Source organism: Mesorhizobium sp. CNPSo 4688 (assembly GCF_057784295.1).
The window spans coordinates 1-56105 of sequence record NZ_JBWLUY010000015.1 but is presented as its reverse complement, the minus strand read 5'-3'; the positions used below and the strand labels follow the sequence as shown (position 1 = coordinate 56105).

The window sequence follows — 56105 nt, the reverse complement described above, 5'->3', positions numbered from 1 at the left end:
CGTTTCGCGCAAGTGGTTCGCCAACTCGACAGCCGCATAGCGGGAATTATTGAAGATGACACCTGCGACCACGGGCTAGAGTCCACAATCCTGTCCTTGGTCGGAGCGCCTACACTCCTGCGTCAGGGTTCGGTTCCGCAAGAGTCGCTCGAAGAGTTACTTGGCTCGATGGGGGAGGACAGCGACCCGCGTGAAATATCAGCGCCGGGGCAATTGAGAAGCCACTACGCTCCTCACGCTGCCGTCAGGATGGAAGTCGACCAGCCGAGGGCGAACATGATTTGGGTCGGTTTCGGACCGACATGCGAGGGTTGCCGTTTGACGCTCTCCGCTTGCGGCGACCTGCAAGAGGCTGCTCGAAACCTGTACGCAGTCATGACCGAGGCTGATGCTCTTGCAAAAGCAGGCGAGGTGATCGGGTTCGCGCCGCTACCGATGGTCGACCTTGGCCGCGCCATAAACGACCGATTGAGACGCGCCGCCGCGCCGCGCTTAACCTGACTAGAATCACGTGCGGTAAATGCGGGGGTCAGCCCAAAAATCACTTGCATCTAAAGGTATGACCTTATACCTTATCTATCGCCGACTTGGAGGAGCCGTGCTGGGAGGTTTCGTGGGAGCAATTCACGACATCAATCTTCACGGGTGGCGCCGTATTTGTGCTCGCTCGCTACGGCCTCCAGGAGGCCCACCGGTAGCGCGCCTTCCAACGACATACGCAATGGATGACCAATGACCGACCTCGAACTCAGGCCACTCGGAAAGACCAAAGTGCAGGTGACTTCGCTGGGGCTCGGCACGGTGCCCCTCTCGGGCTTCAACGCCGACGTCTCATATGACGAGTTCGAAGCCACGATCCTTGCAGGGTATTCGTCCGGAATCCGCTACTTCGATTGCGCCCCGATGTACGGCTTTGGGAAGTCCGAACACTACCTTGGGCATGCGCTCCGGGCCAACAAGCTGCGCCAAGACGTCGTGGTCAGCACCAAGGTTGGGCGCGTCCTCAAGCCCGCCAGCAGGACGAAGAAACTTGAGACCGTGTACGGCATCGACTGGATCGATCCATTGCCGTTCCTCGACACTTACGATTACACGTATGACGGTGTCATGCGTGCGTTCGAGGACAGCCAGCAGCGGCTCGGTCTCGACTACATCGATGTCCTTCTTGTCCATGACGTCGGTCGCGCCTGGCACGGTGACCAAAGCGAATTCTACTGGGACCAGCTGCGCGCTTCCGGTTACAAGGCGCTCGACGAGCTCCGATCGAGCGGCGCCGTCTCGGCCATAGGTTTGGGCGTCAACGAAACGGACTCGGTCGTCGGTGTTGCGCGCGAGTTTCAGATAGACTGCTCCCTGATCGCAGGGCGCTATACGCTGTTGAACCACGGGCCCCTCGAAGCCGCCTTTGACGAGTTACTCGAGCGAAACGTATCGGTGATCGCCGGGGGCATCTTCAATTCCGGAATCCTTGCGACCGGCGTTGGCGCAGCCACAGCCACTTATGACTACGGCAAGGTCCCGGCCGCCGTCGTGGAGAAGGTGAAGGCCATCGAGAGCGTTTGCGTGGAATATTCGGTGAGTCTGCCGGCGGCGGCGATGCAATTCGTCTACGCGCATCCGGCTGTGGCCACCATGGTCATGGGAGCGAAGAGCGCCGCCGAAGTGGACCAGAACATCAAGGCGATCAACGAGACGATACCATCGGCGTTCTGGGACGCCTTGAAGGCTGCGAACCTCCTTCCGTCGAAGGCTCCGCTGCCGAAGGACGGACGATGAATCGCGCCACCATCGGCCGTGCTTTCCAATGTGACGCGGTGGTCGAGCCGGTTGCGTCAGCGGAAGCGCGCAAGGGCGTCGAAGCGCTCGTCAGAACTTATGGAGAGCTTCTTGCGATTTACTCGTTCATGCATCTCGCATTGAAGGAGAAAGGTATGCGCTTTTTGGTCGGCGAACTCGCCCACCGTGCAGCCGAAATCAAACGGTCGGTCGCGGCAGCACGCTCTGTCTTGCCGGGGGTAGCTGGCCAACAGCACGCGTTCGCCCATCTGGGAAAGGCAGAGCGTCTGCTCGCTGACGCGGACACGCTGCTGCAGCGCGGTGTCCTCGTCCAAGACGCGCCGCTCTTGGGGTTGCTTTCAAACGCCGTGACCGAGCTTGAGCGTTCGGCCGCAATACTCGACACAACGACTTTTGACACAAGCAGCTGCTGTGCAGGGTCTCTATCTGGTCATGGGGAGGAATACCATGGGAGCACATTCAATCTGGGTGCTTGAATACTCGTGCAGCCCGGTGCACCCGGTCAGCGGGGTCTATTACGGCGAGCACAATCGGGGAACGATGAACCTGCCGTTCGCCTACATACTTATCAAGGCCAGCAACGCCGTCGTCCTGGTCGACGTCGGACACGACGCCGGCGACTTCGGAGGGCAGATCGCCAACTCGATTGGCGTCACCGGATGGACAGGTCCCGACATCGTCCTTGGCGAGTGCGGCGTGAGGCCACAGGACGTCACCCATGTGATCCTGACGCATGCACATTTCGATCACATCGGAGGCCTGAAATTCTTCCCCAACGCCAAGATCTACATCCAGAAGAAAGAGCTGGACTCATGGATGTGGATCCTCGCCAAGGGCCGCCGCTTCCGCTCTCTGCAGGCGGGATTGAACCCTGCCGACATCCTCTACCTGACCCAGGCAAACATTGAGGGTCGTCTCGAATTGGTGGAAGGCGAGAGAGAAAATCTGCTGCCGGGAATTCACCTCTATCCCGCATTCGACACCCACACTGCGGGCTCGCAATATGTGGTGGTGCAGAACGGCGAGGGAGACGACAAGATCGTCCTGTCCGGCGACGTGGTCTATACCTATAAAAACCTCAACGGGGGCGACTCGAATGATCCGTGTTTCGTTCCGCCGGGCCTCGCCAACGGCAGTCAAACGCGCCTGATCGAGACCGCCGAGGAGATGCTTGGGATCGTCGGCAACGACGAGCGCCGCATCATTCCCATGCACGAGGAACGGCTGTCAAAGATCTATCCGTCGCGCGCGACAGATCGCGAGCTCATGCTCGTCGAGATATGTCTGGCTGACGGAGAACCTTCAAGAGTGTGATGAAAGTTGCGCAGTTCACAATCGTCCTCCCAAGACGATGCGCAGGGAAAGGCCGGGTGTCGACGACCCCGGCCTTTTCCATTTCGCTTCCTTCACATCTACCTGAGCAAGGGGATCAACTGCGTGACCGAGTTCTTCGCGTCCCCATAGAACATGTGGGTGTTCTCCCTGAAGGAGAGCAGATTCTCAATCCCGGAATAGCCCGTCCCCTGACGACGCTTCGATACGAAGACCTGCCGGGCCTTCCAGACTTCGATGACTGGCATTGCGGCGATCGGTGAATTCGGGTCTTCCTGGGCCGCCGGATTCACGATGTCGTTCGAACCGATGACTATAACGACGTCGGTGTCAGGAAAGTCCTCGCTGATCTCGTCCATTTCCAAGACGATGTCGTAAGGGACTCGGGCTTCGGCGAGGAGCACGTTCATGTGGCCGGGCAGTCGACCCGCGACGGGATGGATGGCGAAGCGTACGGTCTTACCTGCCGCACGCAATTTGCGGGTGAGTTCGGAAACTGCACCCTGGGCTTGCGCGATCGCCATCCCATAACCAGGGACGATAATGACACTTTGCGCGTCGTTGAGGGCCGCGGCGACCCCCTCGCCGTCGATCGAGATCTGATCCGCCGGCAAGCCGCTCGCGCACCGCTCCGATCTTCACTCAATCCCTCCCATTTTCTGTCTCGCGACGGGAAGGCCGCTCGTACCCACTATGTGTTAAATGTTACAAGGAAACTCACAAAATAACATCAAATCAACCAAGTTTGCTATCTCGCATTAGGCCCATCCCCTCCGAATCCTTGCGGGTTCGCGGGGCTTGGGCCCTGTCGGATGTGATAATGTTAGCTTTATCACAAAAAGTAATGTTGAATTGTGATAAGATATGTTATATTTTGGGGGCCTCTCGCACGTCGACAGAGGAGTGCCGAATGATCCCAGCTAAGGTATCGATTTCTGATCTAGCAAACGCGATCCGCGTTCTTTCAATCGATGCCGTGGAGGCAGCCAATTCGGGTCATCCCGGGATGCCGATGGGCATGGCTGACGCCGCGTCCGTGCTGTTTGCAAGGCATTTGAAATTCGACGCCAGCCAGCCTCGCTGGGCCGACCGCGATCGCTTCGTTCTGTCGAACGGGCATGGGTCCATGCTGCTCTACAGCGCGCTTTATCTCAGCGGTGTGGAGGACGTCTCGATCGAGGAGATCCGCAATTTCCGCCAATGGGGTTCCAAGACCCCCGGCCATCCTGAATACGGTCATACTGCTGGCGTGGAGATCACCACTGGGCCGCTCGGGCAGGGCATAGCCGGAGCGGTGGGCATGGCCATAGCCGAAAGACGCCTTTCGGATGAGTTTGGCGCGGACCTGGTCGATCACCACACTTACGTGTTCTGTGGCGACGGCTGCCTCATGGAAGGCGTCGGACAGGAGGCGGCCTCGCTGGCCGGTCACCTGAAGCTCGGCAAGCTGATCGTGCTCTATGACGACAATGCAATTACGATTGACGGCTCCACCGCCGTTTCGTTCACCGAGGACGTTCCTGCCCGTTTCGCGGCCTATGGCTGGCATGTCGAAAGCATCGACGGCCATAATCCGGCGGCCATCGATGCGGCAATCACCCGCGCGAAGGCAGAAGCGGGCAGGCCGTCGCTGATCGCGATGAAGACCGTCATCGGCTATGGTTCACCAACCAAGGCCGGCAAAAGCTCGGCTCATGGCGCGCCACTGGGGGCAGCCGAGGCGGCTGCGGCCAAGGCTGCCTATACCTGGCAGGCCGCGCCATTCGAAATACCGTCGGAGATCCTCGAAGGCTGGCGTGCCATTGGCGCAATGGGAGCTGGCGCACGTGCCGATTGGCAAGGGCGGCTCGATTCCATTGACGCCGGCAAGAAAGCGGAATTCCTGCGCCGGGTCTCCGGCGTGCTTCCCGATCACTATGGTGTGCAGGTTGAGGCCGCCCGGACCAAGCTCCTCGACCATCCCCAGCCAGTCGCAACCCGAAAAGCAAGCCAGATCGCTCTGGAAACGCTAGCCGCCGCCCTGCCTGAGATGATCGGCGGCTCAGCTGACCTTACCCATTCCAATCTTACCCGCGTTGCCGCCGTCGACAGCGACTTCACGCCGACCAGCTCGGGGCGCTATGTCAGCTATGGGGTGCGTGAATTCGCCATGGCTGCGGCCATGAACGGCATCGCCGTGCACGGCGGACTTATTCCTTATGGGGGCACGTTCCTGGTCTTTTCAGACTATTGTCGCAACGCAATCCGGCTGTCGGCGCTGATGGGGGTGCGCTCGATATACGTATTGACGCATGACTCGATCGGGCTTGGCGAAGACGGTCCAACACATCAGCCGGTCGAGCACGTGGCAAGCCTGCGGGCCGTTCCGAACCTGCACGTATTCCGACCCTGCGATGCCGTTGAGACGCTGGAGTGTTGGGACATCGCTCTGCGCGACCGCAACACTCCATCGGTTCTGGCGCTTTCGCGTCAAAATGTTCCTCAACTCCGGTTAGAGCGCGACACCGTCAACCGGGCGCAAAAGGGTGCCTATGTCATAAAGGAGTCCGGTCCGGCGCGTGACTTGACCATTCTCGGCACCGGGACCGAGGTTTCGCTCGCCGTTGCCGCGGCAGAGCAACTGAAGGAGAGGGGCATTCATGCAGCTGTCGTCTCAATGCCCGCCTGGGATCTCTTTGAGAAGCAACCGAAAGCCTACAGGGAGGCCGTGCTCGGCAACGCGCCGCGCATAGCGGTCGAGGCGTTGTCGAAATTCGGGTGGACCCGCTATGTGGACAGCGAGGACGACGTCATCGGCATGACCGGCTTCGGCGCCTCGGCGCCCGCCGATGTGCTTTATGAGAAATTCGGCATCACCAGCCAGGCGATCGTGGCGCTCGCTCTCGAGAAGCTCGGAGCAACGCCATGAACGTGCTCAGGCTTACCAATGATCAACCGGCTCGCGCACTGCGAGCCGTGGAGGATTTTCTGGAGGATTGGGCGGGCGCGGACGCGCTCCGCCTCGCGATCACAAAGCAAATCGACGCCGTGATGACGGGCGCACGGGCCTTGTCGGCCAGGATCGCCCTCGGTGAACTTCCTGGCGATCCGGCCGAGATCGTCGGCGTCAATTCCGACAGCGACAAACAGAAGGCGATCGACGTTGCCTCACATCATTTGTTCCTGGCCCTGCTGCGGGATGCCGGCGCGGCGCAGGTGCTGTCCGAGGAGGCGGAAGTGCCGGCTGTCTTTGGTTCGTCAGGCCTCGCCGTCGCGATAGATCCGCTTGACGGATCAGGCAATGTCGGACTTGGGGCCTCCCTTGGCACGCTGTTTTCGATCGTTCCATTCGAGGTCGGTGAGGATCCGTTCCTCAAGCCGGGAAGGGAATTGGTCGCTGCCGGCTACGTGTCCTATGGCAACACCGTCGATCTTGGCTTTTCGGTCGGGGAAGGGGTCGTCCTGGCGACGCTCAACCCCAATGATGGAAGTTTCTACGTCATCCGGGAAAGTGTCCGGATAAAGCCCGACACGGCGGATCTCGCCTACAATGCGTCTTTGCATCGCCATCTCGTGCCGTCGACCCGTTCCTATGTGGACGACTGCCTGAAGGGCAGTTCGGGTCCCCGGGGCCGCGACTTCAATATGCGCTGGCTGGGCGCCGCCGTTGGAGAGCTCCATCGCATTGTTTTGCGCGGTGGCGTCTTCCTCTACGGCGCCGATGGCCGTCAAGGCTACGAGCAGGGCCGCTTGCGCCACGTCTACGAGGCCAATCCGATCGCATTTTTGATGCGGGCCGCCGGAGGCCTCGCCACCGACGGCAGCATCAACATACTCGACAAGCCGCCCGCGTCCCACCATTGCAGGACGCCGCTGGTCTTCGGCTCTGTCAACGAAGTCGAACTGATCTCAGGTCTGGTCCGGAAAGCATAAGGGGAAAGCCATGGCGCGAATTACCTTACGTCAATTGCTGGATCACGCGGCCGAACATGGCTACGGCGTACCAGCATTCAACATCAACAATATGGAACAAGCGCTTGCGATCATGGAGGCGGCCAACCTGACGGACTCGCCCGTTATCATGCAGGCCAGCCGCGGTGCGCGCGCCTATGTCAATGACGTCATGCTCAGGCACATGATGGACGCCGTGACGGAGATATACCCCAACATCCCGGTCTGTGTTCATCTCGACCACGGCAATGAGCCAACCAGCTGCATGACAGCGATCCAGGCCGGCTTCACCTCGGTCATGATCGACGGATCGCTGCGAGCGGACGGCAAAACGCCGGCCGACTGGGACTATAATGTTGGCGTGACGAAGAGTGTTGCGGATTTCGCTCACTGGGGCGGTGTGTCGGTAGAGGGTGAGCTTGGCGTGCTCGGTTCGTTGGAAAGCGGCATGGGCGAGGCCGAGGACGGGCATGGCGCGGAAGGCCAACTGTCGCACGACCAGCTCCTGACCGATCCGGATGAGGCTGCGGCCTTCGTGAAGGAGACCAAGGTCGACGCTTTGGCGATCGCAATGGGCACCAGCCATGGCGCCTATAAATTCACCCGCAAGCCCGATAGCGACGTGCTTGCAATGCACGTGATCGAGGCCATCCATGCCAGGCTGCCCCATACCCATCTTGTGATGCACGGTTCCTCGTCCGTGCCGGACGAACTGCAGGAGATCATCAACAGGTTCGGCGGGGAGCTCAAACCCACCTGGGGGGTGCCGCTCGAGGAAATTCGGCGCGGCATCCGGCATGGGGTTCGCAAGATCAACATCGACACAGATTGCCGCATGGCGATGACCGGGCAGGTCCGACGCGTGCTGAGCGAGGATCCCTCCGAATTCGATCTGCGGAAATACATGAAGCCCGCCATGGCAGCACTTTCCAAGCTATGCCGCGAGCGCTTCGAGGCTTTCGGATCGGCGGGCCACGCTCATGGCATCGTCCCCTTGACGCTGTCCGAAATGGCTGAGCGCTATCGCAACGGGACTGTCCATTGAGAGCGACATGTTGGACATTGGCGCACTCGCTTACACACGCCGGCGAAGCGCCTTATGCCACGTGTCGGAGCTCGTCCGGCAGCCGGCGACGCAGCAATGGAGATGATCGTGAAACGAGAAGAGCGCAGGCAGGAAATCATCGATCTTCTCGTTGCCAGCCGCGCGGTTGATCTCGATGATCTAGCCACTCGGTTCGCGGTCTCGAAGATGACCATACACCGCGACCTTGACGACCTCGAGCGAGCCGGTGTGCTGCGCAAAGTGCGCGGTGGCGCGACCATCGAACCAGGGACCCAGTTCGAGAGCGATTTCCGCTTCCGTGAGCTGCAGGAAGCCGATGTGAAGCGGTCGATTGCGACCGCAGCAGCCGAGCTCGTCGAGCCAGGCATGACCGTCATGATCAACGACGGGTCAATGGCCGCGATGCTCGGCGACGTGCTGGCAAGAAAAAGAGCAATTACGATCATCACCAACAATGCAGCGATCATTGATCGCAACAAGGGCGAGAGCGGCGCCACGCTGATCGCCGTAGGCGGGGTCTATTCCTCCAAGTTCAACGCCTATTTTGGGATTGTCACTGAAGAGGCGCTTTCGCGCCTGCGTGCCGACATTGCCTTTGTCTCAGCGCCTGCCGCGTCGGGCCGCCTCGCCTATCACATGGACGAGACCGTCGTGCGCAGCAAGCGCGCCATGATCGCCTCCAGCAGACAAAGCTGCCTTTTGGTCAATAGCCGACGCTTCGGCCACACGGCGTTGCATGTACTCGCCGACCTCAATGATTTCAGCACGATCATCTCCGACAAACCGTTGCCACACCAAACGGCTGTCGAGCTCGAAGGTGGACAAACCGTCGTCAGGATCGCTACCGCAGAGGCAACACAATGACCGGGAACAAGCAGTTTTGGGTCGGCACCAGCTGGAAAATGAACAAGACCCTGGAGGAAGCCCGCGAGTTCGCCGATGGCTTGTGCCGCGCCGAGTCCGGCCGGCATGACCGCCTCCAGCGTTTCGTCATCCCGCCATTCACCGCCGTCCGTGAAGTCAAGAGGATGCTCAAAGGCACTTCGGTCAAGGTCGGTGCACAGAACATGCATTGGGAAGATGAAGGCGCCTGGACCGGGGAAGTGTCGCCGGTGATGCTGAAGGACTGCGAACTCGATATCGTTGAGCTCGGCCATTCGGAGCGCCGCGAGCATTTTGGGGAAACCGATGAAACCGTTGGCCTCAAGACGGAGGCCGCCGTCCGCCACGGCCTCGTGCCGCTGATCTGTATCGGCGAGACGCTTGCGGACCGCGACAGCGGCAGGGCGAGCCAAGTCCTGGCAACGCAGGTGCGCGGCGCGCTCGGCAAGCTGGCTGCCGGCCAGCGAGGGGCTCCGATCCTTCTCGCCTACGAGCCTGTCTGGGCGATCGGTGAACGTGGCATCCCTGCGACGGCCGAGTATGCCAACGCCCGTCATGCCGAAATCGCCAGGTTCGCCCACGAGATCCTCGGGCGTCGCATCCCCTGCCTCTATGGCGGCTCGGTCAATCCCGGCAATTGCGAAGAACTGATCACCTGCCCCGACATCGACGGACTCTTCATTGGTCGCTCGGCCTGGAAGGTCGAGGGCTACCTCGACATCCTGGCGCGCTGCGCCGCCAAAATCTGAAAAGGAGACGAACATGAAAATCGCTGTTGCAGGAGACAGTGCGGGCGAGGGGCTCGCCAAGGTTCTAGCCGACCACCTGAAGGATCGGCACGATGTGAAGGAGGTCTCTCGCACCGACGCCGGCCCCGAGGCCTTTTATGCAAACCTTTCGGATCGCGTCGGCTCAGCCGTGCTCAAGGGCGAATATGACCGTGCCATCCTTGTTTGCGGCACCGGTATCGGCGTCTGCATCGCGGCCAACAAGGTGCCAGGCATTCGCGCCGCCCTGACGCACGACACCTATTCGGCAGAGCGCGCCGCGCTCTCGAACAACGCGCAAATCATCACCATGGGATCGCGTGTCATTGGCCCGGAGCTTGCTAAATCGATTGCCGACGCCTTCCTCGCGCACAGCTTCGATGAGAACGGCCGTTCGGCAGGTAACGTCAAGGCGATCAACGAGGTTGATGCCAAGTACAATACAGTGCCCCGCTAAGCCTGACGACCTTCCTTGCGATGGCAACACCAGACAGAGATCGCAACAATTGTTGTCGGGCACGGCATCCTTTTTTAGGGCGCCTCAGTTGCCGCCCGCCAACTCGTTTCGCTGCTCGGGAGTAAGCGGGCGCAACTCGCGCCCGTGGAGCATGAGGAACAGCTTGGCGGTCTCCTCGAGTTCTTCGGTAGCATATTGCGCCTCCTCGAGCGACTTTGCCGCGATGACCGGACCGTGGTTCGCCATCAGGACGGCGTTGCTGTCCTTCGCGGCCTCTTGCACCGCCTCTGCCAGTTTCTGATCGCCCGGGCGAAAATAGGGGACAAGCGGCAGGCGGCCGACCCGCATGACATAGTAGGCGGTGAGCGGCGGCAACACGTCTCTCTCATCAACGCCCTTAAGGATGCTGACGGCTACCGAGTAGGTCGAATGAAGATGCACAACGGCGCGGCCGTGCGGCCGCGCGCAGTACATACATTGATGCAGGAAGGCTTCCTTGGTCGGCTTGTCGCCTCCAATATGCACACCCTCGGCCGAAAACAACGAAAGCCGCTCGGGGTCGAGATTTCCAAGCGACGCATTGGTCGGCGTCATCAGCATTCGCCCATCCGACAGTTTCACGCTCATGTTTCCGGTTGATCCGAATGTGAGGCCCCGGTCGAAAATTGACTTGCCGATCCGCGCGATTTGATCCCGTGTTTTCGTCTCTTCTGAAAGGGTCGCCGTCATCAGATTTTGCTCCAGGCATCGATGAAGAAATCTTCGCCGCCAAAATTCCCCGACTTCAGCGCCAGGGAAATCGGCCCCGCGCGGGACGGTGCGCTGACCCATGGAACGCCCGGCGCAATCTCGTTGCCGATGTCGAGCTGGTTGATGCCAAGCGACTTCACGACCGCACCGGAGGTTTCACCGCCTGCCACGATCATTTGCGAGACGCCTCCGTCAACCAGCTCCTTTGCGATCCGCGCCAGCGCCGCCTCCACCATTTCGCCGGCTTGCGTCGCGCCGTATTTCGCCTGATTGGCTTTCACCTCCTCAGGAGCAGCGGTTGCATAGAAGAGCACTGGCTTGTGTCCCACGCGGTCCTTGGCCCAACTGAGCGCATCGGCCACCACGTCCTGGCCATTCGCCAGCTTGCCGATGTCTATCCGGTAGCCCTCATGGTCCTGAAGCATCCGTTCGACTTGGCCGTTGGTCGCAGTCGAGCAACTCCCCGAGATCACGGCGCGAGATCCTGTGCGGGCGCGGTTACCTTCGCGAGGGTGAATTGACGTTGGCCTCTCCATGGACATCGACCGCGCCAGCCCATAGGCAAGGCCTGAGGCGCCAGTCAGAAGCGGAGCCTCGGCGAATGCCCGGGCGATACTCTCCAGGTCGATATCGTCGATCGCATCGATGATGCCTATCCCGGCACCCTCCGCGCGTGCCTGCGCGGACCAGGTCCGTATCGCATCAACGCCACCTTTTACCGTCTCGTGATAGCACGCGACTATCTTGCGCTTGGTCTGCGGAGCAAGGAGCCGGACGAGATTGGAATCCGTCATCGGCGTAAGCGGATGGTTGCGCATCCCCGTTTCGCTCAAGGGCAGATCACCGACGAAGAGGTTGCTCTTGTAGACGGTGCGGGCGTTCGCAGGAAAGGCGGGACAGGCGATCGTGAAATTGCTGCCTAGCTCCTCCAACATGGCGTCAAGCACCGGACCGATATTGCCCGCGTCGGTGGAATCGAAGGTCGAGCAGTACTTGAAAAAGAACTTCGATGCTCCGCGGCGCCGAAGCCAGCGAAGCGCCTGCAGCGACTGGCTGACGGCCTCCGCCGGTTCGATGGTCCTCGTCTTGAGCGCCACGACAATGGCGTCCGCGCTTACTTCCTGCCGGTTGGGCGGGGTGCCAATCATCACTGTGGTCTTCATGCCGCTTTTGGCGAAGATACCAGCGACGTCTGTTGCTCCGGTGAAATCGTCAGCGACGCAGCCGACGGCGAGTTTCGGCGCCGCCATCGCCTCACCTCATGATGAAGGGATTGGCGACACTGCTGGCCGTGGAGATCATGACGCTCTTGGTCTGCAGGTAGTTCTGGATCGAAGCCAGCCCATTCTCGCGGCCGATGCCGGAGTGCTTGTAGCCACCCAGCGGCGACATGTAGCTGATCGTTCGATAGGTGTTGACCCAGACCGTGCCTGCCTGGATGGCCGCGGAGACGCGCAGAATGCGTCGCATGTCCTGCGTCCAGAACCCGGCGGCGAGCCCGTAGCGGCTGTCATTGGCGATCTGGATGGCTTCCTCGTCGGTATCGAATGGAATGACCGCCAGCACGGGACCGAAGACCTCTTCCTGGGCAATGCGCATGTCGTTTCGCACCGACGAGAAAATGGTAGGCTCGACGAACCAGCCCTTGGAAAACTCTGGGTTGGTCGGCCGTGCGCCGCCCAGGACGCATTCCGCGCCTTCTTGTCTGGCGACGTCGATATAGCCGAGGATCTTCTCGAGTTGCGGCGGCGTCGTCACTGGACCAACCTGCGTGGAAGTTGAGAGCGGATCACCCATGCGCGCGGTTTTTGCCAGGGCGATCACCTTTTCAAGGAACTGGTCGTGGATCTTGCGCTCGATGAGCAGACGCGAACCGGCAATGCAGGTTTGGCCCGTGGCTGCAAATATGCCGGAAATGACGCCGTTGACTGCGTTGTCGATCTCGGCGTCGGCAAAGACGATGTGCGGGCTCTTGCCGCCAAGTTCCAGTGTGACCTTCTTAAAATTGCGTGCGGCCGCCTCGCCAATCTTGCGACCGGTGGCCTCGCTGCCGGTGAAGGCGATTTTGGCGACATGCTCGTGGGTTGTCAGTGTCTCGCCGACATCGGCACCGAAGCCTGTGACGACGTTGAAAACACCGGGCGGGAAGCCGGCTTGTTCGACGAGCTTGGCGAGTTCGAGAGTTGAGGCTGAGGTGAATTCTGAGGGCTTGGCGATGAATGTATTGCCTGCCGCCAGGGCGGGGGCCAGCTTGTAGGACAAAAGAAGAAGCGGGGAGTTCCAGGCCGTGATGCCGACGCAGACGCCCAGTGGCTCGTGCCTCGTGTAGTTGAAGGTCTCGGGCTTATCGATCGGGATCACCGCACCTTCGATCTTGTCCGCGAGGCCGCCGAAATAGTGATACCACTGCGGGATGTACTTTAGCTGGAACAGCATCTCGTTGATAAGTTTGCCGTTATCGATCACCTCGATCTTCGCCAGCCGCTCGGCGTTTTCGGCGATCAGATCGCCGAGCCGCCGCAAAAGGTGCCCGCGCTCGCTCGCCGTCAGCTTTGGCCATGGGCCGCTTGTGAACGCCTTGTGGGCAGCATTGATCGCCCGCTCCGCATCCTGCTTTTTTCCCTTTGGAATGGCCGCCCAGGCTTCGGCGGTGAAAGGATTGTAGGAAGCGAAAGTCTCGCCATCGGCCGCGTCCTCCCATTTGCCGTCAATGAACATCTTGTAGGTTTGCATCGTCATCACCTTTGCTAGCATCCCAGTTGATGCGCCAGATGCTCGAGATCGTTGGCGACGAAATCCCAGTCCTGCTCGGCTTCCAGATCAGTGACTTGGCCAGGCCCATGCTCGGTCGGCCGCAGGATGAACGCAGTCTTGAGGCCAACGTTGCGGGCGGCGGCGAGGTCGTAATTGTGAGCCGCGCACATCATCACAGCGTCGGGCTCAAGATAGAGCATTTTACACACACCCTCATACGTCTCGGGGTCGGGCTTGTAGTGCCGGAAAAGCTCGCAGGAGAAGATCGCGTCCCAAGGCAGATCGGCACCCTTGGCCATGTTGACCAAGATGGCGACATTGGCGTTCGACAGCGGGCCGATGATGAATTTCCGCTTCAGGCGATGAAGCCCGCCCGACGCGTCCGGCCAGCCCTTAAGCCTGTGCCAGACCTTGTTGATGTGCATCATCTTCGACTCGTCCAGAATGGGCAACGCCAACTCTTCAAATACCGAGTTCAGGGCTTCGAAATGCAACTCGTCGAGATTCGTCCACGGCAGTTCACCGCGCCGCACGCGCGCCTTTTGCGGGTCGTAGCGGCCTCTCCAGCGATCAACAACGTCGGCCCAGTCGACAGTCAAACCTTCTTTACGACCCCATGCAGACAGGTCGGCGATGATGGAGCCGCGCCAGTCGACCACGGTGCCGAAGGTGTCGAAGACAATAGCCTTGATGTCGTTGGCCATCGCTATTGTCCTTGCCATACCGGGAAAACACGGTTGAACGTCTCAACCCTCTTCTCCAGCACCCAGGGTGTGGTGGCTTCATTGAAGCGCGCAAAGTGCCTTGACCGGAGGTGGGTGTCGAAGTCGGTCTGGCTGCGGTAGAATTCGTACAGGTAGAAGCGACCTGGCCGTTTCGGATCCTGGCATACGTCGAAGACGATGCAGCCTGACTCTTCGCCGAGCGATGCTGCCGCGTTTTCAATCATCGCCGCCTGGAAGACATCGATGTGCTCCTTGCCGACCAACAACTCCACCGCAACCACCAACCCTCCCGCGCTCTCACCGCTCATGCCACCTCCTTGCGGACTGCCCTGAGTGAATCAATTACCGAGCGGGTCATGTCAGCGCAGTTGGCGCTTCCACCATATTCCATTGGAACCGCAAGATTGCTCGAAAGTGTATGCTCAACGGCTTCCTCGATCAGGCTTGCGGCATTGGCGAGGCTTTGTTCGCCGTGCCGAACCGCGAGCCAATCCAGCATCATCGCCCCCGAGAGGAACATGGCGCTGGGATTGGCGAAGCCCTTGCCCGCGATGTCGGGCGCGGTTCCATGGGCAGGCTGGAAAAGCCCGTGATTTTCGCCAATGTCAGCAGATGGCGCCATACCCATGCCGCCGATCAGGCCCGCGGCCAAATCCGAGAGGATATCTCCGAACATGTTCTCGGTTACCAGCACATCGAAGGTCCAAGGCTTCTTGACCATGTTGAGCGCCAAGGCATCGACATAGGCGTGGTCCCTCGTCATGTCCGGATGGCGCGTCGCGACTTCGTTGAAGACCTTGCGGAAGAAGGCCATCGATTGAAACACATTCGCTTTGTCGACGCAGGTCACATTTCCCGGCTTGCCGCGACGCTTGCGTTGTGAGGCGATCTGGAAGGCAAACTCCACCACGCGCTCTGTACCAGCCCGGGTGATCTGCATGGTGTCATAGGCTTCCTCATCGTCGCGGATTTCACCGCGGCCCCGGGCATAAAACAAACCTTCCGTCTGCTCGCGCACGATGACAAAATCGATGTTTTCGGCCCGAGGGTCGGTCAGCACCCGCGGCAAGCCGGGAAACCACCGAATCGGCCGCACGCCGGCGAACAGGCCGAGCTCCATACGAAGATCGAGCTGCGGGATGATTTCGGTGCCGTCGGGAAAGCGAATGTCGGGCCAGCCCATCGCTCCAAACAGGATGGCCTCGGCCTTGCGACACGCCTCGAGCGTTGCACTCGGCAACGCCTCGCCGCTCTCCGCATAATACTGCGCCCCCGCCGGATATGTTTGGAACGTTAGCGCCGGGGCGCCGACGAGGTCGAGGGCGGCCTCGACGAGTTCAAGGCAGGCGGGCATGACCTCCCGGCCGATTCCGTCGCCGGGAAGCACGGCGATAGTGAGCGTCTGGTTCTTCATCATTTTCGATCCAGTCAGAGATGGTTCAGTCCAAAGCGATCAAGCAGATCGAGGAGCTCCCGCCCCGCCCGCTGCCTGTGTTCCCGGTGGATGCGTCCGGCGTTCGCAACATCACCGGCTCGGATAGCCTTCACGAGCTCAGCGTGATCGCGGGTCGAGTTCACCGGCTTCGGCCGCATTTTGAGGGTCAGCATGCGCACGCGGTGAGCCCGGTCGATGAAATTCATGACCACCGACTTCAGCATTTGGTTGCCGCCGAGATCCAGAAGCAGTTCGTGGAACCGCGCGTCGGCCTGCGCCCAGCGGTCGAGGTCGTCGGCGGCGAGCGCCTTGTCCATGTCGGCGGTTGCCCGTTCCAGCCCGCTGAGTTGCTCGTCCGTTAACGCGCGGCCGGCCGCGAGCTCGGCGGCGGTGCTTTCGAGCGACGTGAGGATTTCATAGATTTCCTTCATGTCCGACGTCGACACCGGCAAGACGCGCATGCCGTGACGTGGGACAACGGAGACCAGTCCCTCCTGCTGAAGACGCATCAGCGCTTCGCGAACAGGTGTCCTGCTCATCCCCAGGCTTGTTGCGACCTCCTGCTCGGTGGCCTGGAAACCGGGCGACCATTTGTTCTCCAGAATCAACCGGCGGATTTTCAGATATGCCGTGGTCGTCATGGTCTTGGCGAACGTCTCATCCTTGATCAGGTGAGCGGCTTCCGGTTTCGTGGCAGTGGCCATTTCTTCCCCTATTCGTTCGCTTCACGATCCGGCGTAGCGGCGCCAGCTGTGTTCGGGGTTGTACCCGAGCACCGATTTTGCCTTTTCGATTGACAGCAATGTCTCGTTATCGCCGACCTGCCGCTTGAACGGTACGCCTGGGTAAAAGCGCCCGACCAGCTCATCATTGGGCGTCATCATGACACCGTCCTGGTTGGCGATAATGAAGACCTCGGCTCCCTTACCGCTCCATTCCAGAGATTTGCGGATTGCCTGTGCGCCATCGCGGGCGTCGATATAGGTCCACAGGTTGAACCGGCGCCCGCCCGGATTTTTTTCGAACGCCGGGAAGTCGGCGTATTCGCTCTCTTCCATGACGTTGGAAAAGCGCAGGCACACGATTTTCAGGTCCTTGTCCCAGCGGCAGAACTGTTTGGCCATCTCCTCGCCTAGATGCTTGGACAGCGAGTACGAGGTTTCGGGACGCGGAGCATAGTTCTCGTCGGCAGGGAAATAGTCCGGCTTGATCGTGTAGGGAATGCCCAGCAGCGTTTCGCTGGACGCCCACACTACGTTCTTGATGCCAAGAAGGCGGCAGGTCTCGAAGACATTGAAGGTCGAGACCGTGTTGACCCTGAAGACCTCGGCCGGCGCGACCTTACCCGGCATCGGGATAGCGGCAAGGTGCACGACCGCTTCGGTTTTGCGGTTATGGTCCCAGTCAAAACCGGTAATGGCTTCAAGGGTTGCCCGCATGTCCTCAAAGTCGACTTTGATGAAGGGGCAGAGGTTTTCCCGCGGCTCGATCGTATCGGCATTGATGACGTCATGCCCATTATCAAGCAGATGCTTCACCGTCGCGCGTCCAAGCTTGCCGCTGCCGCCTGTTACCAAAACTCTCATTTCAAGATCCTCGTCTGATGTTGCGCCACTCGCTTACCGGCCGCGCCCGATGGCGACCGCGAGGATGATCAGGACCCCGCGGGCGATGAGCTGTTGGCTGTATTCCAGTCCGGCAAGGATCAAGCCGTTGTTGATAACGCCGATCAACAGCGCTCCGACGATCGATCCGATCACGGTCCCGCGTCCGCCGAAAAGGCTGGTGCCGCCAAGGACGACCGCGGCAATGACCGAGAGCTCGTCACCTTCTCCAAGCTGAAACCTGCCGGACTGCAGACGGCCGGCATAGAGCATGCCGGCGATCGCGGCGGCTAGGCCAGTCAGCAGCAGCACCTGGAACTTGACCTTTCTGACGTTGACGCCGCTATAGCGCGCCGCGATCGGATTGCCGCCAGCCGCCATGACCTGACGTCCGAACGGCGTCTTGCGAAGCGCTACGTGAGCGAGCGCGCCGAGGACGGCGACCCACACCACCAGCACAGGTAACGGGCCGATGTTGCCGGACCCGAAGGCGAAGATGAAGGCATCGTCGACGACCGGCACCGGAGAGGTGCCGCTGACCCACATGCCGACGCCTCTGGCAATGCCCATCATGCCGAGCGTTACCAGAAACGAGGGAATGTTGAGATAGGCCGTCAGCCCGCCATTCACCGCGCCGACGAGAAGCCCGAGCGCCAAGCCGGAGGCAACGCCGGCTACGATGCCGTACTGCATGAGCGCCATACCGGCCACAACGGAAGTCAGGCCGGCGATCGCGCCAACGGAAAGATCGATTTCACCGGCGGAAAGCACGAATGACATCGCCATCGCCATAATTGCGACGATCGCCGTCTGGCGCAGGATGTTGAGCAGGTTGTTGGCCGACAGGAACCCTCGCTCCTGCAGCAACACGGCGAACACCACAAAAATTGCAACGAACCCTATATAGACGACATAGTCGCGCCAATTGCCGTACCACGGCTGGGTTTGCGCCGCCGGGAGCTCCTTTTTGAGGGCCTTGGTGTCAATGGACATTTTGGCTAGCCTTCTGTATCGCGACCTGCAATCCCAGTTCTGTCCGGATCAGCGCCGACTGCGCTTCGTCACCGACGGCCGTGGCCCAGCCGTCGATCTCCTCACGATCGATTTCTCGCGCCAACCGGCCGTTGCTCAGCACCAGTATCCGGTCGCTTGTCGCCAGCAGTTCCGCCGGCTCCGATGAGATGACGATGACCGACTTGCCTTCGGCTGCGATGCCACGGATCAATTCGACGATCTCAGCCTTCGATCCGATGTCCACACCCGCGGTCGGCTCATCCAGGATCACCACGCACGGGTCGGTGGCAAGCCATTTCGCGATGACGATCTTCTGTTGATTGCCACCCGACAGGTTCCGAACCCGGTTCTCCGCTGATGGCGTCTTGATCCTCAGTCTCGCAATGAGGTCCGAGGTCAGCACGCTTTCCTTCCTTCTGTCGATGAACGGCCCCTTGACCAGGCTTTCGATTTGCGGAAGCCCGAGATTGTGACCGACGCTGTGTTCGACGACCAAGCCTTCGTCATGCCGGCTCTCCGGGATCAGCACGATCCCGGCATCGATTGCGTCAGAAGGAGATCTCAACTCCAGGGGCTTACCGCCCAGCTCGATCGTGCCTGCCGTCTTGGCGTCCACGCCGAACAACACGCGCGCCATCTCGCTGCGGCCCGCGCCCATGAGCCCCGCGATTCCCAAGACCTCGCCCTTGTGGACGTCGAAGCTGATGCGATCAGGTTTTCCGTGCGGTCCCGAAAGGTTCCGGACTGTGAGCGCCGGTGGACCCGTCCTGTCGACGGGATGGGGGCGGTATTCGAAGCCGGTGACACGCTTGCCGACCATATGCTGGACGATAAGGTCAAGCGTGAAGTCCGCCATCTTGCCGCTAGTGACGTTCTGCCCGTCCCTGAGGATCGTGATCTCGTCGGCAATCGTCATGATTTCAGTCATACGGTGTGACACGTAGATGATTGCCGTGCCGACGGTCGTCAATTTGCGCAGCATGCCAAAGAGCGTGTCCACTTCCTGCGCGCTCAGCGATGATGTCGGCTCGTCGAGTATCAGGACGCGCGCTTTCTGGGAGATTGCCTTGGCGATTTCGGTGAGCTGGGCCTGGCCCGGGCTTAGGTCCGAAACGGGCGTATGCGGATCGACCGTCAGATTGAGCTCGCCGATGATCGAGGCTGCAAGTTCGTTCTCGCGGCGTTGGTCAACCAACATGCCGAACCGCCTTGGCTCTCGCTTCAGGAAGATGTTCTGCGCAACCGAAAGCGTGGGGATCAGGCTGAGCTCCTGGAAGATCATCTCGATTCCGAGGCGACGCGAATTTTCCGGGGAAATGGTCAACATCGGCTCGCCAAAGATTTTGATCGAGCCATCGGTGGGGGTGACCACGCCTTGCAGTATCTTGAGCAAGGTGCTCTTGCCGGCGCCGTTCTCGCCTACCAGCGCATGAATGGTGCCCGGCCGAATCGTCAGGCTCACACCTCGCAGCGCCCGCACACCACCGTAGGACTTCGTGATGTCGGTCATGGTGACGGCCGCGACATCATCATGCGCCTTCTTCGGGTCGGTCATAGCGCTTTCCATCGCTGTGCTAAAGTGGGGAGCGGCGAACGCCGCTCCCCAGGCCCTCATTTCATCGCCTTCACGAGAATCTCGGGAGCCTGATCGCCATTGGAAAGAGGCCATGCCTTGAGCAGATTCTCACGCGAAACGGCGAGCGCTGGAAGCACGACGTAGGGGGGAGCTTCCTTGGCAAGCAGTGCGTAACCGGCCAGGACGCCTTCCGCGTATCCGGCGCCGAACGGACGTTGCGAGCCGGTGCCCTTGACGTAGCCCTTCTTGGCCATGTCGAGCGCTATGTTGACGCCAAGGTCGCACGTGGTGATCACAAGATTCGTGGACGCCCCGACAGACCGCGCAGCCGACAAAACGCCTTCCGTTGGAACGTCCCATACCGCCCAGATTCCGTTCAGGTTGGGGTGCGCGGTCAGCATCGCGGAAGCTATGCGCTCGGACTCACCAGAGAAGTCGGGGCCACCGACGCCTTGTTCCTCGACTACCTTGATATCGGGGAATGCCTTAATCGCTTCCTTGAACCCGACCACGCGCTCGACCGTCGCGAACAGATCGGAGGCGTGCGGAATAAGCGCAATTTCGCCCTTGCCGTCCAACGCCTCCGCCATCAGTAGGGCCGCGACCTTCCCCATGCCGCGATTGTCGGACGACACCAGGCTGACATAGTCCTTGCCGGGCTTCATGCCGGCGCCCGCCTGGTCGAGAAAGACGATCTTGATCCCGGCTGCGGCAGCCTTCATGTAGGCTGCGGCCGTTGCCGACTGCTCCGCAGGTACGGTTATCATAATATCAGGCTTGAGCGCCATGACGCTCTCGATGTCGGCCACCTGCTGCTCGGCACGGTAGCCGGCGTCGGTGACGGCGACGATCTTGACGCCGAGTTCATCGAGCGCCTTCTTCTGTCCGGCCATCTGCGCTTTCGCCCAATCCGAGGCTGTGTAGTGCATGACGATGGCAGCCGTGGCCTTCTTCGCCTTTATCTTTTCGATCTCCTCAGGGGTCAGCTTCAGGTCGCTGGCGAGGGTGGCCTTTTCGCCGTTCGGTCCGGGGGCGGGATTGCTTTCGATTTCCTTGACTTGCTGCGTAATGTCGATCGCGTAAGCACTGGGCGTATAGGCGGCGCTAAGCGCGAGCCCAGCGATCATCGCCAAGCTGCGAATTGGTTTGCGGATCTCCAGGCTCATTTCGTTCCTCCCATGGACAAAATTTTCAATGAGTACGTCGTTGCATTCGGTAATGTATTCATTAAAACAGGTCCTGATGCAAGTCAATTCCGTTCATGTCGCTTCTCGCCCGACCGGCGCAGGCAAGCAGCAGGCAACGCTGTTCGCAACCGCTCGTTGACGGTGGCAGAGCCGTTTAAAACTCGAAGGAAGAAAGAAATGACCGAGCGAACAGATCACATCATCGCCCCTGGCAGAGTCGCGGTCGTCATCGGCTCAGCCAAAGGGCTTGGAGCAGCGTGAGCGCGAAGGTTAGCCGCTGAGGGAATGCCGCTTGCCCTGTTCGACAAAGATGCTGGAACCCTTGAGGACTTTGCGTCTTCGCTCGAAGGGGAGCACATCACGATGGTAGGCGACGTGGCGGACCGGTCTGCCCTGAAGCAGCTATGCAATGAAGTGTATCACCGCTTCGCAGGCGTCGCGTTGCTCATTGACAACGCAGCTATGGGATGACGGCAAGCTTTAGCGGCGGTAGATGGCTATGCGGACATTCTGCTACAGAACCATTCTTCTGCAGCTTCTCGAAAACAAACAGCTTGCCCTTGCGCACGCTGTCTTCAAGTGGGCTGGCATCGGCCATATGCGCCGCAATCGCACTGGCCAGCATGCACCCCGTCCCGCGCATCGACGCAGCCAGACGCGGTGTGTCGAAGCGGACTGGTTCGTGATCGGAGCGCAACAGAATATCGGTTGATCGTGGTCCCGCTGCATGGCCGCCCTTGATCAGTAGCGCTTGTGGTCCGGCGGCTAGCAAACGCTTTCCCTGCCGCAACGTGTCTTTGTCATCCGAGGCCAAGGCAGAGCCGGTAAGAACCGCCAGCTCGATGAGATTTGGCGTGACGAGACGGCATAGCGGCATCAGATCGCGCATCATAAGGCCGATCGCCCGCGCTTGCAGAAGCTGCCTGCCGGACGAGGCGGCGAGCACCGGGTCGAGAATTGCTGGCACGTGCGGATTTTCGCGCAGAACTCTGGCTACAGCAGGGACGGTCTCAGCCGTCGCCAGCATGCCGATCTTGATCGCCCCTACCTTATTGGCCTGCAGCGCAGCGCGCATTTGATCGGCCACCAGCCTTGGTGACGAACGGTGGATTTCGGTCAGGCCATCGTGCGTCTGCACCGTCAGCGCCGTAATAGCCAGGCAGGCGCGCACGCCAAGGGAAGAAATCGTCTCGATATCGCGTGCTATTCCGGCGCCCCCGCTGGAGTCCGACCCACCGACGACAAGCACATAAGGGTCATTCAGCGCCATTGATCTGTCTTTTTGATCCATTCTCGCGTGCGCGCCTCGGGGTCGTCATTCAGCGTGATGTCGGTGACCACGGCCGCGCTGTCCGCGCCGGCCGCGAAGACGCCGTCGAGCCGGTCAGGATTAAGGCCGCCAATAGCGACCAACGGGATCGGCGCAACCCGGCGCTTCCAGTCGTTGATCCGTTCGACGCCTTGCGGGCCCCATTTCATCGTCTTCAGGATGGTCGGATAAATCGGGCCGAGCGCGATGTAGTCGGGTCCGGCGGCGATAGCCGTTTCCAGTTCGACATCATCATGCGTGCTGAGCCCGAGCCTCACGCCGGCCGCCCGTATCGCCAAGAGGTCGGCGGTCTGCAAATCCTCTTGGCCGAGATGGACGAAGTCGCAGCCTTCCTCGATCGCCAGGCGCCAATGGTCGTTGACGATAAGAAGGCATTGGTGCTCGGCGCATAAAGCCTTCGCTGTCCGGATATCAGTGCGCAATCCGGCCTCATCCATGGTCTTGATCCGAAGCTGAACCAGCCTGACACCGAGCGGCACCAGACGTTCGATCCAGGCAGAGCTGTCGACGATCAGGTAGAAAGGATCGAGCTTCATGAAAACACCGCCCTGCCGATCGTCGGCGTCGACGGCACGGCGAGGTCGCGCGGCTCGAGCATTCCCGAGCTGAAAGCTTCACGACCACCCTCGACCGCCTTGCCGAACGCGCGCGCCATGCCGACCGGATCAGCCGCCTTGGCGACCGCCGTGTTCAGGAGCACGGCGTCAAAGCCGAGTTCCATGACGGTTGCCGCGTGCGACGGCCGTCCGAGCCCCGCATCCACAATCAGCGGGATGCTTGGGAAATGTCCGCGCATCGAGCGCAGCGCCGTGATGTTGACCGGTCCGAGGGCGGAACCGATCGGCGCGCACCACGGCATCAAGACCCTGCAGCCCGCCACCAGCAGCCGCTCGGCGACGACAAGGTCATCGGTGGTATAGGGGAATACATCAAAACCGTCCTCGCTCAGGATTCGGGCGGCTTCGACCAGGCCGAACACGTCTGGCTGCAGCGTGTCATGGTTGCCGATCACTTCGAGCTTGATCCAGTTCGTGCCGAAGACCTCGCGGGCCATTTTCGCGGTGGTGACCGCCTCCTTGACGGAGTGGCAGCCAGCGGTATTGGGCAGGACTTTTACGCCCAGCGAGCGGATCAACGACCAGAATTGTTCGCCAGCCCTGCCGCCTGCCATCTCACGCCGCAACGAGACGGTGACCACCGAGGTGCCCGACGCCTTGACGGCATCGGCAAGGATGGCCGGCGAAGGATATTGAGCGGTGCCAAGAAGCAGGCGCGACTGAAGGGCCGCTCCATAAAGCTCGAGCATGGTTTAGCCTCCCTGCATGGGCGAGAGGATTTCAATCCGGTCGCCGTCGCTCAACTGGAATTCCGCCCGGTTGGCTTTGTGCACCAGGTCGCTGTTGACGGCAGTGGCGAGCCAATCGCCCTCATAGTCGAGCGCGGCAAGCAGCTCCGCCAGCGTGGTTGCGGCAACCTCATGCGCTTCGCCGTTGACGATCAGGTTCATGAGCAAGTTCCTTGTCTTGATTGAAAACCAGGTCGGCAGCCTGGCGCGCCATGGCGGGGGCGAGGAGAAAACCATGGCGATAGAGTCCATTGATCGCGACGGTAGTTCCACGTGCCTCGACGCGCGGCAGGTTGTCGGGGAAGGCTGGACGGACGCCGACACCGGTTTCAACGATCTCGGCCTCGCCAAAGGCCGGATGGAGGGCATAGGCGGCACCCAGCAGCTCCATCATGGAACGCGCCGTGACTGGTCCGGCGGACTGGCTCTCAATCATCGTCGCGCCGATCATGAAACTGTGGTCGGTGCGCGGCACTGCATAGAGCGGAAAGCGCGGATGCAGCAGCCTGATCGGGCGCGACAGCGAGATATCAGCGGTGCGCAGGATCAGCATTTCGCCGCGAACGCCGCGCAGCCTGTCGTTGCCCGTCGCCGTTCCCTTGCAGTCGATCTGATGATCGAAACCGGAAAGCTGATCTGCGTCGGTGCCGAAGCGAAATTCGACGCCCATGGCTGTGAGCTTTCCGTGCAGCGCCACTATCGCCTGGCGTGGGTCGAGATGGGCCTCGCCGGGGAAGAAAAGGCCGCGCCGAAAGCGGCCGGCGAGATCTGGCTCCAGAAGCGCTATTTCGTTTTCATCGACACGCCGGTACCCTGACGTGCGGCTGGCAAACCGGTCGAGTTCGCCCGCGTCGCGCGGGGACGCGACGACCAGTGTTCCGGCCCGTGTCACCTGGCCAGGCGTTGCCGCCTCCCACCAGTCGGCCGCGCCGCGTCCAAGGTCCAGAACCGGCTGCTCGGCGCTTTCACGCTCGCACCATGGCGCCAGCATGCCGCCGGCAAACCACGACGCATTGCCACCGAGGCCATGCCGGGTCTCGACGACCTTGACCGTCGCGCCGCGGGCGGCGAGTTCGAGGGCGGTGGTGAGGCCGGCGACGCCGGCCCCTTTGACCAGCACCCTCATGATGGCGTCTGCACCCTTGCCATGAGTGGTGCACCGGTATTGTCCCCCGGCACATAGAGATCGCCGCCTTCGCGATATTTCGCCGCCATCGCTGCCATGCCTTCCTTCTGCGCCTCGGCGCGGATGTCGTGGGAAATGCGCATGGAGCAGAATTTCGGCCCGCACATCGAGCAGAAATGCGCCAGCTTGTGCGCCTCCTTGGGCAAGGTCTGGTCGTGGAAAGATCGTGCGGTTTCGGGATCGAGCGACAGGTTGAACTGGTCCTCCCAGCGGAACTCGAAGCGCGCGCGGGAAAGGGCATCATCCCTGACTTTCGCCGCCGGATGCCCCTTCGCCAGGTCGGCTGCATGCGCTGCTATCTTGTAGGTGATCACGCCGGTCTTGACATCGTTGCGATCGGGAAGGCCGAGATGCTCCTTCGGCGTGACGTAGCAGAGCATGGCGGTGCCGAACCAGCCGATCATGGCAGCACCAATGCCAGAGGTGATGTGGTCATAGCCGGGCGCGATGTCGGTCGTCAGCGGTCCAAGCGTATAGAAGGGCGCCTCACCGCAGACAGCGAGCTGCTTGTCCATGTTCTGCTTGATCTTGTGCATCGGCACGTGGCCGGGCCCCTCGATCATCACCTGGCAATCCTTCGCCCATGCGATCTGCGTCAGCTCGCCGAGCGTTTCCAGCTCGGCGAATTGCGCGGCATCGTTGGCATCGGCGATGGAGCCGGGGCGAAGGCCGTCGCCGAGCGAGAAGGACACATCGTAGGCGCGGCAGATGTCGCAGATCTCCGCGAAATGCTCGTAGAGGAAGCTTTCCCGGTGATGGTGCAGACACCATTTGGCCATGATCGAGCCGCCGCGCGAGACGATGCCGGTGACCCGGTCAACGGTCAGCGGGACGTAGTGCAGCCGCACGCCGGCGTGGATGGTGAAATAGTCGACGCCCTGTTCGGCCTGTTCGATCAGCGTGTCGCGGTAGACCTCCCAGGTCAGGTCCTCGGCAATGCCGTTGACCTTTTCGAGCGCCTGGTAAAGCGGCACCGTGCCGATCGGCACCGGCGCATTACGCACGATCCATTCGCGGATGTTGTGGATGTTGCGGCCGGTAGACAGGTCCATCACCGTGTCGGCGCCCCAGCGGATGGCCCAGACCATTTTTTCGACCTCGTCGGCCATCGACGAGGTGACGGCGGAATTGCCGATGTTGGCGTTGATCTTGACCAGAAAATTGCGCCCGATGATCATCGGCTCGCTCTCTGGGTGGTTGATGTTGGCTGGAATGATCGCTCGCCCGCGGGCCACTTCGTCGCGCACGAATTCGGACGTGACGAAATCGGGAATAGCGGCGCCGAAGCTTTCGCCGTCGCGCTGCAGCTTGCCGCGCATGATCTCGCGTCCAAGGTTCTCGCGAATGGCGACGAACTCCATTTCGGGCGTAATGATGCCGGCGCGCGCATAGGCGAGCTGTGTCACCGCCTTGCCGGCCTTGGCCCGGAGCGGCCGGTTGCGGACCGGAAATTCCGGCGTCAGGCGCTCGCCCGCCGCAAATCCGTTGTCTTCCGGCCGCACATGACGGCCGTCATAGGCTTCGACATCGCCACGCGCCGTAATCCATTCGTGGCGATGCCGGGCAAGGCCCTTTTCGATGCTGGTTTCGACAGCCGGGTCCGTATAGGGCCCGGATGGGTCGTAGACCGTTACGGGCGGCTCGCCGGCCGTCGGGTGAACAGAGATTTCGCGCATCGGCACTGCGATGTGCGGATGGAGGATACCGGGCTTATGGATTTTGCGGGAGGCAGGCAGCGGTCCCGTCGAAACGGCGGGGGTAAAGGCATTCATTGTGAGGCTCCTTTGCTCATGCATTGGAGACCCAGTTCTGTGCCGGAAGGATGAAAAGACGCTTTTGCGGGCCTGCCGAAACAGGACCTCGGGCGTGAACTCCCGCAAAGCGCTTGCACCGTCCCTACGCCAGTATGAACTGGATCAGGTTCAACGGGTCACTGCGCCGCGAAAGCTAGCAGTATCTCAGCCCCTTGCCGGGACTCCCCTGGTGAATGCGCCGAATTGAACGGGCCGGCGCCAGTTTGTCAAGCGCCTTCGGCCAGCCGTGGTGAGAGGCGACCGATCAAACCCAGGCGGAAAGACGCGCACGTATCGACAGCAAGTCACGCCTGGAGGAGCGGCGGAGCGCCCACGACAGGCGAGCCATCACCCGGATTCGAAACCCTTTTTCAGCACGGCATTTTCGGGGCTTTCTGAAACGGCGTTGCTGCCCGTCATCGGCAATCCCTCCGCGTGGACTAGACGCCCCGTTTGTTTCCCCACAACAGAACATGAAGCTGCGGCAGTACACGCGCCTCGAACCACCTGTCGCGGGTTACCTTTTCGACCAGCCATTCCATGCGTTTCATCACACCAGCCATGTCGATGAGCGCGTCTTCGTGACCGGGAGGCGGCGGCGTGTGATTGCCGGGCTGTAGATAGACGGGCAATTGCGGGTAGCGCGCCGCCGCGTCCTTCGCGTAGGCATAGTCATCGTCATCGAAGACGACGAGCTTGAGCGCCATCTGCGGCTTGTCCAGCGCCGCCTCGACGCAGGCGTCGAACGCGGCCCAATCTGTCGTCATTTCACTTGAGGGCGGCTTGGGGCTGAGCACCAGCACGTCGAGATTAGCGAACCATTGCTTCGGCACCGAACCTTGGGTTTCCAATGCAAAACGGTAGCCCTCGCCATGCCCGCGGTCGATCAGCGGGCCAAGCGGCTGGATAGCCGGATTGCCGCCCGACAGCGATACCATCACGGGCTGACCGCCGGAAAGCGCTATGACCTTTTCCCAAACCGCGTCGGGAGACATCATCTCCCAATCGTGGCGGAAGCGACTGTCCACCGCATGCAGGCTGTCGCACCAGGAACAGCGATAATCGCACCCGCCGGTTCTTACGAACACCGTCGGCAAGCCGATCAGCATGCCTTCGCCCTGAATGGTCGGCCCAAAAATCTCGCTCACGCGGATTTCGGGATGCAAGGGGCAAGTCATGGCCGGTATTCCGCCCAGGTTTTCGGCGTCTCGCTTACCCGCACGGCGGAGGTTTGTGGTAGCCGCACCTTGCACCAGTCGTAGAAGTGCCTGGCCAGACACTCCGCCGTGACACGGTCATGCCCCAGCACGTCGTTAAGATGGCGATGGTCGAACGTCCCATCGATGTAGTGCTTGAGCGAAGCCAGGTCTTGGTAGTCCCGCACAAAGCCATGTTCGTCCAGTTCGCCACCTGAAAGCTCTACTACGACGATGTAGTTGTGGCCGTGTAGACGCGCGCACTGATGATCGTGTGGCAAGGAGGTGAGCTGATGCGAGGCCGAGAAGTGGAACTCTTTGGTAATGCGGAACATCACGCGCTCCTGGTCTGGACAGCGTGGAGCCAGAAGTCCGCGTCCTCATAGTCTGTCGGGTCGGCAATGCCGGCCAGATCGAATGCTTCGCGCCGTTCGACGCATGTCCCGCAGCGACCACAATGACGTTCGCCGCCCTTGTAGCAGGACCAAGTCGCCTCGAACGGTGTTTGGTACTTTGCCCCCTCGCTGACAATGTCGGCCTTCGACATATTCACATACGGAGCGTAAAGGCGGATATCGGCATAGCCTGCGAGCGCATGGTTCTGCATCGTCTGAAACGCGTCGATAAAAGCGGGCCGGCAATCGGGATAGATGAAATGATCTCCGCCATGGACGGCAGTGGCCACCGCATCGGCCTTCTGTGCTGCGGCAACACCGAAGGCGATAGCCAACATGATGGCATTCCTGTTCGGCACCACCGTGATCCTCATGGAGTCTTCGGCATAGTGCCCGTCGGGCACGTCCACATCATCAGTCAGTGCCGAGCCGCTCAGGCTCCGGCCGACATCGCGGATATCGACGATCTGGTGCGGAACACCCAGCCGTTTGGCGCAGATGGAGGCAAAGCCGAGTTCCTTTTTGTGTCTCTGGCCGTAATCGAACGAAAGCAGGCCAATGAGTTTCTGCTCGGTCGCCACCTTGTGCGCGAGCGAAACAGAGTCCAATCCGCCGGAGCAGATGACGAGGGCATTCATGGTTTGAGTCCTTGTTTTGACCGGGTAAGGCTGCGACCGGAGATTTCTCTGCGCTCCCAGTACTCCACGAAGCCGGTTTTGTGAATGGGGTGGAACGCGATTGAGGCGCACGAGGCCGACGTCAATGCGACGCGGTCGGGCACAGATGGAAGAAGCCCGGCGCGAGGTGTCGGTCTTGTCTAATGTGGCCGTAGATGAGGGGCTGACCTTGGGTCTCGGGTCGCCTAAGCAATCAGGCGGCCTTGCGTTCCTTGAACCCCTTCTCAAAGGCATCCTTGAACGGCTTGACTCGATCTGTTTGCGCACGAAAGCAGCCTGCAGTTCGAAGAACTCGGACGGCGACTTCACGGCGACCAGGGCCTCGAGGTGCGTGAAGCTGGCTTCGGCATTGGCTTGCAGAGCGGCAATCATCTTCAGAAGCATGTCGTTGCTGGCGGTCTTGGCTAGTTCAATGGTCGACATGAAAGCCTTTTGAGTCGTTTCGGCGTCCGAACTCAATTTGGAAAATACTTCCTTCGACTGCTCAAGGCTCTGGTTGGCGACAGCGCGAACTTGCTCGACAGCCTGGACGGGTCTAAGGCAGAGGATTCGACGGTTTTTGAGCGTTTCAGTCTTTCCGGAGATCTTGGACACTGTTTCATCCTTTTGCCAGTGGCGACCGCAAAGCAAAGCCGCCTCTTCATCTACGAAATCGCGGCAACGCGGCATTACGGGTCGGCGCGAAAGGTCCGGCGGGCGCTCGATCTGGGTTGCCAAATTTTGTGGTTGAAATTTACTTTCACCTAATTGTTCGGTAGGGGATCAACACGCAGCGACTACTCTAGAGCGGGGGAGTGAAAGAGTGATGCAGCGTCTGTCTGCCGCAAGGCTCGGGGACCTTCTGGCCGGCGACCTGCGGGCTTTTGGCGGGCCCTCGACGATCGAACCACTTGCCGGCCGCATCAGGGCGGAGCAGGTCAGTATCGTGCTTCGCAACACGCTTCTTGGCATGGTTGCGAATATACTCAATGCGGCCACACTCGTTATGGCGGTTTGGGGCTCGCCCGACCAAACGAAAGCCATCCTCTGGGCGAGTGTGATCATCGTCGCCGCTGGTTTCGTCGGCCTAAGAGCGAGATCATCGTTTCTATCGGTCAAACCTAGATCAGTGTCTCGCCGCACAACGCAAAACCTGGTGCGGAACGCCTTCCTGTTCGGCACTTGGTGGGGAGCACTTCCCATTCTGTTCTTCAGCGGGGCAACAAGTGCCGCCCAAGTCGTCATTACCTGTCTGAGCGCCGGGATGATCGCAGGCGGTGCCGCTTCCTTTTACACGATTCCTATTGCGGCCATCGCGTATACACTGCCGATCTTCGTCGGTTCGGCGGTCGCGATTGTGTGGCTGGATGGCGCCGTCAATCTGCCCGTCGCAATCCTGTTAGTGAGTTACGCCATCACGCTGTTTCGTGCAGTGCTTGCTCACGCATCCGAATTTACCCAAAGCTTCATTCTGCAAGCCGAAAGCGAAAATGCCATTCGCATGGATGTTCTAACCAGTCTCCCAAACCGGTTCAGCTTCAATGAGCGGCTCGGGAACGCGTTGGTAGACGCAAAGCAGTTTAACCAGCACTTTGCGTTGCTTTTGTTCGATCTTAGCAATTTTGACGAGGTGAATGATCACTTTGGCCGGGCAATGGCGGATGCCGTTTTGGTCGAAGCGGCTGCGAGACTTCGCAAATCGACACGGGAGAGCGATGGCATTGCCAGGTTGGAGGGTGGCGAATTCGCAATAATCGCTGCGCGCGATATCAGGCCAGATCAAATCAGGTCCTTGGCCAAACAGATCATAGATGCCATGCGGGCCCCCTTCTTGATCGAAGGGCGCGAAATATATTGCAGGGCCTCTATCGGCATCGCTCTGGCGCCTACTGACGGTTTGGATGCCCACCAGCTCCTGCGATGCGTCGACACCGCGCTACACAGGGCCAAGACGCGCGGGGCGAGCTCCATCCAGTTTTTCAGCGCAAACGACGATGAAGCTGCTGCAAGGCGCCATGCCCTTGAACGCGATCTGGCATCTGCGCTCGCCAACGACCAGCTTTGGCTCGCATTTCAACCTTTTCTCGACCTCGGGAGCGATCGCATCCGAGGTTTTGAAGCGCTGCTGCGGTGGCAGCATCCGACCCTCGGCGCGATCCCTCCGTCGGAGTTCATTCCTATCGCTGAAGAAACCGGATTGATTCACGGCATCGGAATTTGGGCGGCCAAGACGGCTTGCTTGGCCGCGGCACAATGGCCGCGCGACTTGCGGGTGTCCGTCAATTTGTCGGCAGTGCAGCTTAAGGACAAGGGCTTGCTGGATGGAATTGTGATTGCCTTGGCTGAAGCTGGTTTGGAGCCGCGAAGACTGGAGGTCGAGATTACAGAATCGGTGCTGATTTCCGATTTTGAAGACGCTATTTCATTGTTGCAATCGTTGAGATTTCTATCCGTCACAGTTGCCCTTGACGATTTCGGCACTGGCTTTTCATCGCTGACGTATCTTCGCAAATTGCCTCTTTCGCGGCTCAAGATCGACCGATCTTTTGTCCAGGATATGCTTACCGATGCGGACTGCGCCGCGATTGTGAGATCACTGATCGAATTGGCGCACGAGCTTCGAATTGAGGTAACGGCCGAAGGCGTCGAAACTCCCGAACAGCTCGAATATCTTCGCCGCGTCAGATGTGACGAAGCTCAAGGCTATTTAATCGGGAAACCTGTCCTGATTGACGACATTCTTTGCATTGCTGCGAAGCCGTTTGGTCAGCAGCTAAATACATGAATGACAGGGCTGGCATTTTCCCGGCGATGGTCTGGTTTTTTCTCGTGTGCCAACCGAGACGAGGTGAGGCAACGGACGCCGCCCAACCTCCTCGCTGGATCCGCTTCGTCGGCGACGGCGTTTCGGCTTTTTCGGTTTGCGCCCGAGCCCCATGCTCCGGGCCAACGCCAAGCGCGCAGCGCCGCCATTCGACGCAACCATAGGGTAATCTGCTGGCAGACTCCATTTGACGATTTTCGTCCGCTATAGGGCTGCCCCTCCCGGCGTCGTGCACAAGTTGGGCGGCTCGCCGTGGCGGTCACGTGACCGAGTCAGAATTGGCTTTAGCGCTTCAACGGTGACTTAGGCGCATCCGGTCGGCGGTCGACAACGATTATGGTATCGCCGGAATGTTTCTTGTTCACATGGCCGCCGTCGCCCGCAAGGTCAGAAAAGGAGTTCCCTGATTATCCTGTCAGTTGGTGGTTTTCGCAGCAACGTACGCACCGGGCCATGACGTGGCTCTTTGGGCCCTCCAAGCGCCGATTTGGACAGTTAGGGTTTGCAGGGGCGCGAACCACCGGATTACGAACGCGATGATGCTGGAAAAACTGCGCGCCTGTTGGGGGTTTAGCCCCACCGGCGATAGGAACGTCGCTCTGGTCGAAGGCTTTCTGAAGGGCAAGCGCTTCGCCGACCTGGCGCAGGAACATGGCTTATCCACAACGAGGCTGCGCCAAATCATCGAGAGGGCCGATCGGTTCGTGGGCGGCGGCATCCTGACCAAGGCTGAACCGAACAAGACCTCGCCTCGATCCGATTTCATGGTTGACTATCCCTATGTGTGGAACCTGGCCCGGACGAGCCAGCTAGGTCCCAGCACGCTTCAACATTTCTTCAAGGAGTTGGAACGCGCGGGATCGCTGGAGCGTCTGGTTGACAAGATGAAGCGGTTGCCGGGCCGCGCACGGACAACGCGCGAGCTGACACGCCTCGTGTGGCTAAAAGAAAAGGGCGAAAGCCCATGGCCTGCAATGAAGCGATCAAGCATAGCGATCGTGGAACCAAGCTGCCCGGGTGACCATCCGGACCGCGACCTTCAATGCCAGCTCGCCTTGGAACCGGTCCTCCAGCAGTTGGTTCACCGCGCAGCGGAATCCGGCTGGACCGAGGACGAGATAGCCTACGCGCTCGCCGGCGCTCGCCTCAAGGGACAGCTGCCGAGCGGGTCGTGATTTGATCAGCATACAGGGACCTCGATACGCAGCATCTGCAGCTCCTTTACCGCAAAACCCAGGCGACAACGCTATCGGCGGTCAGCCAGATCAGGCTCGACGTTGCCTCTCATCGGCCATGGTGTTGCCCGGATGGGGTTCCTTGTGCGGACGCCACCATCGTGGCGGCATCGTCGGCAAAGGAAGAACGGTTTTTCGCCTGGCCGTTGACGAAGCCAGCATAAGTCAGCCGCGAGTGCCGAAGGCATCAATCCGCGAGGGTTCGTGGCGAGTGACGTAGCTCCTGTGCAGGGCCCATTTCCCGCTCTTTCGGCTTAACTCCCTTGTTCCAGCCCGGACCTTGCCGATCAACCCGCTGCGGGGTCGGACTACGCGAGCGTGCCGTCGCTCACGGCTTCGCCATCGCGATGATCGCGGTCCCGGCTGGACCCGACGGGCGCCTGTCGAGCGGGGAATGGTCCCCGCGAATACGGGAGCCAAACACATGTCGCACGAACTCAGCCTCGCTCAGAGCCACGCCTGGAACCTCGCTCGCACCCTGATGACACCGGTCATCCTGTTCAGGGTCGATGACAACGAATACGGCGTTCTTCCTGCTGACGACCTCGACGGCGACGAAGTCGACGCGATCGCCGAATACTGCCCATACACAGGAGGGCGGCCGGTTCATTGAACCGGTCCCCCCGGCCGCGGCGTGCCGCTTGCGAGCGGCAGGCCGCAAGGGAGGCTGCGCCGCGGCAAAAGCCGCGCCCTTGCGCCCTTTGCTCTTCGCGGCGGTTGCGAGGTGTTCCGCCAATTGTGCGGAAGAAATTGACTTGAAGAAAGGCCGGCCGGAAGGCTGCCGGGAGAGAAAAATGGAAAAGACGGATATAGAAGCGCTGCGCGGCCGGGTCGGCTGTGCCGCGGTGCTGGAGAGCGGCGGCTTCACGGTCGACTCCAAGGAAAGCACGCGCAAAGCGGTCAAATACCGTCGTGGCGACGATATCATCATCGTCATCCATGACGGCAAGGGATGGTTCGACCCGTTGTCGGATCGAAAGGGCGATGTCTATTCGCTGGTGCAGCATCTGGACGGCGGCAATTTCCTGGAAGCCCTCTTCGAGGTAGCCTCGCTTGCGGGGTTCGTGCCGAGCGAGCCGGCATGGAAACGACAGTCTTGGAAGACCGGACCCGACCAGGCGGTTCCGAAGCGATGGGCGGCCCGACGCAAGCCGTGGCGCGGCTCGGCGACCTGGCGCTATCTGCGCGACGAGCGGCGCATTCCCGAACAGGTCATCGCGACTGCGATCGCTCAGAACGTTCTGAGGGAAGGCCCGCGCGGCAGCATGTGGGCCGCCCACAGCGACGCGGCCGGTCTCGTCACCGGCTGGGAGGAGCGCGGGCCGCAATGGCGTGGCTTTGCGGCCGGAGGCGGCAAGGTGTTGTTCCGGTTGGGGTCGGTGACAGCCACCCGGGTCTGCGTCAGCGAAGCTGCGATCGATGCCATGAGTCTGGCCGCGCTCGAACGGATCCGGCGCGACACGCTGTATGCCAGCACCGGCGGTGGCTGGTCCCCGGCGACGGACAAAGCGCTTCGCCAGTTGGCGGGGAGGCCGAACACGCGCCTTGTAGCGGCCACCGACGCCAACCCGCAGGGCGAGGCATTCGTGTCGAGGCTGCGTGAGCTTGCCGGCGAGCTCGCCTGTGACTTTGAGCGGCTGAAGCCGCGCGCCGAAGACTGGAACGCGATGCTGCAGGACGCGGCATCCGCATGACGGCGCCGATCACTCAACCGCGGTGCAGGATTGAAGATCGCCGGCCATAGTCATGTCGGCTCGAAAGGGTGCACACGTTGCCATGACAGCCGGTTCGCACCGCCCAAGTTGGGGAGGGCAAGAAGGGAGAAAAGGAAAGGACACCCGGCTGCCGCATGCCCGCCGGTCGCGTGCAAGGGTGAAGCTTCGCCCGGCTGCGCCGGCCCTTGACCCGCCCGGACGGAGAGGCGGCCGCAGGGGAGGGGTCATGAAGGGCTGAAGATGATGGGCATCCACGAGGGTGCTGCGCGCTCAGGCCCGACGAGGCTGTGAAGGAGCCCGCAAATGAACCCCCTTTTTCCCAATCGTAAAGTCTATCAGGGCATCGCCGACCGCCGGCAGATGTTTCGCATGTTCGATCGCCATGCGCAGCGCCCAAACCGGGATCACGGCGATGCCGGATCTCTTTATAGCGGGGAGTGGTTTGAACTAGGCCGCGGCGAGCACGACTACATGCTGGAGATCCTGCCACCGCTGTGGATGCGTGGCGAGATGTTCGCGCTGCGCGAGTTCCTTACCGACAGCATCACCAGCGTCTTCTACACGCTGCGCATCGACGGCAAAATGCGTTACTTCCATGCCTATTGCGACCTGAATGTCTCGCGGTCGCCTGCCGAAATGCGCGATGCCATCGTCGAGCGCGAGTCCTGGCCGGTGAAGGCGATGACGCGCGAAGAGCGGCTGGAGCATATCTGGAGCGCCACGCACGACGAGTATCGCGGCTATGCCGGGGACCGCTGGCTGCCGGAGCATCGCGGCAAGCGCACGGTGCTCTGCTATGGCGGCCGGCAGGGCGCCATGCCGAAGTTGCTCGACGAGCTCACCGATGATGAGATCGCGGCGAAGCTGCCGGTGCATCTGCGCCACCTTCCCGCCGCCGTTGCCGCGTGAGGGGGAAGCGATGTTCACTTTTCCCATTCTTGCAGTTCGCAAGGTCGTCGAGCGCGGAAAAACCGATGCCGCCAACAACGGCGGTTTTCGCAATCCCTATTATGGCCTCAAGCCCGGCCAGGGCGAGATCCCCGGCCTATGGCTGGTTGGTGACGAGGGCGTGTATGTGCTTTCGAACGGCAAGCTCGCCGAAGGCCAGAAGGCACTCATTTGCTATTCCGAAGAATGCCACCCGATCGGCAACCCCGACTGGTTTCACTACAAGCAGCGCCATTTCGGCGGTGACGACGGCATCGAATTCATCGACGCCGAGCAACTGATCCCGCTGTTCGATCGCAACCTGCGCTGCACGCACCTGCGCGTGGAACTCACCGAGACCGAAGTCTCGCTCTCGCTGATCGCCCGCTAACCCCAGCAAACCTGCCAGCTCTTTCAGCGGACGTGAACGCCGTCCGCGTGATCGTGCTCGCCTCAAATCCAAGGAGATTTCCATGGCTCATGACGACCCCTTTACCATCGACCTGTTCGGCAGCACGGCCATTTCTTCCGGACTTGGCCTTGGCGTCACGGCCTTCGCGGCTGACTTCGGGCCGGGCGATGAAGATGATCCCGATTCTTCCACGCCTTCGCCGGTCACGCCGGCGGTTGCAGCCATGCAACCGACGTCGAAACCTGGGCGGGCTCATGGACTGAACTTTCATCTTGCCGGCGACCGCGGGCTGGCACGTGGCTGGAAGGATCGAGCCCGGGACAACATCGCTTCGATCAGGCTCGCCGCCGAGATCGAGGCCGACGCGCGTCCTGCCACGCGGGAGGAGCAGGAGCGGTTGATCCGGTTCACCGGCTTTGGCGCGTCTGACCTTGCCAATGGTGTCTTCCGCCGTCCCGGCGAGCTCGGATTCCGTAAGGGATGGGACGACATCGGCTCGGACCTGGAAGATGCCGTCGGTGAGATCGACTATGCCTCGCTCGCGCGCTGCACCCAGTATGCCCATTTCACGCCTGAGTTCATCATTCGGGCGATCTGGTCAGGCCTCCAGCGTCTCGGGTGGCGCGGCGGTCGGGTTCTTGAACCTGGTGTTGGAACAGGCCTGTTTCCGGCGCTGATGCCGCAGTCCCTGCGCGGCGTCTCCCAAGTCACCGGGATCGAGCTCGATCCCGTCACCGCGCGTATCGCGCGGCTGTTACAGCCGCAAGCGCGGATCATAGCCGGCGATTTCGCCCGCACCGACCTGCCGTCACATTTCGATCTTGCGATCGGCAATCCGCCGTTTTCGGATCGAAGGGTGCGCTCCGATCGGGCGTATCGGTCGATGGCATTGCGGCTGCATGACTATTTTATCGCGCGCTCCGTCGACCTGTTGAAGCCGGCGGCATTCGCCGCCTTCGTCACCAGCTGCGGCACGCTTGATAAGGCGGACACGACCGCCCGCGAGCATATCGCGAAGTCGACGGACCTGATCGCCGCCATCCGCTTGCCTCAGGGCAGTTTCCGGGCTGACGCCGGCACGGATGTCGTGGTCGACATCCTGTTCTTCCGCAAGCGCAGGATCGGCGAGCCAGAGGGCGACCTGTCATGGCTCGACACCGAAGAAGTTCGGGCCGCGACCGCGGATGAGGGCGCGATCCGCGTAAACCGCTGGTTCGCGCGCCACCCTGATTTCGTGCTCGGCACGCATGCCACGATCTCGGGGCCTTACGGCGAGGCCTATTCCTGCCTGCCCCATCCCGGCGTCGATCTGGAGCGAGCACTCACCGCAGCGATCTCCCTCCTTCCGGAAGCCATTTACAACGGCGAGCCGGCCAAGATTGATCATGAGATTGCTCATGACGCCGAGGACAGCGCCGATGCCGTCGATGCCCGGCCGCAAGGCGACGGCGTGCGCGAGGGCAGTTTCTTCGTCGCGAAAAATGCCGCCCTGGCGCAGATGATCGATGGCGCTGCCGTCACCATCACCGTGCGCAACGCCCGGGCGGGCGAAGGCGTGCCCGAAAAGAACGCGCGGATCATCCGCAAATTGATCCCCATCCGTGATGCCGTGCGTGAAGTCCTGAAGGCGCAGGAGTTCGACCGGCCCTGGAAGCCGGCCCAGGTCAGGCTGCGCATCGCCTGGTCGAATTTTGTGCGCGCCTTCGGCCCCATCAACACGACCGTCGTTTCCACCAGCGAGGACACCGAGACCGGCGAGGTCCGCGAAGTGCATCGCCGGCCGAACCTCCAGCCCTTCCTTGACGATCCCGATTGCTGGCTGGTGGCTTCCATCGAAGACTACGATCTTGAGACCAATACCGCCCGGCCGGGTCCGATTTTCACCGAGCGCGTCATCGCGCCGCCAGCAGCACCCATCATCACAAGTGCCGCCGATGCGCTTGCCGTCGTGCTCAACGAACGCGGCCATGTTGATATCGATCACATCGCCGAGCTGCTGCACGCCGATGCCGAAGCAGTCATCGCCGAACTCGGCGCCGCCATCTACCGCGATCCTGAGACCGGTTCCTGGCAAGCGGCCGACGCCTATCTCTCCGGCCAGGTCCGCGACAAGCTCAAGGCCGCACAAGCCGCCGCCGCCCTCGACCCCGTCTTCGAACGCAATGTCGGTGCCTTGGTCGAGGTTCAGCCGGCCGATCTTCGCCCTTCCGACATTACCGCGCGTCTTGGCGCACCATGGATTCCCGCCGCCGATGTTGCCGCCTTCGTCACGCAGACGATGGGCGCCGAGATCAGGATCCATCATATGCCGGAGCTGGCATCGTGGACGGTTGAAGCGCGGCAATTGGGATGGATGGCGGCCGGCACGTCCGAATGGGGCACCGATCGCCGTCATGCCGGCGAGCTCCTGGCCGACGCGCTGAACAGCCGGGTGCCGCAGATCTTCGATACGGTGAAGGAGGGCCAGGCTGAAAAGCGCGTGCTCAATGTCGTGGACACGGAAGCCGCCAAGGAAAAGCTGCAGAAGATCAAGACCGCTTTCCAGAACTGGGTCTGGTCCGATCCCGACCGGACCGACCGGCTGGCACGGGTCTATAATGACCGCTTCAACAACATCGCGCCCCGAAGATTCAACGGCGATCACCTGCAACTTCCAGGCGCCTCCGGCGCCTTTTCTCTTTATCGGCACCAGAAGCGCGGGATCTGGCGCATCGTGTCGGCCGGCTCGACCTACCTCGCCCACGCCGTCGGCGCCGGCAAGACCATGACGATTGCCGCGGGCGTCATGGAGCAGCGCCGGCTTGGCCTGATCGCCAAGGCCATGTTGGTCGTTCCCGGCCATTGCCTTGCACAGATGGCCCGCGAATTTCTGGCGCTCTACCCGACCGCCCGCATCCTCGTCGCCGATGAGACGAATTTTTCTTTAGCCAAGCGACATCGCTTCCTGTCGCGTGCGGCGACCGCCGCTTGGGACGCGATCATCATCACGCACAGCGCCTTCCGCTTCATCGGGGTGCCGTCGGCATTCGAGCAACAGATGATCCACGACGAACTGGAACTCTACGAGACGCTGCTGACCAAGGTCGAGGGCGACGACCGCGTCTCGCGCAAGCGTCTCGAGCGGCTCAAGGAGGGGCTGAAGGAACGGCTGGAGGCGCTGGCGACCCGCAAGGACGACCTGCTCACCATCTCCGAGATCGGCGTCGACCAGATCATCGTCGATGAAGCCCAGGAGTTCAGGAAGCTCAGCTTCGCCACCAACATGTCGACGCTCAAGGGCGTCGATCCGAACGGCTCGCAGCGGGCCTGGGACCTTTATGTCAAATCCCGGTTCGTGGAGACGAAGAATCCAGGCCGGGCGCTGGTGCTGGCCTCCGGCACACCGATCACCAACACGCTTGGCGAGATGTTCTCGGTGCAGCGCTATCTCGGTTACCAGGCGCTGCTTCAGCGCGGCCTGCACGAGTTCGACGCCTGGGCTTCGACCTTCGGCGACGTCACGACTGAACTCGAATTGCAGCCATCCGGCAAATACAAGCCGGTGACCCGCTTCGCCACCTTCGTCAACGTGCCGGAGCTGATCGCAATGTTCCGCTCCTTCGCGGATGTGGTGATGCCGCAAGACCTTCGCGAATATGTGAAGGTGCCGGCGCTTTCGACCGGAGCGCGTCAGATCATCACCGCCAAGCCGTCCGCGGCCTTCAAGCGCTACCAGATGGTGCTCGACGCCCGCATCAAGGCCATCGAGGAACGTGACCGCCCGGCGGAGCCTGGTGACGACATCCTGCTCTCGATTATCACCGATGGCCGGCACGCTGCTATCGACCTGCGCCTGGTCGATCCGGACAATGACAATGAGCCGGACAACAAGCTCAACGACCTGATCGGCAATGCCTTCCGTATCTGGCAAGAAACGGCGCAAAGCACCTATCTCCGCGCCGACGGCAAGCCGTTCGAACTCGCGGGCGCAGCGCAGATGATCTTCTCCGATCTCGGCACGATCAGCGTCGAGAAAACCAGAGGCTTTTCGGCTTATCGCTGGATTCGCGACGAGTTGGTGCGCAGGGGCGTTCCGGCATCGGAAATTGCCTTCATGCAGGATTTCAAGAAGGCGGAGGCCAAGCAGCGCCTGTTCGGTGATGTGCGGGCCGGAAAAATCCGGTTCCTGATCGGCTCCTCCGACACGATGGGCACCGGCGTCAACGCGCAGCTCCGCCTCAAGGCGCTGCATCATCTTGATGTGCCGTGGCTTCCCTCCCAGATCGAGCAGCGTGAAGGTCGTATCCTGCGGCAGGGCAATCAGCACGATGTCATCGACATCTTCGCCTACGCCACGGAAGGATCGATGGACGCCCAGATGTGGCAGAACAACGAGCGCAAGGCCCGGTTCATCGCGGCAGCCCTTTCTGGAGACACGTCCATTCGGCGGCTGGAGGATATCGGTGAGGGGCAGGCCAGCCAGTTCGCGTTTGCCAAAGCGATCGCCTCGGGCGATCCGCGTCTGATGCAAAAGGCAGGTCTGGAGGCAGACATTGCCCGCTTGGAGCGCCTTCGCGCGGCCCACATTGATGATGAGCACGCCGTTCGGCGGCAGATCCGCGATGCCGAGCGCGATATCGAATACGCGACCAGCCGCATCGGCGAGGTTGGCAAGGATATCGCGCGCCTCGTGCCGACGACCGGCGATGGGTTCAGCATGGTGGTCCGTGGCGACGCGTTCACGCAGCGCAAACTCGCCGGTCGCGCTTTGATGAAGGAAATCCTGACCCTCGTGCAGAACAGGCAAGAAGGCCAAACCACCATCGCCTTTATCGGCGGGTTTGATTTCAGATATTCCGGCGAGCGCTTCGGCAAGGACGGCTACCGCTATGCCAGCATGCTGATGCGCACCGGCGCCGATCATGAAATCGAGATGCCGGTGACCACCACGCCGCTTGGCGCCGTCGCCCGGCTCGAGCATGCCTTGGCTGGCTTCGAGGGCGAGCAGGTACAATACCGCCAGCGTCTTGAGGATGCCGAGCGCCGGCTCACCTCCTATCGCTCGCGTCAGGGCGGCGAGTTCGCATTCTCGGGTGAACTGGCTGAGAAGCGCCGGCAGCTTGCGGACATCGAGACCGATCTTGCGGCTTCGATTGATGGCCAGGATCCGCGTTCAGCCGCATAGCAAGTTCGATACAGGGCCGATCATTGTCAGCCATGACTGGCGGCAAAGGTAAAGGCCGCTCGGGTGCAGGCGATGCAGGAGGCGCCCCGAACTGCTTACCCATGTTGATGCCACGCTTCTGTAATTCTCGGCTCCGACCAGCCAGACCACATGACGTAACGTCAAAAATCAGCTAACTGGATCATTGCGGCGGACCTGATTGGACCGTCCGGCCGGCGTCTGCCAGAGCCCCCCGCAAAAGCAGGCGCCGGCCTTTTAGCGCTTGAAAGGCGAGCAGTCATATCGTTTCGTCTTGTCCCCATCCAGACACGAGGCAGTTGCGATGGACGACACCAAAGCCGGCGCAAACGACACGTCCGTTGAGATAGTCGAGGCCATGGGCGAGTGGTTCGTCCGTGTTGTTGGGGGCGGGGAAGAACTTACCCGATCATTCGTCCTGGAATCGCTCGCCCTTGCCTTCGCGGAAGGCCAGCGGATACGCCTGGGCCTTAAGGACTTCAAGCGGATCTGACCCGACTTCCGCTTTCGCACCATAGCCGCCTAAATTCAGTTTGATATTGATCCGTTGTGCGACGGCCCTATGTCGTGCCGATCAACTTCCGTTCTTTACAATCAGACGGCAGGACTAAAGTCTTGCAGCATGCAAGCAAAGGTCTGACGTAACCGCTTTGGTTCCTTACTTGTCCGTTGGACGTTCCGTTATTTTAGCTAATCGGCATATAATAGATCGGTCACTTAGATGGCTGATAGGTCGTCAGCTTTATTGGTCTACGGCCTACTGCGGCCAAAAAGAAAGCATCAATTTCGGCATGGCTGCCGCCCAGCACCGCAAAGCCGGCCGCCATCATTGGCTTAGAATAGATCAGGTCCGGTTGCGTACTGGACATTGCTCAAATAGAGATGGGACAAATCAGACAAAAGGACCGACACATTGACAGAAGAATCCGACCACCTCCCCGCCGAACTAGCCGAGCTTACTGCGGAGATTGTATCCGCCTACGTAAGTAAGAACCCTATACCGGCTACCGGCCTGCCTGAACTGATCGCATCCGTGCACAAGTCTCTGTCCGGGCTTGGTACGCCGATCGCGCCTGTGGTTGAGCCGCAAACTCCCGCAGTCAACCCGAAGAAGTCGGTGACGCCAGACTTCATTATCTGTCTCGAAGACGGCAAGAAGTTCAAATCCCTGAAGCGTCACCTTAGCACGGACTTCGGGCTGACGCCGGACGCCTATCGCGAGAAGTGGGGCTTGCCGCGCGATTATCCGATGACGGCTCCGAATTACGCCGCTCAGCGCTCGCAACTGGCAAAGTCCATTGGGCTTGGGCGCAAGGCTGAACCCGTCGCACCAGCCAAGAAGGCACCTGCGAAGCGGAAAGCCAAAGTGTCCGCCACCACCTGACGCTACGCAACGACTTACCTATGTCAAGGCGCGGCGGATACCAATCCCGCCCGTTGCCGGCGCCATGCGGACAAGCTTCAGCGAGGGCGCCGGCCTTTGTTCTCAGCGTGGCGGAACTCGCCGGGCGAAGAAACCCCAGCCACCTCAAGCCCGGCGAGCCTACACCTGATCAAAGTACGATCAGGACCGGGATCAACCGGCACCACGTCCGAAGCAAGAGCAATGCCAGCACTTCGGTCCCGAAATGGGACAATGCCTTGGTTTCCCTACCAGCTGGGTCACGGAGCCGCAGCGCCAAGACAGAGAACCGTCGTTCCGCTTATCGCCATGCCCCGGTCTTCGTCGCAGGGTTTGAGGAAAGGAAAACGGAGGAAGAATAAAACCTGCTCGCAGATCGGGCGGGCCGCTGACGCTGGCGCTCAACCGCGCCGCTCGCGATCCCGGCCGCGTCGTCCTGCGCAGGGCTGTTAGCCCCGCTCGGCCAGCCGGGCAGGGATGCTCGGCCGCGGTTGCACCGGCCCGCCCGCTCCGCGGGCCGGGGGATGTCTTCGGGAAGAAGACGAGGAAGGACGCAGCGATCAGCGGCGTCCGCAAACCCCTTGAAGGAGCATCTCCATGGAACTGAAGTTTGTCGATCCGCGTGCGCTGAAGGATAACCCCGACAAGGCGCGACGTTCGAAGTCGAGTCCGCAGGCCGACGCGCTGCTGCTGGCTACCATCCGCGCCGTCGGCATCGTGCAGCCACCTGTCGTGGCGCCGCAAGCGGATGGCGGCAACAGCTATGTCATCGACGCCGGGCATCGCCGTGTGAGGCAGGCGATTGCCGCGGGTCTGGAAGAAATCGCCGTGCTGGTGATCGATCGCGCCGAGGATGGCGGCGCCATGCGCTCGCTGGCCGAGACACTGGCGCATGAGCAGCTCAATCCCGTCGACCAATGGCGTGCGATCGAGCGACTGGTCGCACTCGGATGGACCGAGGAAGCGATCGCCGTCGCTTTGGCGCTTCCCGTCCGCCAGATCAGGAAGCTGCGGCTGCTCGCCAACGTACTGCCGTCCATGTTGGACCAGATGGCCAAAGGCGACATGCCCAACGAGCAGCAGTTGCGCACCATCGCGTCGGCTTCGCTTGATGAGCAGAAGGAGGTCTGGAAGAAGCACAAGCCGTCCAAGGCCGATCCCCAGGTGTCATGGTGGAGCGTGGCGCAGGGCCTGACGAAGCGCCGCATGTACGCGCGCGATGCCAGCTTCAGTGACGATCTCGCCCAGGCCTACGGCATTGCCTGGGTCGAGGACCTGTTTGCTCCGGCCGACGAGGACAGCCGCTATACGACGGATGTCGAGGCCTTTCTTGGCGCCCAGCAGGAGTGGATGGCAAACGCTGTGCCCAAGCGTGGCGTGATCGTGGAAGCCGGCCAGTGGGGCGAGCCGAAGCTGCCGGCCAAGGCCGAGCGTGTGTACGGCAAGCCGTCGAAATCCGATCACACCGCCATGTATCTTGACCGCGACGGCAAGGTGCAGTCGGTCGCTTACCGCATGCCGGCGGCCAAAAAGTCCAAGCACAGCAATGGCGACGATGTCGAGGTCGATGGCGATGATATCGTCGTTACGGCAAAGCCGCGTCCGGACGTGACGCGCAAAGGCATGGAGATGATCGGCGACCTTCGTACCGACGCACTGCACGAGGCCCTGTCGCGCGCACCGATCGAGGACGACACGCTGATGGCGCTGCTCGTTCTCGCTTTCGCCGGTCAGAATGTGACAGTGGCATCGGGTGCCCGCGACATCTCGTATTACGGGGCGGCAGGCCTCGGCGAACATGCCGCGCGCCTGTTCGACCAGGAGGGCAAGCTCGCGTTCGACATGGACACGCTGCGTATCGCCGCGCGGTCCTTGCTGATCGACGTTCTGTCCTGCAGGGAGAATCGCTCGGACAGCGGCGTTGTCGCCCGTGTCGCCGGCGACGTCATCGCCGCCGACAGCTTCCTGGCCAACATGGGGACGGAGGATTTCCTGTCATGCCTGTCGCGGCAGGCATTGGAAGCCGCTTGCGCGGATACATCCGTCTTGCCCCGTCAGAAGGTCAAGGACACCCGTTCGGCCCTGGTCGAGCACTTCAGGGAAGGCCGCTTCGTCCACCCGTCGGCGCGGTTTGCGCCCACCCCGGAAAAGCTGACCTCATGGCTGAAGACGAACGAGGCCAGGCAACAGCCCGAGGACGACGGCACGCCGGATGACCAGGACGAGCTCGACGGCGATAATGGTGTCGAGCCCGCGCATGACGACGTCGGCGAGGACGCCGCAGCACGAGACGAGGACCTCGCTGACGAACAGATCGAGCCATACAAGGTGGCCGCCGAGTAGGCGGCTGCGCCTTGCCTTTTCCTCCAAACGATCATTCCGCCGCCGGCACATCACCGGCGGCGGTTCTGTTTCCACCATCAGCACCACGGAGAAAATTATGTCCGCCCAATTGATCTATGACCTTGTACCACTCGGTTCCATCGTGACTTATTCCGACGGATCCCCACGCCCGCCAGAGCGGCATCGCAAGAAGCTCGCGGCCTGGGAAAATCGCAACAGTGGCGGCCGCCTGATCCGCAAACGGGCCGAGGCCCGCGTCGGCAGTACGACGCTGCCCGCCTCGATCACCCTGCACAAGGGTGACTATGGCAGTCAAGGAACCATTGTGCTGCGCGTCCACCAGACGTTTTCGGTCAACAGCGACCTGAGGTTTTCGGTCAAGGAGCGGCCCGCCATCGGCGCGGTTCTCGTTCTCGATGGCGCTGGCGACGATGCCGAGCTTGTCCATCTTGCCGCCAATCGCAGGGCGGCCGAGGAATGGCTTACCCGCCACGGCTATCCCAACGCCGTGTTGCAGCAAGTCACGGCCGACACCGCAGCGCCGGAAGCTGTGGAGGGGAGGACGGCACCATGACTGCGCCGACTTCTGACACCTATGTTCTGCAAACTCCCGGTTTTCCGGGAGTTTCTTTTGGCCGAAGCCCCGATGGGCTTTGCGTTGCCCTTGTCGGTGACCACGCCTTCGCCATGGTTCCAGCCCGCGATGGCCGGCACTATCTTGTCACGGGCTGGCGTATCCGCCGGTCCATGGCCGAATGGACGCGCGGCGATTTCTACGGCCATGCCGGTGAGCTTGCCGATGAGGCGGCGTTTCGCGCGCGTGTCGAGGAGAACGCCCTCCACCAGCAGCAGCGCGCTGCTCTCGGGCGTCGTGAGATCCACTCGCGTGCCCACACGCCGTGGGGAACGTCGCAGGGAGCGACCGTCTATGCCGAGGGCGTCGTGGCCCACTCAACGGTAGGCCATGGCGGGTTCCATCTGTCGGCGGAGCGAAATCGCAACGTCCATGAGATGCTCCGTGCCAATGACTGCTGGTATGAAGAGGACTGCCATTGGGCGGCCGTCGCCCAAGCCTTCCCCCAGCTCTTCACGGACTTCGAGAACGCTTGTGCGGAAAAGTCGATACGCGACTGGTACCCGGATGCCTGGGAGGCCATCCACGAGAGGGTGCTCGAACCCGGCCAATCCGAGAAAAAGGACGAGCGGGCATTTTTCGAGAAGCATACCGATGACTGGGTCGTGGTGTCGGCGATCCGTTCCGAGCACGAGGCCGGTTTCACCGAAGTTATCGCGACCCCTGGCGGCAAGCGTGGACCGGGCACTGAGGAACGTCGCTTTCTCGTTGGGACCGACGAATACCAAGTCGGCCGCTTTGTATTCGTCATCGATGTCGCGCGCCATCGTGTCTATGGCGGGCCATCGAGCTTCATGGATTGGCAGGGGAGGGACGCATAATGTCTATCCCTGATCGCCGCACACAGCTCTTTCGCATGGAGGAGGCTCGGCGCCGGACACAGCGCCAGCTCGATATGATCGACCGGCAGATCATGGGGCGGATGACGGCGATCATTCCGGAGCTCAAGCTCCAGCGTATCGGCCACCGACGCCGAAGCCCTGCTGATGCCCGGGGCTTTCTCGAAAGCTATCGATCGAACCTCGCAGCGATCACACTGGAGAGACAGCACGAGATCGACGCGCTCTCACGCAAACTGGCCAGGCAAGATGCTGCTATCAAGGCACTGCGTGCCAGACTGTCACCGACCTGATCCGCGCCTGATACCCCGGCCTGCTTAGCGCTTGCGGGCGAACTCCGTTCGCAACACCTGCCCCTTGATCGCATCATGCCGGCAATCGATTTCTTCGGGATTGTCGGTGAGCCGGATCGACTTGATCACCGTGCCCTGCTTCAGAGTCTGACCGGCACCCTTGACCTTGAGGTCCTTGACGAGGACGACGGAGTCGCCGTCGGCGAGCACATTGCCGGCGGCATCGCGCACTTCAATTTTCCCGGCGGAAGCTGCGATGGCAGCCATCTCCGATGCTGGTCGCCATTCCCCTGTCGTGTCATCGTAGACGTAGTCGTCATTCTGATCGTTCATTGCTGCCCTCATTTCGGAGTTGAACACGCTACGCTGTCTGCCCGACATGGGAACAGGCCAAAGAGGCGATCCGCAGCGGCGGACCAGCGGAGCTCATCTATACCGGCAGGAATCGAAGTTCAAACCGCGTCCCTCGCGCAGTCTGGCGGGCAGGCGGATCTTGTGGCCGCGGGAATTGAACACTGCATTTCCTTGTGGATGCCGATATCCGAATTCATCCCTTGCCGGTCGTCCCGGCGGGTTTGCTGCGGTCTGAACCGGCGGCTGTCCGCTTCAAGGCCGCTATCGCGCCGCGGGGCGGCCGGCCCCCGCCGATCTCGGCAAGGCAGGCCCGCGTCCCGCGCAGGGCCAGTGAAGAACTGACCCCGCTTGTCCGCAAGCCAACCTTGCTCGCCTGGCAGGCTCCGGACCCTGAAGCGTCCAGCTTCCGCCGGTTCCTTTTGACCGCACCCGCAGGGAAGACCGGCAGGGGCCGGAACACCTGAAGGGCATCGCTAGAAGGAAAGCTCAATGTCCAGTTCACCCCGCTCCACCAAGACCAAGGCCCGCCTCGGCCAGCTCCGCAAGGGCACCACCCTCGAAATGGTCCGGCTCTGCTGCCCGGATGGCCACCAGGCCACCCTCATTTCCGAAAGCTTTGGCCTCTCCGTCCTCGACAGCGACGGCATCCGTGAATTCCACGAGCGCAGCCTGTCCGATGGTGCAGACACACTCTCCGAAGGCCTTTCCGACAAGGCGATGCAGATCCACCTGCAGAGGATCGTCGGCTCTTATGTCGGCTCCGCCTTTGGAGCAGGCCAGTTCTACTCGAAGGCCGTCACCGAGGCGAGGGATGCCACGGCCAGGTTCGCCAATGACACCCGCGACGAGGACATTGACGGTCCGGTCGGCTTCGACAGCAAGGCCCAGCGCAAGCGCGAATTCGCCGCTGAAATGGGCCTTCAGGCACACGCGCTGCGCATGGCGGCCGAGGGCGCCGTTGCCGCCTACGAGCACATCGTCGGCGAGAGCTGGAAGCCCTACGAACGCCAGACCGAGAACCCCGGCCAGACCGTCAACCGGCAGGCAGCCGATCTCCAGATGGCGGCCCTCGGCTAACTGCCATCGGGCGGATCTTCGGCTCCCGCCCGATCTTCTCACACTGAGGCTGGTTTCCGTTCGGGAACCGGCCTCTTTGCGTGGGCCAAAGGCACCGAACTCAAAGACGGACACGGCAAGTCATTAAGGCCGCGCCAATCGCGGCCGTCACGAATGATGGTCCTGCTCCGGTCCTCGTCCCGCGAAACGGCTGCGCCGTCCTCCACTGACGTTGCGGCCCGCAAGCGATGGTTCTCAGCTTCCCCATCGATCCTACGCGGGTTCGCGCACCTACGGTCCTGCGCATTCGGACCTCGTGACGGCCGCGATTGGCGCGGCCTCGAATGGAGGTCCGGCAAATGGACAGGAAGAGCAACAAATCCCGCGTCGATATCTACGCGAAAATCACCGATCGCATCGTCGTGGATATGGAAAAGGGCGTGCGTCCCTGGGTCAAACCTTGGAGCGCCGCGAATACGACCGGTCGCATCACACGCCCACTCCGTCATAACGGCGTACCGTATCAGGGGATCAACACCCTGCTTCTTTGGTCGGAGGCGGTTGCGAGGGATTTCGTGTCCCCGACCTGGATGACTTTCAAGCAGAGCGTCGAGCTGGGCGGTCATGTCCGCAAAGGCGAGACCGGTTCGATGGTTGTCTACGCCAGTCGCATCGTACGCACAGAGACCGATGCCCAAGGCGAAGAGGTCGAGCGCGGAATTCCGTTCCTCAAGGCCTATACGGTGTTTTGTGCCGACCAGATCGAAGGCTTGCCCACGCAATATTACGGCAATCCCGCGCCGGTGTCCGATCCGGTGGAGCGGATCAAACATGCGGATGCCTTCTTCGCAAATACCGGGGCCGTCATCCGCCACGGTGGCAACGAAGCGTACTTCAATGCGGCTCTTGATATTGTGCAAATGCCGCCGTTTGCGAGTTTCCGCGACGGGCCCGGTTACTATGCGACCCTCGGACACGAAATGACTCATTGGGTTGGGTCGGAAAAGCGGCTTGATCGCAACCTCTCCCGTTATCACAAGGATCGCTCCTTCAGGGCCCACGAGGAACTTGTGGCAGATCTGGGTGGTTGTTTCTTGGCGGCCGATCTCGGCATCGTTCCCGAGCTCGAGCCGAGACCCGATCACGCAAGCTATCTTGCGAACTGGCTCGAAATTCTCAAGAACGACAAGCGCTTTATTTTCGCCGCGGCCGCGCATGCCCAGCGGGCGGTCAACTATCTGCATGATCTCCAGCCGAATGCGACACAGATCGCGGAGGCGGCATGATGTTGCATTCTCCGATCGATGTCGGGGGGGGTGGTGCGGAGCCATCCCCCATCCGCCTTCGTGTCCTCGCCTTGGCACCAATCAGTTTGGGTAGTAGCCCGGCGTGCCGATACAGATTAGCCGACCCGTTCCGACGTCCAGCCCGAGATGGGCATTTCCATGACCTTGGCGGCCATCTATCTTGAAGGCGCAGACGCCGGACCCCGGAGTTTCGCAAGTCGGCCAGTGTCACTGACCGAAGTAAGGCGGGTTGCCTCCCTTTCCGGCTCTTTCGTTATGCAATGGCGCCTGTCGGGAGCGTCAGGTTTGATGGCGCCTCACCTTGGCTGCGGTTACGGTGATCATGCCGGTGGATTCGCCTGTCGTCTGACCGGCGGTTTCATGGAAAGGCGCACCATCTGCGTCCTCGATGGGGCTGGTCTGACCGAAGGCCGTCTTCGCTTCGCTGCGCCTCGTTCTTAAACCCGCAACAGCCGGTCGCGACTTTCTTCCCCTGACGGCTGCGCCGTCATTCCGCGCGGAACAAGAAAGCCTCGCCCTGGCTGCCCTTCACTGTCGTTGCGGCCCTAAGGACCACCCCATTGCGCACGCGCAATGGAGACCCCGGTGGGTGCGGGCCGATCGCCTCCGGTCCATCGACCGCCATCGAGGTCGCGGTGGTCGCGGCCCGAGAAACTCAAGGAGACGACAAATGGCTACCATCGGCACATTCACCTCAAACGGCAACGGTTTTTCCGGAGCCATCAAAACCCTCAACCTCAACGTCAAAGCCAAGCTGATCCGCGTCGAGAACCCTTCCGACAAAGGCCCCCACTTCCGCGTCTACTCGGGTAGCGTCGATCTCGGAGCCGCCTGGCAGAAGGTCTCCAACGAGGGCCGCGACTATCTCTCGGTCAAGCTGGACGACCCGAGCTTCCCCGCTCCCATCTACGCCACCCTGATCGAGGTGGAAGGCGAGGAAGGCCTGCAGCTGATCTGGTCTCGTCCCAACCGGGACTGATCGCCTCGACGAGGGCTCCGCCGCAAGGCGGGGCCTTCGGCCGTTCCCAAACCAAGCCCGCATGCCGAACGAGAAAGCCTGACGAAGCGATGGCTGCGGAGTAGGGGCTCGGCTAGTGCCGTCTTCTGGTCGCGTCTCAGTTGGGCTAAGTCGTTGTGAGGAGTCCTGATCGCCTAGGGCGACCTGAAGGCCTCCTATTCAGTTTCATGCGAAGAGGCTTCAATCGCCAGCACATCCAAGGCCTCAATCTCCTGCATCACCTTTCCGGCGATACCTTGCAAGTCGCCGTACATCCCGACGGTCGACTCGATCACGCCTTGGATTTGAGCCTCCCGCTTGGCCCAAAGGCGTGTCGTGGCCTTGCGTTCCCTGGCGAGGTCCGCCTGCATATCGGAGAATTTCTCCACGATCGCTTCGACGCGATGGCGGAACCGCGGACCGGTCAGATAGCCATAGACCTGTTCCATTTTGGTGGCCTGGCCGTCCTGGGCGAGGCGGGAGTTGGCCAGCTCGATCAGGGATTGCCGAAGCATGATGGCGATCGGGATCGCGCATTTGGGATGGGCGACATAGACGCCGTCCATAAGATCGAAGGTTTCCACGCCGGGAGGCAACGCTTCCGAGATCATTAGCGCGATATCCGCTTTCGCGGCTCGTTGATCTCCCCTGAGCTTCCCAAGCCAACCTTGGCTCCAGTTCTTGGTGCGTTTCGATTCCCACAAAATGGCGCCGCATGGCTGGCCGGCCGGTCCGACCACGCGGTGCAGGACATCTCCGCCGAACTCGCCCTTGGCGACCGGCTCGATGATGTCCACCGGGAACCGGCTCGCAATGAGGGCCTCGAGCTCAAGCTCGAGGACCTCGCCCTGCAGCTGCTGAGAACCCTGTTCCGCACGGCGCTTCAACTCCTCGATCTGGCGCTGCATGCCGGCGATCTGTTCTTCTTTTTCGGCAACCTTCATCTTGAGTCCGTCTTCGGCTTCGGACCTCGCCTTTACGCGAACGGCGTCCAATCCTTCCTGGATCTTCCTTTCGATGGTCAGCGCCATCTCCCGCTTTTCATCGTCAAGCGCACGCTGCTGTTTAAGGAATTCGGCCTGTTGCTGCTGGGCCTCGGCGAGCTTTTCGTCGCGCGCCTTCAACGTCGCTTCCAACTCGGCAAGCTTGTTATCCCTGTGCTCGAGGTCTACCGAAAGCAGCAATTTTGCCTTGCGGGCTTCCTCGACCGCGATTGCGGCACGCTCAAGCTTGATTTGCTCAGCGACCTGATTGCCTATGTCCTCTTTGGCGGCGTCGAGCGCGGCCTGCTCGCGTTTAAGCTCTTCCTCCCGAGCCGCCATTGACGCGTTGCTCTGCGCCAAGCGCCGTTCATAGTCCTCGCGGGTGGCGGCAATCAGCGGCGCCGCAAGCGACTCGTTGAGCTTGATCTCCGTTTTGCAGCTTGGGCAGCTGATTGTCGGTTCATTGAGAATCCTTGGCTGGACAGTCATTTGGCGCGCTGACTCACTGAGGGCTGATGTAGTCTCAGACTATATATTACCGCTCTCTTTTGTAAAAGAACAAAGAGCGAACAAGAGTGTTATCCCCAGCGCAAGGACGGAACGCCTATTTCGTCGCCAAATCCCCGCAAAACGGCACGGTGAATCCGCCGTCTTCCACGAATGACTGTTTCTCTTTTGCGATCGGATCGGCATCCCGCGGGAACTTGACCCGAGAATGAAATCAAACACGGGTTGAGGCTGACTCAGCGCTGTCGTCTGCTGGGCTGCCGGAATCCTTGCTGCGGCTTCGGCCTGCCCGGCCTTGTGACGGCAGCACCGACGCACGGTCCGGCTGGACCTCGCGGCAGCTTTCGAGTGGCGAGCTTCCACTAGCGCCCGCATTTCTCCGGTATTGCGGCGATACATTCCTCGAGCCGCTCCAGGCGGGATTTCGCAATGCCAAGGTCATTCCCGGCGTCGAAACGTCGATGGCGCCCCTGTGGTGTGGTCTCAATGAGGTTTCGCTCAAGTTCGGCAATGTGCGCACGCACCTGTCGGGCATCGTCCTGACGCAACGCCTTGATCCATCCCCGCCCGCGCATCAGTCTTCCTGACCACCCCGAAAGTCCTGCCCGAGTTATGCCACCGAGACCCTAATTTGCGGCAAGCCGAAACAGTCGAAATTTAACTTCCGCTAATGCGCATTCATCCGGTGGAGCGGGACTGGGATCGGGTGAAGAAGCTCTACCGGCCATGCTCGATTGAACTCGTGCCCTTGGGCGCGAAGAAACACGTCTATCTGAACCTCTGGTAGGCCTCAAACTTCGTATGCGGAATGATCGTTCGATAGAAGGTCATCAATCGCTCACAGAGATGGTAGCGATCATCGGGTGAGGCTTGGACGCGCTCCCTGGGGATAAACCACTCTGGCTCTTGTGGCTCATTCAGATAGGAAGGGCGAGGCAGCCTGACGAAATAGCCGTCTTTCGTCTCTCTGACATCGCGCGAGTCTATCGGATGGCAATCTTTGTTGCCGCAGCAATCATATTGCAGAACCGGATCAGTCTTGCCGGTGTACCAATCGTGAGCATCCGCATTGCCAGCCAAGACAATCCACGCCAGCGCGATACGTCATCGTGGCCGTCTCATGACATCCCCCCGCATACTTCATAGAATATATTAGCAAAGTCTAATTGTCATCCTGGAGCCGCATGCATGCGGTCGCAGCCGCCAATTGTTCAATCGCCTACGCCAATGCGTCGAAACAGTCCGGCAAGATACGGTGGCGACGGGATTGTCGCGGGCCTTGATGCGAGGGCATGTCGAGCAGTTCTTGTTCTCAGTCGCAAGCAAGACGATGCCTTCGCGCCGAGGCGTGCCCATGAAAAGGCGGGAGAGTTGGGCTGGTATGTGGATAATCAGAGCTGGCGTCTTGCCGATTGCGCGAGCCTGCGCTCACTCTCGCCGCCATGGTGGCGGAGCATGTTGAACTGGCCTTGTTTGAGCAGTCACTCGGCAATATCGAGGGCCTCAATCGACCATTCGGCGATCGTGTGGCTGACGCCGCGGAAAAAACTGGCGGTTCTGTTCTGTTTGATGTTCGCGTCGACGGCGACAACTGCGTTCAGCGGATGGCTGCGATTGGATATGGCGTGACCGGCACAGCAGTAATCGTGATGGGGAAGAACGGACAACTTGGATGCATCGGTAAGTAGGGACACCGCCCTTTTGGTCGCGGCATTGGCTGCCTGGAATGCGTCTGCGCTGAGCGAGCAAGCCAGGGTCGACCACCGCGAAACGGCCAGCATCCTGCTAGCCAGGCTTCAGCTCAGGTCACTTCGCCCGTTTCTAGCCGCTCCGAATGGCGTTGATTGTCGACCGGCGGCTGCGTCGCTGCGATTGAGGATAGCCCAATTTGGCTGGCGCCCGGATTCTTGCTTGTCGTTTGACGCGGCATGCTTCATCAACATGCGCTTTGCCGAGCGATGGCTTTTCGCGAGACGCGACTATGTTCTTTCGTTGAAAACTCACTCATCAGCGGCGTTCGATGCGTGCGTGTAGCTTGGGGGAGAGTGGGGACGCTTGCAGATCTTGGACAGAATCGATTCACTGATAGACGCAGACGATTGTCGAGCCGCGATCGAAGAAGCGCGCGCCTTGCTGCTGCAATTCCAACAAAGGTCTGATGCGCTCACACATGCGATCGACGACTTTCTGCTCGATCTGATGACGCTGGCTTTCATTGTTGAATGTTACGGGCGCGGCTTTGAACTTCTAGCGCGAACGCTTGCCCGTAGAAGATTGGCAAAGGTAAGGCTTTTGTCCGAAGGGATCGGTTCCGCCAGGGCGAAATGACACCCAAAGCCTTATGAACCAGGCGATCGGGCGGCCTGCCATTCAATGACGTTCGGATCCCCCAAAAAATAGGGCCATCGGAAAACCGAGGCCCTTTAGGTGTGAAGGTCAAAACCTTCAGAGGGGAACAGCTGATACGATGGAATGGGAGGAGACCATCGCGTGCATCAGCTATAGGCTTATTGGCTAAAAGTTGTGCGATACGCAAACACTATTTGTGCAATGCAGCTATGCTGGAACGCAGGAGTAGGACGCCTGCTACCGACGATTCTGAGCGTGAACGGGAGCGCTTGCGCCAGCGTTTTGACCATGGCGCGCTGGGGCTCGCGTCTTCCCTGTCGCATATGATGAATTTGCGTTCATACATCGATCGGGGCGAAGGCGATGTCCCTTGAAGTGGTGCGCTTCCGATCGCGTTTGCCCGTCAATGCACTGCCAGCTTGGACAAGGGAAGCGCTGTGAGCGTCTTGTTGACGACTTGCGGAGCTGGCGCCAGGTGGAGAGGTGTCGTTCGTCCACTCGCTCCTCAATGGCCGCCAGCATCCAGCCGACACAGGCAATGTCGCTCACCGCCCAAGATGCCAAGCATGGAAGCAGTAATCATCGCTGCCCTCGGCACAAGCCGAAGTCTTGGTCGCTGCAGCCCGGCCGCTTTTGCCGGATCCGGCAAGTCGCTTGTGTGCCCGCCGCCGTCCTGACCTCCCGACAGACAAAAGATCAAAGCCAGAACGGCGGCGACGGTGGCATAGAGGAACAGGGATCGTGACAGAACATGGCGGGAACTTTTTTGGCCCAGCGCATTAGTTAAGGTCGCATGCGCGATGTCATCACCATGCTGGTCGACGACAAAGTGGCGGCCGGGTGAATTGTCGAACGTCTCAACGGTTCGCCGAGAATTTCGTCGTGCTCCTGACAATCTTCGCTGTCAACTCCACCTAACCTATCGCCTGACAAGTGCCCGCCGACCTCTTGGTGCATAGCCTGACGCCCATATACCTCACAGAGACGGCCTCCTTTCTGGCCTCTTCGTCGAGGAGGGGCGAAGCCGTCACCATCGTAGCGTCAGTCAGCATCATGCTTGCGCAATAAATTGTTTCGGTCGGGCCAGAGTTAGTTCCCGAATGAAGGTAACGGTCCTGCGGAGCGTTTGTTCGAGCGACGGCTAAAGCAGGCCAAATTGGCGAATAGAAGCCGTTTCATGACAGGTTATGGGGCGGCAATGTCCGTGCGATTTCAGAACAAGCGAGCCGTTGACGCGGTCGCGATAGGATTCTGGACTTTCCGTTTGTTTTGGGCGCATTCTTGCGCCGGGGAGAAGGGGCTTGGACAAATCCCGCTACGATGATCGGTCGGGGCCGTGGCGCAAACGTAATGGCGCAGGACGCCCGCTCGCACGACGCTGGGCCAGCGTGCCGATGCGGCTGGTCTTCGTGACGGTGGCTGCGACTTCCGCGCTGGTGACGCAGTTTGTCATGCACAACAGCGGGGCGCTGCCGGAAATCAATCTGCAGAACTTGGTAACGTCGCGACCGGTAGCAATTGCTGGGGTCGCATCTGTCATCGACGGCGACACGATCGAGATCCATGGCC

52 protein-coding genes, 5 pseudogenes and 1 riboswitch (1 of these 58 running past the window's edge) are annotated in these 56105 nt (G+C 61.0%); of the genes and pseudogenes, 31 read left to right on the top strand and 26 right to left on the bottom strand.

Annotated elements, in window-relative coordinates:
- The 4 genes from AC04SH_RS26030 to AC04SH_RS26015 form a co-directional block, all read left to right on the top strand.
- A protein-coding gene (locus AC04SH_RS26030; protein WP_488480666.1) for an L-threonylcarbamoyladenylate synthase crosses the window boundary here: on the top strand, positions 1-501 show its 3' portion. The gene continues 456 nt to the left of window position 1, outside the view; the window shows 501 of its 957 coding nt (coding positions 457-957); the start codon falls outside the window, past its left edge; the stop codon is at positions 499-501.
- A gap of 231 nt (positions 502-732) precedes the next feature.
- On the top strand, positions 733-1776 hold the full coding sequence (locus AC04SH_RS26025; RefSeq protein ID WP_488480665.1) for an aldo/keto reductase: 1044 nt from the start codon (positions 733-735) through the stop codon (positions 1774-1776).
- Positions 1773-2273, top strand: a complete 501-nt coding sequence (locus AC04SH_RS26020) for a hypothetical protein (RefSeq protein WP_488480664.1) — start codon at positions 1773-1775, stop codon at positions 2271-2273. The genes AC04SH_RS26025 and AC04SH_RS26020 overlap by 4 nt, the downstream gene beginning before the upstream one ends.
- Complete coding sequence (locus AC04SH_RS26015; RefSeq protein WP_488480663.1) at positions 2245-3111, top strand: N-acyl homoserine lactonase family protein; 867 nt, start codon at positions 2245-2247, stop codon at positions 3109-3111. Before AC04SH_RS26020 ends, AC04SH_RS26015 begins: the two co-directional genes overlap by 29 nt.
- Positions 3112-3209: 98 nt before the next feature.
- On the opposite strand, the pseudogene AC04SH_RS26010 reads toward AC04SH_RS26015, so the two are convergent.
- Positions 3210-3731: pseudogene (locus tag AC04SH_RS26010) on the bottom strand (NAD(P)(+) transhydrogenase (Re/Si-specific) subunit beta); the annotation flags it as partial.
- Positions 3732-4039: 308 nt separating this feature from the next.
- Here AC04SH_RS26010 and tkt point away from each other — a divergent pair.
- The 6 genes from tkt to derI all read left to right on the top strand — a co-directional run bounded on the left by tkt (position 4040) and on the right by derI (position 10231).
- Positions 4040-6037 carry a transketolase gene (tkt, locus tag AC04SH_RS26005; protein WP_488480739.1) on the top strand — a complete coding sequence of 666 codons (1998 nt, stop codon included), beginning with the start codon at positions 4040-4042 and terminating at the stop codon, positions 6035-6037.
- Positions 6034-7041 (top strand): class 1 fructose-bisphosphatase, encoded by a 1008-nt coding sequence (locus AC04SH_RS26000; protein WP_488480662.1) that lies wholly within the window; start codon positions 6034-6036, stop codon positions 7039-7041. The genes tkt and AC04SH_RS26000 overlap by 4 nt, the downstream gene beginning before the upstream one ends.
- 10 nt (positions 7042-7051) lie before the next feature.
- Positions 7052-8104, top strand: a complete 1053-nt coding sequence (gene fba / locus AC04SH_RS25995) for a class II fructose-bisphosphate aldolase (protein WP_488480661.1) — start codon at positions 7052-7054, stop codon at positions 8102-8104.
- Positions 8105-8212: 108 nt separating this feature from the next.
- Entirely contained in the window at positions 8213-8989 is a 777-nt protein-coding gene (locus AC04SH_RS25990) for a DeoR/GlpR family DNA-binding transcription regulator (RefSeq protein WP_488480738.1), read from the top strand.
- Positions 8986-9756, top strand: coding sequence for a triose-phosphate isomerase (locus AC04SH_RS25985; RefSeq protein WP_488480660.1), 771 nt, complete (start codon positions 8986-8988; stop codon positions 9754-9756). The genes AC04SH_RS25990 and AC04SH_RS25985 overlap by 4 nt, the downstream gene beginning before the upstream one ends.
- A 13-nt stretch (positions 9757-9769) precedes the next feature.
- Positions 9770-10231: a D-erythrulose-4-phosphate isomerase gene (derI, locus tag AC04SH_RS25980; protein WP_488480659.1), complete on the top strand. Its 462-nt coding sequence runs from the start codon at positions 9770-9772 to the stop codon at positions 10229-10231.
- 84 nt (positions 10232-10315) lie between these two features.
- Here the strand turns inward: derI and otnC are convergent, their stop codons facing one another.
- Genes otnC through AC04SH_RS25925 form a run of 11 tightly spaced genes read right to left on the bottom strand, consistent with a single transcriptional unit; the run spans position 10316 to position 21255 of the window.
- Positions 10316-10960, bottom strand: coding sequence for a 3-oxo-tetronate 4-phosphate decarboxylase (otnC, locus tag AC04SH_RS25975; RefSeq protein ID WP_488480658.1), 645 nt, complete (start codon positions 10958-10960; stop codon positions 10316-10318).
- The gene (gene otnK, locus AC04SH_RS25970) at positions 10960-12231 is read right to left on the bottom strand and encodes a 3-oxo-tetronate kinase (protein WP_488480657.1); all 1272 of its coding nucleotides are present in this window, start codon (positions 12229-12231) and stop codon (positions 10960-10962) included. Before otnK ends, otnC begins: the two co-directional genes overlap by 1 nt.
- Positions 12232-12235: 4 nt before the next feature.
- Positions 12236-13714, bottom strand: a complete 1479-nt coding sequence (locus AC04SH_RS25965; RefSeq protein ID WP_488480737.1) for an aldehyde dehydrogenase — start codon at positions 13712-13714, stop codon at positions 12236-12238.
- Between the two features lie 14 nt (positions 13715-13728).
- Positions 13729-14439: a haloacid dehalogenase type II gene (locus tag AC04SH_RS25960; RefSeq protein WP_488577185.1), complete on the bottom strand. Its 711-nt coding sequence runs from the start codon at positions 14437-14439 to the stop codon at positions 13729-13731.
- Positions 14440-14441: 2 nt separating this feature from the next.
- Positions 14442-14768, bottom strand: a complete 327-nt coding sequence (locus AC04SH_RS25955; protein WP_488480656.1) for a putative quinol monooxygenase — start codon at positions 14766-14768, stop codon at positions 14442-14444.
- Entirely contained in the window at positions 14765-15877 is a 1113-nt protein-coding gene (locus tag AC04SH_RS25950) for an isocitrate/isopropylmalate dehydrogenase family protein (RefSeq protein ID WP_488480655.1), read from the bottom strand. The genes AC04SH_RS25955 and AC04SH_RS25950 overlap by 4 nt, the downstream gene beginning before the upstream one ends.
- A gap of 11 nt (positions 15878-15888) precedes the next feature.
- Positions 15889-16599: a GntR family transcriptional regulator gene (locus tag AC04SH_RS25945; RefSeq protein ID WP_488480654.1), complete on the bottom strand. Its 711-nt coding sequence runs from the start codon at positions 16597-16599 to the stop codon at positions 15889-15891.
- Between the two features lie 21 nt (positions 16600-16620).
- Positions 16621-17481, bottom strand: a complete 861-nt coding sequence (locus AC04SH_RS25940; protein ID WP_488480653.1) for an NAD-dependent epimerase/dehydratase family protein — start codon at positions 17479-17481, stop codon at positions 16621-16623.
- Positions 17482-17514: 33 nt separating this feature from the next.
- Entirely contained in the window at positions 17515-18492 is a 978-nt protein-coding gene (locus AC04SH_RS25935; protein ID WP_488480652.1) for an ABC transporter permease, read from the bottom strand.
- The gene (locus AC04SH_RS25930) at positions 18482-20068 is read right to left on the bottom strand and encodes a sugar ABC transporter ATP-binding protein (protein ID WP_488480651.1); all 1587 of its coding nucleotides are present in this window, start codon (positions 20066-20068) and stop codon (positions 18482-18484) included. Before AC04SH_RS25930 ends, AC04SH_RS25935 begins: the two co-directional genes overlap by 11 nt.
- A 56-nt stretch (positions 20069-20124) precedes the next feature.
- Positions 20125-21255 carry a substrate-binding domain-containing protein gene (locus AC04SH_RS25925; protein ID WP_488480650.1) on the bottom strand — a complete coding sequence of 377 codons (1131 nt, stop codon included), beginning with the start codon at positions 21253-21255 and terminating at the stop codon, positions 20125-20127.
- Between the two features lie 12 nt (positions 21256-21267).
- On the opposite strand from AC04SH_RS25925, the gene AC04SH_RS25920 reads away from it, so the two are divergent.
- On the top strand, positions 21268-21537 hold the full coding sequence (locus AC04SH_RS25920) for a hypothetical protein (protein WP_488480649.1): 270 nt from the start codon (positions 21268-21270) through the stop codon (positions 21535-21537).
- Between the two features lie 24 nt (positions 21538-21561).
- Complete coding sequence (locus AC04SH_RS25915) at positions 21562-21747, top strand: hypothetical protein (protein WP_488480648.1); 186 nt, start codon at positions 21562-21564, stop codon at positions 21745-21747.
- On the opposite strand, the gene AC04SH_RS25910 is transcribed toward AC04SH_RS25915, so the two are convergent.
- The 10 genes and pseudogenes from AC04SH_RS25910 to AC04SH_RS25865 all read right to left on the bottom strand — a co-directional run.
- On the bottom strand, positions 21737-22546 hold the full coding sequence (locus AC04SH_RS25910) for a hydroxymethylpyrimidine/phosphomethylpyrimidine kinase (protein ID WP_488480647.1): 810 nt from the start codon (positions 22544-22546) through the stop codon (positions 21737-21739). The genes AC04SH_RS25915 and AC04SH_RS25910 overlap by 11 nt on opposite strands.
- Positions 22537-23142, bottom strand: a complete 606-nt coding sequence (locus tag AC04SH_RS25905; RefSeq protein WP_488480646.1) for a thiamine phosphate synthase — start codon at positions 23140-23142, stop codon at positions 22537-22539. Before AC04SH_RS25905 ends, AC04SH_RS25910 begins: the two co-directional genes overlap by 10 nt.
- On the bottom strand, positions 23139-23912 hold the full coding sequence (locus AC04SH_RS25900) for a thiazole synthase (RefSeq protein WP_488480645.1): 774 nt from the start codon (positions 23910-23912) through the stop codon (positions 23139-23141). Before AC04SH_RS25900 ends, AC04SH_RS25905 begins: the two co-directional genes overlap by 4 nt.
- 3 nt (positions 23913-23915) lie before the next feature.
- A complete protein-coding gene (thiS, locus tag AC04SH_RS25895; RefSeq protein ID WP_488480644.1) occupies positions 23916-24113 on the bottom strand; it encodes a sulfur carrier protein ThiS in 198 nt (65 codons plus the stop codon).
- On the bottom strand, positions 24082-25077 hold the full coding sequence (thiO, locus tag AC04SH_RS25890) for a glycine oxidase ThiO (protein WP_488480643.1): 996 nt from the start codon (positions 25075-25077) through the stop codon (positions 24082-24084). The genes thiS and thiO overlap by 32 nt, the downstream gene beginning before the upstream one ends.
- Positions 25074-26909: a phosphomethylpyrimidine synthase ThiC gene (thiC, locus tag AC04SH_RS25885; RefSeq protein WP_488480642.1), complete on the bottom strand. Its 1836-nt coding sequence runs from the start codon at positions 26907-26909 to the stop codon at positions 25074-25076. Before thiC ends, thiO begins: the two co-directional genes overlap by 4 nt.
- A 103-nt stretch (positions 26910-27012) precedes the next feature.
- A riboswitch (TPP riboswitch) is annotated at positions 27013-27129 on the bottom strand.
- Positions 27130-27370: 241 nt separating this feature from the next.
- Positions 27371-28108 carry a 7-carboxy-7-deazaguanine synthase QueE gene (queE, locus tag AC04SH_RS25880; protein ID WP_488480736.1) on the bottom strand — a complete coding sequence of 246 codons (738 nt, stop codon included), beginning with the start codon at positions 28106-28108 and terminating at the stop codon, positions 27371-27373.
- A complete protein-coding gene (gene queD, locus AC04SH_RS25875; protein ID WP_488480641.1) occupies positions 28105-28461 on the bottom strand; it encodes a 6-carboxytetrahydropterin synthase QueD in 357 nt (118 codons plus the stop codon). The genes queE and queD overlap by 4 nt, the downstream gene beginning before the upstream one ends.
- On the bottom strand, positions 28461-29159 hold the full coding sequence (queC, locus tag AC04SH_RS25870; RefSeq protein ID WP_488480735.1) for a 7-cyano-7-deazaguanine synthase QueC: 699 nt from the start codon (positions 29157-29159) through the stop codon (positions 28461-28463). The genes queD and queC overlap by 1 nt, the downstream gene beginning before the upstream one ends.
- Positions 29160-29501: 342 nt before the next feature.
- A pseudogene (locus tag AC04SH_RS25865) lies at positions 29502-29621 on the bottom strand (phasin); the annotation flags it as partial.
- Positions 29622-30003: 382 nt separating this feature from the next.
- On the opposite strand from AC04SH_RS25865, the gene AC04SH_RS25860 reads away from it, so the two are divergent.
- Positions 30004-31962 carry a putative bifunctional diguanylate cyclase/phosphodiesterase gene (locus AC04SH_RS25860; RefSeq protein WP_488480734.1) on the top strand — a complete coding sequence of 653 codons (1959 nt, stop codon included), beginning with the start codon at positions 30004-30006 and terminating at the stop codon, positions 31960-31962.
- 120 nt (positions 31963-32082) lie between these two features.
- Here AC04SH_RS25860 and AC04SH_RS25855 read toward each other — a convergent pair.
- A pseudogene (locus AC04SH_RS25855) lies at positions 32083-32190 on the bottom strand (MucR family transcriptional regulator); the annotation flags it as partial.
- Between the two features lie 350 nt (positions 32191-32540).
- Between AC04SH_RS25855 and AC04SH_RS25850 the strand changes: the two are divergent.
- The 12 genes from AC04SH_RS25850 to AC04SH_RS25795 all read left to right on the top strand — a co-directional run bounded on the left by AC04SH_RS25850 (position 32541) and on the right by AC04SH_RS25795 (position 46983).
- The gene (locus AC04SH_RS25850) at positions 32541-33176 is read left to right on the top strand and encodes a hypothetical protein (RefSeq protein WP_488577184.1); all 636 of its coding nucleotides are present in this window, start codon (positions 32541-32543) and stop codon (positions 33174-33176) included.
- Positions 33177-33660: 484 nt separating this feature from the next.
- Positions 33661-33849, top strand: coding sequence for a hypothetical protein (locus AC04SH_RS25845; protein WP_488480639.1), 189 nt, complete (start codon positions 33661-33663; stop codon positions 33847-33849).
- Positions 33850-34030: 181 nt separating this feature from the next.
- Positions 34031-34930, top strand: coding sequence for a DUF3991 and toprim domain-containing protein (locus tag AC04SH_RS25840; protein ID WP_488480733.1), 900 nt, complete (start codon positions 34031-34033; stop codon positions 34928-34930).
- Between the two features lie 324 nt (positions 34931-35254).
- Positions 35255-35860 carry a DUF1419 domain-containing protein gene (locus AC04SH_RS25835; protein ID WP_488480638.1) on the top strand — a complete coding sequence of 202 codons (606 nt, stop codon included), beginning with the start codon at positions 35255-35257 and terminating at the stop codon, positions 35858-35860.
- A 10-nt stretch (positions 35861-35870) separates the two neighbouring features.
- Entirely contained in the window at positions 35871-36269 is a 399-nt protein-coding gene (locus AC04SH_RS25830; protein WP_488480637.1) for a DUF3085 domain-containing protein, read from the top strand.
- A gap of 82 nt (positions 36270-36351) precedes the next feature.
- Positions 36352-41454, top strand: coding sequence for a helicase-related protein (locus AC04SH_RS25825; RefSeq protein WP_488480636.1), 5103 nt, complete (start codon positions 36352-36354; stop codon positions 41452-41454).
- A 322-nt stretch (positions 41455-41776) separates the two neighbouring features.
- Positions 41777-41965, top strand: a complete 189-nt coding sequence (locus AC04SH_RS25820) for a hypothetical protein (protein WP_488480635.1) — start codon at positions 41777-41779, stop codon at positions 41963-41965.
- Between the two features lie 420 nt (positions 41966-42385).
- The gene (locus AC04SH_RS25815; protein WP_488480634.1) at positions 42386-42856 is read left to right on the top strand and encodes a Ros/MucR family transcriptional regulator; all 471 of its coding nucleotides are present in this window, start codon (positions 42386-42388) and stop codon (positions 42854-42856) included.
- Between the two features lie 615 nt (positions 42857-43471).
- On the top strand, positions 43472-45217 hold the full coding sequence (locus AC04SH_RS25810) for a ParB N-terminal domain-containing protein (protein ID WP_488480633.1): 1746 nt from the start codon (positions 43472-43474) through the stop codon (positions 45215-45217).
- A gap of 97 nt (positions 45218-45314) precedes the next feature.
- The gene (locus AC04SH_RS25805; RefSeq protein WP_488480632.1) at positions 45315-45791 is read left to right on the top strand and encodes a hypothetical protein; all 477 of its coding nucleotides are present in this window, start codon (positions 45315-45317) and stop codon (positions 45789-45791) included.
- Positions 45788-46672: a DUF7007 domain-containing protein gene (locus AC04SH_RS25800; RefSeq protein ID WP_488480631.1), complete on the top strand. Its 885-nt coding sequence runs from the start codon at positions 45788-45790 to the stop codon at positions 46670-46672. Before AC04SH_RS25805 ends, AC04SH_RS25800 begins: the two co-directional genes overlap by 4 nt.
- Positions 46673-46746: 74 nt before the next feature.
- Positions 46747-46983 (top strand): hypothetical protein, encoded by a 237-nt coding sequence (locus tag AC04SH_RS25795; RefSeq protein WP_488480630.1) that lies wholly within the window; start codon positions 46747-46749, stop codon positions 46981-46983.
- Between the two features lie 24 nt (positions 46984-47007).
- Here AC04SH_RS25795 and AC04SH_RS25790 read toward each other — a convergent pair whose 3' ends face one another.
- Complete coding sequence (locus AC04SH_RS25790; protein WP_488480629.1) at positions 47008-47316, bottom strand: alkylphosphonate utilization protein; 309 nt, start codon at positions 47314-47316, stop codon at positions 47008-47010.
- Between the two features lie 510 nt (positions 47317-47826).
- On the opposite strand from AC04SH_RS25790, the gene AC04SH_RS25785 reads away from it, so the two are divergent.
- From AC04SH_RS25785 to AC04SH_RS25775, 3 genes are all read left to right on the top strand, one after another.
- On the top strand, positions 47827-48414 hold the full coding sequence (locus AC04SH_RS25785) for a hypothetical protein (protein ID WP_488480628.1): 588 nt from the start codon (positions 47827-47829) through the stop codon (positions 48412-48414).
- Positions 48415-48752: 338 nt separating this feature from the next.
- Positions 48753-49679, top strand: coding sequence for an ArdC family protein (locus AC04SH_RS25780; RefSeq protein WP_488480627.1), 927 nt, complete (start codon positions 48753-48755; stop codon positions 49677-49679).
- Positions 49680-50370: 691 nt separating this feature from the next.
- Positions 50371-50679: a DUF736 domain-containing protein gene (locus AC04SH_RS25775; protein ID WP_023819777.1), complete on the top strand. Its 309-nt coding sequence runs from the start codon at positions 50371-50373 to the stop codon at positions 50677-50679.
- Positions 50680-50873: 194 nt separating this feature from the next.
- Here AC04SH_RS25775 and AC04SH_RS25770 read toward each other — a convergent pair whose 3' ends face one another.
- Together AC04SH_RS25770 and AC04SH_RS25765 are read right to left on the bottom strand one after the other, a co-directional pair.
- Positions 50874-52169: a DUF2130 domain-containing protein gene (locus AC04SH_RS25770; protein ID WP_488480626.1), complete on the bottom strand. Its 1296-nt coding sequence runs from the start codon at positions 52167-52169 to the stop codon at positions 50874-50876.
- A gap of 380 nt (positions 52170-52549) precedes the next feature.
- The gene (locus AC04SH_RS25765; protein ID WP_488577183.1) at positions 52550-52762 is read right to left on the bottom strand and encodes a hypothetical protein; all 213 of its coding nucleotides are present in this window, start codon (positions 52760-52762) and stop codon (positions 52550-52552) included.
- A gap of 867 nt (positions 52763-53629) precedes the next feature.
- On the opposite strand from AC04SH_RS25765, the pseudogene AC04SH_RS25760 reads away from it, so the two are divergent.
- The 3 genes and pseudogenes from AC04SH_RS25760 to AC04SH_RS25750 all read left to right on the top strand — a co-directional run.
- Positions 53630-54012, top strand: a pseudogene (locus AC04SH_RS25760) (hypothetical protein).
- Positions 54013-54242: 230 nt separating this feature from the next.
- A complete protein-coding gene (locus AC04SH_RS25755) occupies positions 54243-54515 on the top strand; it encodes a hypothetical protein (RefSeq protein ID WP_488480625.1) in 273 nt (90 codons plus the stop codon).
- Between the two features lie 1322 nt (positions 54516-55837).
- A pseudogene (locus AC04SH_RS25750) lies at positions 55838-56105 on the top strand (hypothetical protein); the annotation flags it as partial.

What these genes read in the sequence shown, in the direction of transcription:
- AC04SH_RS25820 (WP_488480635.1), top strand. Translation starts at nt 41,777, where the DNA reads ATGGACGACACCAAAGCCGGCGCAAACGACACGTCCGTTGAGATAGTC.
- AC04SH_RS25950 (WP_488480655.1), bottom strand. Translation starts at nt 15,877, where the DNA reads ATGATGAAGAACCAGACGCTCACTATCGCCGTGCTTCCCGGCGACGGA.
- AC04SH_RS25805 (WP_488480632.1), top strand. Translation starts at nt 45,315, where the DNA reads ATGTCCGCCCAATTGATCTATGACCTTGTACCACTCGGTTCCATCGTG.
- otnK (WP_488480657.1), bottom strand. Translation starts at nt 12,231, where the DNA reads ATGGCGGCGCCGAAACTCGCCGTCGGCTGCGTCGCTGACGATTTCACC.
- queC (WP_488480735.1), bottom strand. Translation starts at nt 29,159, where the DNA reads ATGAATGCCCTCGTCATCTGCTCCGGCGGATTGGACTCTGTTTCGCTC.
- AC04SH_RS25850 (WP_488577184.1), top strand. Translation starts at nt 32,541, where the DNA reads ATGCTGGAAAAACTGCGCGCCTGTTGGGGGTTTAGCCCCACCGGCGAT.
- otnC (WP_488480658.1), bottom strand. Translation starts at nt 10,960, where the DNA reads ATGACGGCGACCCTTTCAGAAGAGACGAAAACACGGGATCAAATCGCG.
- AC04SH_RS25845 (WP_488480639.1), top strand. Translation starts at nt 33,661, where the DNA reads ATGTCGCACGAACTCAGCCTCGCTCAGAGCCACGCCTGGAACCTCGCT.
- AC04SH_RS25840 (WP_488480733.1), top strand. Translation starts at nt 34,031, where the DNA reads ATGGAAAAGACGGATATAGAAGCGCTGCGCGGCCGGGTCGGCTGTGCC.
- AC04SH_RS26000 (WP_488480662.1), top strand. Translation starts at nt 6,034, where the DNA reads ATGAACGTGCTCAGGCTTACCAATGATCAACCGGCTCGCGCACTGCGA.
- AC04SH_RS25905 (WP_488480646.1), bottom strand. Translation starts at nt 23,142, where the DNA reads ATGAAGCTCGATCCTTTCTACCTGATCGTCGACAGCTCTGCCTGGATC.
- AC04SH_RS25860 (WP_488480734.1), top strand. Translation starts at nt 30,004, where the DNA reads ATGCAGCGTCTGTCTGCCGCAAGGCTCGGGGACCTTCTGGCCGGCGAC.
- AC04SH_RS25830 (WP_488480637.1), top strand. Translation starts at nt 35,871, where the DNA reads ATGTTCACTTTTCCCATTCTTGCAGTTCGCAAGGTCGTCGAGCGCGGA.
- AC04SH_RS25910 (WP_488480647.1), bottom strand. Translation starts at nt 22,546, where the DNA reads ATGGCGCTGAATGACCCTTATGTGCTTGTCGTCGGTGGGTCGGACTCC.
- tkt (WP_488480739.1), top strand. Translation starts at nt 4,040, where the DNA reads ATGATCCCAGCTAAGGTATCGATTTCTGATCTAGCAAACGCGATCCGC.
- AC04SH_RS25900 (WP_488480645.1), bottom strand. Translation starts at nt 23,912, where the DNA reads ATGCTCGAGCTTTATGGAGCGGCCCTTCAGTCGCGCCTGCTTCTTGGC.
- AC04SH_RS25960 (WP_488577185.1), bottom strand. Translation starts at nt 14,439, where the DNA reads ATGGCCAACGACATCAAGGCTATTGTCTTCGACACCTTCGGCACCGTG.
- AC04SH_RS26015 (WP_488480663.1), top strand. Translation starts at nt 2,245, where the DNA reads ATGGGAGCACATTCAATCTGGGTGCTTGAATACTCGTGCAGCCCGGTG.
- AC04SH_RS25940 (WP_488480653.1), bottom strand. Translation starts at nt 17,481, where the DNA reads ATGAGAGTTTTGGTAACAGGCGGCAGCGGCAAGCTTGGACGCGCGACG.
- queE (WP_488480736.1), bottom strand. Translation starts at nt 28,108, where the DNA reads ATGACTTGCCCCTTGCATCCCGAAATCCGCGTGAGCGAGATTTTTGGG.
- AC04SH_RS25785 (WP_488480628.1), top strand. Translation starts at nt 47,827, where the DNA reads ATGTCCAGTTCACCCCGCTCCACCAAGACCAAGGCCCGCCTCGGCCAG.
- AC04SH_RS25825 (WP_488480636.1), top strand. Translation starts at nt 36,352, where the DNA reads ATGGCTCATGACGACCCCTTTACCATCGACCTGTTCGGCAGCACGGCC.
- thiO (WP_488480643.1), bottom strand. Translation starts at nt 25,077, where the DNA reads ATGAGGGTGCTGGTCAAAGGGGCCGGCGTCGCCGGCCTCACCACCGCC.
- queD (WP_488480641.1), bottom strand. Translation starts at nt 28,461, where the DNA reads ATGTTCCGCATTACCAAAGAGTTCCACTTCTCGGCCTCGCATCAGCTC.
- AC04SH_RS25800 (WP_488480631.1), top strand. Translation starts at nt 45,788, where the DNA reads ATGACTGCGCCGACTTCTGACACCTATGTTCTGCAAACTCCCGGTTTT.
- AC04SH_RS25985 (WP_488480660.1), top strand. Translation starts at nt 8,986, where the DNA reads ATGACCGGGAACAAGCAGTTTTGGGTCGGCACCAGCTGGAAAATGAAC.
- derI (WP_488480659.1), top strand. Translation starts at nt 9,770, where the DNA reads ATGAAAATCGCTGTTGCAGGAGACAGTGCGGGCGAGGGGCTCGCCAAG.
- thiC (WP_488480642.1), bottom strand. Translation starts at nt 26,909, where the DNA reads ATGAATGCCTTTACCCCCGCCGTTTCGACGGGACCGCTGCCTGCCTCC.
- AC04SH_RS25795 (WP_488480630.1), top strand. Translation starts at nt 46,747, where the DNA reads ATGATCGACCGGCAGATCATGGGGCGGATGACGGCGATCATTCCGGAG.
- AC04SH_RS25920 (WP_488480649.1), top strand. Translation starts at nt 21,268, where the DNA reads ATGGACAAAATTTTCAATGAGTACGTCGTTGCATTCGGTAATGTATTC.
- AC04SH_RS26020 (WP_488480664.1), top strand. Translation starts at nt 1,773, where the DNA reads ATGAATCGCGCCACCATCGGCCGTGCTTTCCAATGTGACGCGGTGGTC.
- thiS (WP_488480644.1), bottom strand. Translation starts at nt 24,113, where the DNA reads ATGAACCTGATCGTCAACGGCGAAGCGCATGAGGTTGCCGCAACCACG.
- AC04SH_RS25835 (WP_488480638.1), top strand. Translation starts at nt 35,255, where the DNA reads ATGAACCCCCTTTTTCCCAATCGTAAAGTCTATCAGGGCATCGCCGAC.
- AC04SH_RS25945 (WP_488480654.1), bottom strand. Translation starts at nt 16,599, where the DNA reads ATGGCCACTGCCACGAAACCGGAAGCCGCTCACCTGATCAAGGATGAG.
- AC04SH_RS25810 (WP_488480633.1), top strand. Translation starts at nt 43,472, where the DNA reads ATGGAACTGAAGTTTGTCGATCCGCGTGCGCTGAAGGATAACCCCGAC.
- AC04SH_RS25775 (WP_023819777.1), top strand. Translation starts at nt 50,371, where the DNA reads ATGGCTACCATCGGCACATTCACCTCAAACGGCAACGGTTTTTCCGGA.
- AC04SH_RS25930 (WP_488480651.1), bottom strand. Translation starts at nt 20,068, where the DNA reads ATGACCGACCCGAAGAAGGCGCATGATGATGTCGCGGCCGTCACCATG.
- AC04SH_RS25955 (WP_488480656.1), bottom strand. Translation starts at nt 14,768, where the DNA reads ATGAGCGGTGAGAGCGCGGGAGGGTTGGTGGTTGCGGTGGAGTTGTTG.
- fba (WP_488480661.1), top strand. Translation starts at nt 7,052, where the DNA reads ATGGCGCGAATTACCTTACGTCAATTGCTGGATCACGCGGCCGAACAT.
- AC04SH_RS25770 (WP_488480626.1), bottom strand. Translation starts at nt 52,169, where the DNA reads ATGACTGTCCAGCCAAGGATTCTCAATGAACCGACAATCAGCTGCCCA.
- AC04SH_RS26025 (WP_488480665.1), top strand. Translation starts at nt 733, where the DNA reads ATGACCGACCTCGAACTCAGGCCACTCGGAAAGACCAAAGTGCAGGTG.
- AC04SH_RS25780 (WP_488480627.1), top strand. Translation starts at nt 48,753, where the DNA reads ATGGACAGGAAGAGCAACAAATCCCGCGTCGATATCTACGCGAAAATC.
- AC04SH_RS25790 (WP_488480629.1), bottom strand. Translation starts at nt 47,316, where the DNA reads ATGAACGATCAGAATGACGACTACGTCTACGATGACACGACAGGGGAA.
- AC04SH_RS25925 (WP_488480650.1), bottom strand. Translation starts at nt 21,255, where the DNA reads ATGAGCCTGGAGATCCGCAAACCAATTCGCAGCTTGGCGATGATCGCT.
- AC04SH_RS25765 (WP_488577183.1), bottom strand. Translation starts at nt 52,762, where the DNA reads ATGCGCGGGCGGGGATGGATCAAGGCGTTGCGTCAGGACGATGCCCGA.
- AC04SH_RS25935 (WP_488480652.1), bottom strand. Translation starts at nt 18,492, where the DNA reads ATGTCCATTGACACCAAGGCCCTCAAAAAGGAGCTCCCGGCGGCGCAA.
- AC04SH_RS25965 (WP_488480737.1), bottom strand. Translation starts at nt 13,714, where the DNA reads ATGCAAACCTACAAGATGTTCATTGACGGCAAATGGGAGGACGCGGCC.
- AC04SH_RS25915 (WP_488480648.1), top strand. Translation starts at nt 21,562, where the DNA reads ATGCCGCTTGCCCTGTTCGACAAAGATGCTGGAACCCTTGAGGACTTT.